57 protein-coding genes and 1 tRNA gene (1 of these 58 running past the window's edge) are annotated in these 57,671 nt (G+C 37.2%); 30 read left to right on the top strand and 28 right to left on the bottom strand.

Going from position 1 to position 57,671, the window contains the following annotated elements:
• The 4 genes in view from BUB91_RS18485 to surE are tightly spaced (at most 52 nt apart) and all read right to left on the bottom strand, a layout consistent with a single transcriptional unit that may run on beyond the window.
• A protein-coding gene (locus BUB91_RS18485; protein WP_083558042.1) for a ComEC/Rec2 family competence protein crosses the window boundary here: on the bottom strand, positions 1–1,651 show its 5' portion. It extends 383 nt beyond the left edge of the window; the window shows 1,651 of its 2,034 coding nt (coding positions 1–1,651); the start codon lies at positions 1,649–1,651; its stop codon lies off the left edge, out of view.
• 52 nt (positions 1,652–1,703) lie between these two features.
• The gene (locus tag BUB91_RS18480) at positions 1,704–2,285 is read right to left on the bottom strand and encodes a C40 family peptidase (RefSeq protein WP_073100697.1); all 582 of its coding nucleotides are present in this window, start codon (positions 2,283–2,285) and stop codon (positions 1,704–1,706) included.
• 30 nt (positions 2,286–2,315) lie between these two features.
• Positions 2,316–3,437, bottom strand: coding sequence for a lipid-A-disaccharide synthase (lpxB, locus tag BUB91_RS18475; protein WP_073100679.1), 1,122 nt, complete (start codon positions 3,435–3,437; stop codon positions 2,316–2,318).
• A gap of 36 nt (positions 3,438–3,473) precedes the next feature.
• A complete protein-coding gene (gene surE / locus BUB91_RS18470) occupies positions 3,474–4,256 on the bottom strand; it encodes a 5'/3'-nucleotidase SurE (protein WP_073100678.1) in 783 nt (260 codons plus the stop codon).
• Positions 4,257–4,398: 142 nt separating this feature from the next.
• Here surE and BUB91_RS18465 point away from each other — a divergent pair, with 142 nt between their 5' ends.
• The 3 genes from BUB91_RS18465 to BUB91_RS18455 are packed head-to-tail and all read left to right on the top strand — an operon-like array spanning position 4,399 to position 8,460.
• On the top strand, positions 4,399–6,528 hold the full coding sequence (locus tag BUB91_RS18465) for a carboxy terminal-processing peptidase (protein ID WP_073100696.1): 2,130 nt from the start codon (positions 4,399–4,401) through the stop codon (positions 6,526–6,528).
• 3 nt (positions 6,529–6,531) lie between these two features.
• Complete coding sequence (locus tag BUB91_RS18460; RefSeq protein WP_073100677.1) at positions 6,532–7,650, top strand: ABC transporter permease; 1,119 nt, start codon at positions 6,532–6,534, stop codon at positions 7,648–7,650.
• On the top strand, positions 7,651–8,460 hold the full coding sequence (locus BUB91_RS18455) for a DNA/RNA non-specific endonuclease (RefSeq protein WP_073100676.1): 810 nt from the start codon (positions 7,651–7,653) through the stop codon (positions 8,458–8,460).
• Positions 8,461–8,554: 94 nt separating this feature from the next.
• On the opposite strand, the gene rodA is transcribed toward BUB91_RS18455, so the two are convergent.
• The 6 genes from rodA to purH all read right to left on the bottom strand — a co-directional run bounded on the left by rodA (position 8,555) and on the right by purH (position 15,692).
• Complete coding sequence (gene rodA / locus BUB91_RS18450) at positions 8,555–9,820, bottom strand: rod shape-determining protein RodA (protein WP_073100675.1); 1,266 nt, start codon at positions 9,818–9,820, stop codon at positions 8,555–8,557.
• A complete protein-coding gene (mrdA, locus tag BUB91_RS18445; protein WP_073100674.1) occupies positions 9,820–11,733 on the bottom strand; it encodes a penicillin-binding protein 2 in 1,914 nt (637 codons plus the stop codon). Before mrdA ends, rodA begins: the two co-directional genes overlap by 1 nt.
• Positions 11,730–12,236, bottom strand: a complete 507-nt coding sequence (locus BUB91_RS18440; protein WP_073100673.1) for a rod shape-determining protein MreD — start codon at positions 12,234–12,236, stop codon at positions 11,730–11,732. Before BUB91_RS18440 ends, mrdA begins: the two co-directional genes overlap by 4 nt.
• Entirely contained in the window at positions 12,226–13,050 is an 825-nt protein-coding gene (mreC, locus tag BUB91_RS18435) for a rod shape-determining protein MreC (protein WP_073100672.1), read from the bottom strand. Before mreC ends, BUB91_RS18440 begins: the two co-directional genes overlap by 11 nt.
• A 14-nt stretch (positions 13,051–13,064) precedes the next feature.
• Positions 13,065–14,093: a rod shape-determining protein gene (locus BUB91_RS18430; protein ID WP_073100671.1), complete on the bottom strand. Its 1,029-nt coding sequence runs from the start codon at positions 14,091–14,093 to the stop codon at positions 13,065–13,067.
• Positions 14,094–14,165: 72 nt separating this feature from the next.
• The gene (gene purH, locus BUB91_RS18425) at positions 14,166–15,692 is read right to left on the bottom strand and encodes a bifunctional phosphoribosylaminoimidazolecarboxamide formyltransferase/IMP cyclohydrolase (protein WP_073100670.1); all 1,527 of its coding nucleotides are present in this window, start codon (positions 15,690–15,692) and stop codon (positions 14,166–14,168) included.
• 138 nt (positions 15,693–15,830) lie between these two features.
• Between purH and BUB91_RS18420 the strand changes: the two genes are divergently transcribed.
• A complete protein-coding gene (locus BUB91_RS18420) occupies positions 15,831–17,084 on the top strand; it encodes an ABC transporter permease (RefSeq protein ID WP_073100669.1) in 1,254 nt (417 codons plus the stop codon).
• Positions 17,085–17,087: 3 nt separating this feature from the next.
• On the opposite strand, the gene BUB91_RS18415 is transcribed toward BUB91_RS18420, so the two are convergent.
• Together BUB91_RS18415 and BUB91_RS18410 are read right to left on the bottom strand one after the other, a co-directional pair.
• Positions 17,088–17,552, bottom strand: coding sequence for a hypothetical protein (locus BUB91_RS18415; protein WP_073100668.1), 465 nt, complete (start codon positions 17,550–17,552; stop codon positions 17,088–17,090).
• A 52-nt stretch (positions 17,553–17,604) separates the two neighbouring features.
• Positions 17,605–18,063 carry a GAF domain-containing protein gene (locus tag BUB91_RS18410; RefSeq protein WP_073100667.1) on the bottom strand — a complete coding sequence of 153 codons (459 nt, stop codon included), beginning with the start codon at positions 18,061–18,063 and terminating at the stop codon, positions 17,605–17,607.
• Positions 18,064–18,101: 38 nt separating this feature from the next.
• On the opposite strand from BUB91_RS18410, the gene xrtF reads away from it, so the two are divergent.
• The 3 genes from xrtF to BUB91_RS18395 are packed head-to-tail and all read left to right on the top strand — an operon-like array spanning position 18,102 to position 19,648.
• Positions 18,102–18,644, top strand: coding sequence for an exosortase family protein XrtF (gene xrtF, locus BUB91_RS18405; RefSeq protein WP_073100666.1), 543 nt, complete (start codon positions 18,102–18,104; stop codon positions 18,642–18,644).
• Positions 18,641–19,078, top strand: a complete 438-nt coding sequence (locus BUB91_RS21675) for an exosortase F system-associated membrane protein (protein WP_073100665.1) — start codon at positions 18,641–18,643, stop codon at positions 19,076–19,078. Before xrtF ends, BUB91_RS21675 begins: the two co-directional genes overlap by 4 nt.
• A gap of 33 nt (positions 19,079–19,111) precedes the next feature.
• A complete protein-coding gene (locus BUB91_RS18395) occupies positions 19,112–19,648 on the top strand; it encodes a DUF3347 domain-containing protein (protein WP_073100664.1) in 537 nt (178 codons plus the stop codon).
• Positions 19,649–19,766: 118 nt separating this feature from the next.
• On the opposite strand, the gene groL is transcribed toward BUB91_RS18395, so the two are convergent.
• The 7 genes from groL to miaB form a co-directional block, all read right to left on the bottom strand.
• Entirely contained in the window at positions 19,767–21,407 is a 1,641-nt protein-coding gene (groL, locus tag BUB91_RS18390; RefSeq protein WP_073100663.1) for a chaperonin GroEL, read from the bottom strand.
• Between the two features lie 76 nt (positions 21,408–21,483).
• Positions 21,484–21,759 (bottom strand): co-chaperone GroES, encoded by a 276-nt coding sequence (locus BUB91_RS18385; RefSeq protein WP_073100662.1) that lies wholly within the window; start codon positions 21,757–21,759, stop codon positions 21,484–21,486.
• A gap of 145 nt (positions 21,760–21,904) precedes the next feature.
• Positions 21,905–22,237, bottom strand: a complete 333-nt coding sequence (gene secG / locus BUB91_RS18380) for a preprotein translocase subunit SecG (protein WP_073100661.1) — start codon at positions 22,235–22,237, stop codon at positions 21,905–21,907.
• Between the two features lie 55 nt (positions 22,238–22,292).
• A complete protein-coding gene (locus BUB91_RS18375) occupies positions 22,293–23,225 on the bottom strand; it encodes a hypothetical protein (protein ID WP_073100660.1) in 933 nt (310 codons plus the stop codon).
• Positions 23,226–23,741 (bottom strand): LptE family protein, encoded by a 516-nt coding sequence (locus tag BUB91_RS18370; RefSeq protein ID WP_073100695.1) that lies wholly within the window; start codon positions 23,739–23,741, stop codon positions 23,226–23,228.
• A 49-nt stretch (positions 23,742–23,790) separates the two neighbouring features.
• Positions 23,791–25,050 (bottom strand): sigma-54 interaction domain-containing protein, encoded by a 1,260-nt coding sequence (locus BUB91_RS18365; RefSeq protein WP_073100659.1) that lies wholly within the window; start codon positions 25,048–25,050, stop codon positions 23,791–23,793.
• A gap of 9 nt (positions 25,051–25,059) precedes the next feature.
• A complete protein-coding gene (gene miaB / locus BUB91_RS18360) occupies positions 25,060–26,505 on the bottom strand; it encodes a tRNA (N6-isopentenyl adenosine(37)-C2)-methylthiotransferase MiaB (protein ID WP_073100658.1) in 1,446 nt (481 codons plus the stop codon).
• A gap of 281 nt (positions 26,506–26,786) precedes the next feature.
• Between miaB and topA the strand changes: the two genes are divergently transcribed.
• The 7 genes from topA (at position 26,787) to BUB91_RS18325 (ending at position 36,271) form a co-directional block, all read left to right on the top strand.
• On the top strand, positions 26,787–29,309 hold the full coding sequence (topA, locus tag BUB91_RS18355; RefSeq protein ID WP_073100694.1) for a type I DNA topoisomerase: 2,523 nt from the start codon (positions 26,787–26,789) through the stop codon (positions 29,307–29,309).
• Positions 29,310–29,312: 3 nt separating this feature from the next.
• Positions 29,313–30,479: a formimidoylglutamase gene (locus BUB91_RS18350; RefSeq protein ID WP_073100657.1), complete on the top strand. Its 1,167-nt coding sequence runs from the start codon at positions 29,313–29,315 to the stop codon at positions 30,477–30,479.
• 107 nt (positions 30,480–30,586) lie between these two features.
• Positions 30,587–31,960, top strand: coding sequence for a T9SS ring complex lipoprotein PorK/GldK (porK, locus tag BUB91_RS18345; protein WP_073100656.1), 1,374 nt, complete (start codon positions 30,587–30,589; stop codon positions 31,958–31,960).
• A gap of 65 nt (positions 31,961–32,025) precedes the next feature.
• Positions 32,026–32,667, top strand: coding sequence for a type IX secretion system motor protein PorL/GldL (porL, locus tag BUB91_RS18340; RefSeq protein ID WP_073100655.1), 642 nt, complete (start codon positions 32,026–32,028; stop codon positions 32,665–32,667).
• 46 nt (positions 32,668–32,713) lie between these two features.
• Positions 32,714–34,246, top strand: a complete 1,533-nt coding sequence (porM, locus tag BUB91_RS18335; protein WP_073100654.1) for a type IX secretion system motor protein PorM/GldM — start codon at positions 32,714–32,716, stop codon at positions 34,244–34,246.
• Positions 34,247–34,257: 11 nt separating this feature from the next.
• A complete protein-coding gene (gene porN / locus BUB91_RS18330; RefSeq protein ID WP_073100653.1) occupies positions 34,258–35,145 on the top strand; it encodes a type IX secretion system ring subunit PorN/GldN in 888 nt (295 codons plus the stop codon).
• A gap of 70 nt (positions 35,146–35,215) precedes the next feature.
• Entirely contained in the window at positions 35,216–36,271 is a 1,056-nt protein-coding gene (locus BUB91_RS18325; protein WP_073100652.1) for an NAD(P)/FAD-dependent oxidoreductase, read from the top strand.
• Here BUB91_RS18325 and BUB91_RS18320 read toward each other — a convergent pair.
• Positions 36,258–36,662: a DUF983 domain-containing protein gene (locus tag BUB91_RS18320; RefSeq protein ID WP_073100651.1), complete on the bottom strand. Its 405-nt coding sequence runs from the start codon at positions 36,660–36,662 to the stop codon at positions 36,258–36,260. The genes BUB91_RS18325 and BUB91_RS18320 overlap by 14 nt on opposite strands.
• A 119-nt stretch (positions 36,663–36,781) precedes the next feature.
• Between BUB91_RS18320 and BUB91_RS18315 the strand changes: the two genes are divergently transcribed.
• The 6 genes from BUB91_RS18315 to BUB91_RS18290 all read left to right on the top strand — a co-directional run bounded on the left by BUB91_RS18315 (position 36,782) and on the right by BUB91_RS18290 (position 45,012).
• Positions 36,782–38,689 (top strand): ABC-F family ATP-binding cassette domain-containing protein, encoded by a 1,908-nt coding sequence (locus tag BUB91_RS18315; protein WP_073100650.1) that lies wholly within the window; start codon positions 36,782–36,784, stop codon positions 38,687–38,689.
• Positions 38,690–38,778: 89 nt separating this feature from the next.
• On the top strand, positions 38,779–39,918 hold the full coding sequence (locus BUB91_RS18310; RefSeq protein ID WP_073100649.1) for an efflux RND transporter periplasmic adaptor subunit: 1,140 nt from the start codon (positions 38,779–38,781) through the stop codon (positions 39,916–39,918).
• Between the two features lie 4 nt (positions 39,919–39,922).
• Positions 39,923–43,120: an efflux RND transporter permease subunit gene (locus BUB91_RS18305; RefSeq protein ID WP_073100648.1), complete on the top strand. Its 3,198-nt coding sequence runs from the start codon at positions 39,923–39,925 to the stop codon at positions 43,118–43,120.
• A complete protein-coding gene (locus tag BUB91_RS18300; RefSeq protein ID WP_073100647.1) occupies positions 43,107–44,444 on the top strand; it encodes a TolC family protein in 1,338 nt (445 codons plus the stop codon). Before BUB91_RS18305 ends, BUB91_RS18300 begins: the two co-directional genes overlap by 14 nt.
• Entirely contained in the window at positions 44,445–44,627 is a 183-nt protein-coding gene (locus tag BUB91_RS18295) for a CPXCG motif-containing cysteine-rich protein (RefSeq protein WP_073100646.1), read from the top strand.
• A gap of 40 nt (positions 44,628–44,667) precedes the next feature.
• A complete protein-coding gene (locus BUB91_RS18290; RefSeq protein ID WP_317041363.1) occupies positions 44,668–45,012 on the top strand; it encodes a SpoIIAA family protein in 345 nt (114 codons plus the stop codon).
• On the opposite strand, the gene BUB91_RS18285 is transcribed toward BUB91_RS18290, so the two are convergent.
• Complete coding sequence (locus BUB91_RS18285; RefSeq protein WP_073100644.1) at positions 45,009–46,577, bottom strand: hypothetical protein; 1,569 nt, start codon at positions 46,575–46,577, stop codon at positions 45,009–45,011. The two genes, BUB91_RS18290 and BUB91_RS18285, sit on opposite strands and share 4 nt — an antisense overlap.
• Positions 46,578–46,704: 127 nt before the next feature.
• Here BUB91_RS18285 and BUB91_RS18280 point away from each other — a divergent pair.
• Positions 46,705–46,777, top strand: a tRNA-Met gene (locus BUB91_RS18280).
• A 149-nt stretch (positions 46,778–46,926) separates the two neighbouring features.
• On the opposite strand, the gene BUB91_RS18275 is transcribed toward BUB91_RS18280, so the two are convergent.
• The 4 genes from BUB91_RS18275 to BUB91_RS21090 form a co-directional block, all read right to left on the bottom strand.
• Positions 46,927–47,601, bottom strand: coding sequence for a hypothetical protein (locus BUB91_RS18275; RefSeq protein WP_073100643.1), 675 nt, complete (start codon positions 47,599–47,601; stop codon positions 46,927–46,929).
• Positions 47,594–48,580 (bottom strand): adenylate/guanylate cyclase domain-containing protein, encoded by a 987-nt coding sequence (locus tag BUB91_RS18270; protein ID WP_073100642.1) that lies wholly within the window; start codon positions 48,578–48,580, stop codon positions 47,594–47,596. The genes BUB91_RS18275 and BUB91_RS18270 overlap by 8 nt, the downstream gene beginning before the upstream one ends.
• A gap of 1 nt (position 48,581) precedes the next feature.
• Positions 48,582–49,076 (bottom strand): Pycsar system effector family protein, encoded by a 495-nt coding sequence (locus BUB91_RS18265; protein ID WP_073100641.1) that lies wholly within the window; start codon positions 49,074–49,076, stop codon positions 48,582–48,584.
• Between the two features lie 254 nt (positions 49,077–49,330).
• Complete coding sequence (locus BUB91_RS21090) at positions 49,331–49,507, bottom strand: hypothetical protein (RefSeq protein WP_164917882.1); 177 nt, start codon at positions 49,505–49,507, stop codon at positions 49,331–49,333.
• Positions 49,508–49,680: 173 nt separating this feature from the next.
• On the opposite strand from BUB91_RS21090, the gene BUB91_RS18260 reads away from it, so the two are divergent.
• From BUB91_RS18260 to BUB91_RS18235, 5 genes are all read left to right on the top strand, one after another.
• Positions 49,681–50,211 (top strand): hypothetical protein, encoded by a 531-nt coding sequence (locus BUB91_RS18260; RefSeq protein WP_128767187.1) that lies wholly within the window; start codon positions 49,681–49,683, stop codon positions 50,209–50,211.
• Positions 50,187–50,600, top strand: coding sequence for a hypothetical protein (locus BUB91_RS18255; RefSeq protein ID WP_073100639.1), 414 nt, complete (start codon positions 50,187–50,189; stop codon positions 50,598–50,600). The genes BUB91_RS18260 and BUB91_RS18255 overlap by 25 nt, the downstream gene beginning before the upstream one ends.
• Positions 50,575–51,375: an ImmA/IrrE family metallo-endopeptidase gene (locus tag BUB91_RS18250; RefSeq protein WP_073100638.1), complete on the top strand. Its 801-nt coding sequence runs from the start codon at positions 50,575–50,577 to the stop codon at positions 51,373–51,375. Before BUB91_RS18255 ends, BUB91_RS18250 begins: the two co-directional genes overlap by 26 nt.
• A gap of 368 nt (positions 51,376–51,743) precedes the next feature.
• Complete coding sequence (locus BUB91_RS18245) at positions 51,744–52,580, top strand: DUF932 domain-containing protein (protein WP_073100637.1); 837 nt, start codon at positions 51,744–51,746, stop codon at positions 52,578–52,580.
• Between the two features lie 428 nt (positions 52,581–53,008).
• Positions 53,009–53,959: a DUF1259 domain-containing protein gene (locus tag BUB91_RS18235; RefSeq protein ID WP_073100635.1), complete on the top strand. Its 951-nt coding sequence runs from the start codon at positions 53,009–53,011 to the stop codon at positions 53,957–53,959.
• A 91-nt stretch (positions 53,960–54,050) separates the two neighbouring features.
• Here BUB91_RS18235 and BUB91_RS18230 read toward each other — a convergent pair whose 3' ends face one another.
• A complete protein-coding gene (locus tag BUB91_RS18230) occupies positions 54,051–55,046 on the bottom strand; it encodes a YncE family protein (RefSeq protein ID WP_073100634.1) in 996 nt (331 codons plus the stop codon).
• 247 nt (positions 55,047–55,293) lie between these two features.
• Entirely contained in the window at positions 55,294–55,422 is a 129-nt protein-coding gene (locus BUB91_RS21510) for a hypothetical protein (protein ID WP_262490553.1), read from the bottom strand.
• Between the two features lie 391 nt (positions 55,423–55,813).
• Between BUB91_RS21510 and BUB91_RS18220 the strand changes: the two genes are divergently transcribed.
• The 4 genes from BUB91_RS18220 (at position 55,814) to BUB91_RS18205 (ending at position 57,066) form a co-directional block, all read left to right on the top strand.
• On the top strand, positions 55,814–56,017 hold the full coding sequence (locus tag BUB91_RS18220) for a hypothetical protein (RefSeq protein WP_073100632.1): 204 nt from the start codon (positions 55,814–55,816) through the stop codon (positions 56,015–56,017).
• A gap of 16 nt (positions 56,018–56,033) precedes the next feature.
• Positions 56,034–56,390 (top strand): single-stranded DNA-binding protein, encoded by a 357-nt coding sequence (locus tag BUB91_RS18215; RefSeq protein WP_073100631.1) that lies wholly within the window; start codon positions 56,034–56,036, stop codon positions 56,388–56,390.
• A 76-nt stretch (positions 56,391–56,466) separates the two neighbouring features.
• On the top strand, positions 56,467–56,847 hold the full coding sequence (locus BUB91_RS18210) for a DUF6876 family protein (RefSeq protein WP_073100630.1): 381 nt from the start codon (positions 56,467–56,469) through the stop codon (positions 56,845–56,847).
• Between the two features lie 21 nt (positions 56,848–56,868).
• A complete protein-coding gene (locus BUB91_RS18205; protein WP_073100629.1) occupies positions 56,869–57,066 on the top strand; it encodes a hypothetical protein in 198 nt (65 codons plus the stop codon).
• 299 nt (positions 57,067–57,365) lie between these two features.
• On the opposite strand, the gene BUB91_RS21670 is transcribed toward BUB91_RS18205, so the two are convergent.
• Entirely contained in the window at positions 57,366–57,629 is a 264-nt protein-coding gene (locus BUB91_RS21670; protein WP_254796114.1) for an IS110 family transposase, read from the bottom strand.
• Positions 57,630–57,671 lie beyond the last annotated feature (42 nt).

The raw sequence follows: 57,671 nt of genomic DNA, 5'->3' as shown, positions 1-57,671 counted from the left end.
TTTTTTGAGTGAAAATTGTTTTTTGGTAACGATGATTGACGTAAAATTCTGGTTTAGACTGAAGATATGCAGACGTAATCAAAGTGAGTGGGAGCAAGATCATTGCTGATAGAAAGAAGATACTTTTTTTGAATGTGATTTTATCAAATAAGCTTCCGCCGGAAATAAGTATCAGATATGTGACCAATACTAAAGTTGCTGAAAAATAGATGTTCTTTAAGAGCAGAAAATCCATTTCAGCAATAAAAGAAACGAAACGATTCAACCAAGTCAATAAGATGTCAAAGCCTGTGGCTAAGGATTGTGGTAATAGATTAAGTATCGAAAGGAATATAATTAGCAGTCCGTAAATCAGCAGGAAGCTAATCGCTGGTAAGACAACCATATTAGCCACCAGAAACATTCCCGGAAATTGATGAAAGTAGTACAAACTCAAAGGTAAAACCCCCAATTGTGCGGCGAGACTAACTAAAATGAGTTGCCAATAGTATCTTACAATTTTATTTTTGGGCTCCCATAAGGCGTTGAATTTTGGGTAAAGCCACATTATAAAAAATACCGCAGCATAGCTCAGTTGAAAACCAACCTCATAAATGAGTTGAGACTTGAATAAAAGTAAAATAAAGGCTGAGGTGATTAAAGCATTCAGCCCAGCTTGGCGTTGATTTAAGAGTAAACCAACTTGTATGAATGTAAACATCGTTGCCGCTCTAAGCACCGAGGGAGAGAAGCCTGTGATAAACGCAAAACACCAGATCGCAATTATAATAATGATGGTTTTTATTAATCGGCTTTTACGATAGTTTCCTAACGGACTCAATACAAATTGTAGTATGAGCATCAAGATGCCTACGTGTAAGCCTGAGACTGCCAGAATGTGAATAACACCGGCATTGATGTAATCAGCTCTCAATTCATTAGATAAGTCTTGACGCTGTCCTAAAAGTAACGCATTAAAAACTGCTTTAGATTTTGTATTGAAATCATACGATTCTAGTTTTTGATTTATGCGATTCCTAAACATAGAAGCTAGCCCTTTTAAACTACGTTCCGCTGGGTTAATTTTTATGAAATCAAGAGGTTTGAGGTTCACTTGCGCATAAATATCTTGATTTTTCAGATATTTTTTATAGTCGAATTGATAGGGTGCTCGGGGAGGAGAAATTTCTAACAGTTGAGTTTTTGTGTAAATAATATCGTCAACTTGAATTGTAGTTTTTGTGTTGAGTGAGTCTTTTATAATGTTCAAAATAATCTTTCCGGAAGAATACTCTTTATTAGCTTCATCAACTCGAGCAATAGCTTTAGCATCATAAAATCCAGGTTTTAAAAGCTCTAAAACAGTTAGTTTTAGCTGGATTTCAGAATTAAAATCAGTTTGCTTTAAATAATGTTTGTCGTCTTGAAGTGGATTTTCAAAGTGAACTTCAATTAAACCAATACAACAAAATAGCACGAAAGCAAGAATGCTGCTGATGCTGTTTTTTGTGAAATTCTTTTTTAAGATAAAATGAGTAGCTGCGAATAAAACTAGAGCAACTCCAAAGCAAATCAGTGTTGTAATTAACGGTAAATTGAAAGCAGGGGCAAGAAGGATTCCTGAAAGGAGTCCTAAAAGAAGAATTAAAAGGGTGGAGTTGATGCCTTTCACCTGGCCACCAGATTTGATTAGTTTTTACAATACTAATCAAAAAATCAATGTATTACATAATTCTTCGAGCTTCTTTAAATGCATTGTTCCAATACCCTTCGTTTAATGAGGAAACAATAACACCCTGTGAAGTAGATGAATGAATAAAGAGAATCTGGTCTGGCAGCACATCAACCACAAGGCCCACGTGATTAATTTGTTTACTTCGGCGACCTGTGATGAAAAAGAGTAGATCTCCGGGGATAACATCATCAGATTTAATGCGTTTACCTTCTTCGGCAATATGACGACTTACTCTTGGGATACTTATTCCTTCTTCTAAAAATGAAGTGTAAACGAGACCGCTGCAATCCATTCCTTTCTCTGTAATTCCTCCGTATTTGTATGGAGTTCCCTCATATTGCCGTGCGTTATTTATAATGTTGAACCGAAGTCTGTTTTCTTCACTCTCTTTAATTTCAGATAAATATATAAGTTCTCTTTTAGAAGGTACTGAAGTCGTAATGCTGCTGTTTTCGTTAGGAGCGGTGTACCGTGTATTTTCTACTGAAGAAACAGATTTTGTAGCTTTTTTACTTCCGCCACAACTCACTAATGCAATACTTGCCAAAATCGATAAAAGCGTTCTTTTCATATACATCATCTCTCAAAAGAGCAATTTGATTTAATTATTTTTTGGAATACTGCTTACAACTAACTGAGCAGTTTTTGTACTGGCCCCTGTTCCTCCGAGTTTTTTTTCTAGTTTGTAATACTCACTGAAAAGAGCTTTTCGCTTTTCCTGATCTAGGATATTTGATAACGCTACTTTCAAAGATTTGGTATTGAATTCAGATTGAATTAATTCTTTAACCACTTCTTTGTTCATTATAAGATTAACCAGCGAAATGTAATCGAGTTTAATCACGCGCTTTGCAATCTCATAACTTATTCTTCCGCCTTTATAGCAAACCACTTCAGGAACTTTAAACAATGCAGTTTCTAAAGTTGCCGTTCCCGAAGTTACAAGCGCAGCGTGTGAAACATCAAGCAGATTATAAGTCTGGTTCATCACAATATGCGTTCTGTTTTTTTGAAGAAAGGGTTCGTAAAAATCAGCATCTTGGCTAGGGGCACCTGCGATTACAAATTGATATTCCTTAAAATCAGGCGTAATGCTGAGCATAATTTCGAGCATTTTCTGGATTTCTTGCTTCCGGCTACCCGGTAATAAGGCGATAATAGGACGCTCGTCTAAATCGTGTTGCTTCCTGAAACTTTCAGGAGAAACTGGTGTTCTTGCGCTGATCTCGTCAATTAATGGGTGTCCTACAAAATGAACAGGGAAATTATGCTTTTCTTCATAAAATTCTTTCTCAAAAGGAAGGATGACATACATCGCATCGATATCGCGTTTGATAGCTTTTATACGACCTTCTTTCCACGCCCAGATTTGCGGAGAAATATAATAATGATTTTTGTAGCCTTGTTCGCGGGCCCATTGTGCAATCCGTAAATTAAAGCCGGGATAGTCAATATAAACTATAACATCAGGATCGTATGCTGCGATATCCTTTTTACAAAAAGACAGGTTTTTTGTAATCGTGCGCAGGTTCATCAAAACTTCCAGAAAGCCCATAAAGGCAAGATCGCGGTAATGTTTTACCAATGTACCGCCTACTTTTTGCATCAAATCCCCTCCCCAGAATCTAAAATCAGCTTGTGGGTCTTCTGCTAAAATAGCCTTCATCAGATTGGCTGCGTGTAAATCGCCACTTGCTTCGCCTGCTATGATATAATACTTCACGATTTACTTGATTTTGATAATTTATAAAGGTGAAAATTACGAATTAAATTTCCAGTCATTCAGTTTATCAATAAAATGATGTGCAGTTAAATCAAACTGAACCGGCACAACTGAAACATAGCCTTGAGCCAGTGCCCATTCGTCTGTATCTTCGCCTTTGTCTTCGTTTACAAACTCTCCGCTTAACCAGTAATAATCACGTCCCATAGGATTGGTGCGTTTGTCAAAATCTTCAACCCATTGTGCGTTAGCTTGCCGCCCCACTTTTATACCCCGTATTTCGCTGGCTTTCAATTTGGGAATATTTACGTTAAGCACAACTCCCTTAGGAAGACCGTTTTTGAGAACCTCTCTAACGATTTTTTTTACATACGTATCACAATGTGAAAAGTCGGCATCTATAGAATAATCGAGGAGCGAAAATCCAATAGCTGGGATTCCTTCTACACCTGCTTCAACTGCAGCACTCATCGTTCCGGAGTAAATAACATTTATTGACGAGTTAGAACCGTGATTAATTCCGCTGACACAAATGTCTGGTTTGCGGTGCATGATTTCTTGCACAGCGATTTTTACACAATCTGCAGGCGTGCCAGAACAACTGTATTCTTTGTGGCCTTCATCTTGAAATTCCTGTACAGGATCACAATAAATGGTGTCATTTACTGTTATAGCGTGACCCATACCGCTTTGAGGACTGTCTGGAGCTATAACAATCACATCACCAAGCTCTTGCATTAATTTTATCAATTTGCGTATGCCGGGAGCGGTGATGCCGTCGTCGTTAGTAACCAGAATCAGTGGTTTTTGATTTGCCATTTAGTTTTGCTTTCTACCGCTAAAATACTAAATTACCAAGCCATCCCGAGGCTTAACGTTTAACAAATTGTTGGCGTCAAATATGAGCCGTGGCACGGTTTTTAATGTAGATTGCTAGTAAAAGATGAAAATGCAACATATTATGATAAAGAATGCGAAGGTTCTTGTTTTGGCCTTATTGTTAGCTGCGGCTTCTTGCAGTTTTACCACAAGTGATGAAGATCCCGGAAAAGATAAAGTGCTTATAAGCCTTATTTCTTATGTTTTAGAAAAAGGTCATTATGACGCAAAAGAATTTAATGATGAGTTTTCAGAGCAGGTTTTTAATGACTTTGTTACTTCATTAGATCCTTTAAAGCGTTATTTCTTACAGAGCGACATCAAAGAATTTGAGGAATTTAAGTATCAAATAGATGATCAGATTCGCAATGAGGATATCAGCTTTTTTGACTTGGCATATACGCGATTAAGAGAGCGTATGGAAGATTCTAAAAAAATCTATGACGAGGTTCTAGAACAACCTTTTGATTACGATGAAGACGAGACTATAGATACAGATTATGAAAATCTTGATTATGCTAAAACTCGTAAGGAATTAAAGTCTAGATGGAAAAATCAATTGAAGTTTAGTGCGATAGGTGGGTATTATGATCGTCTTGAAGAAGAAACTAAAAAGGCTGAAGACTCTACAGGTTATACGGCACTATCTAAAGATGAGATTGAAAAAGAATCTAGAGAGACTACAAAAAAGTCATTAGTAGAGTATTTTGAGTTTGCTAATGAGTTGGATCGTGAAGATTATTTTTCTGTATATATCAATACGATTGTGGAAGAATTTGATCCGCATACAACATATTTCGGGCCTGTAGATAAAGATCGTTTTGATATGCAAATGAGTGGTCAGTTTCAGGGTATTGGAGCAAGACTTCAGAAAAAAAGCAACGAGATAAGTATAACTGAGGTTATTTCTGGTGGTCCTGCCTGGAGAGGTGAAGAACTTGAAGAAGGTGATATCATTTTAAAAGTTAAGCAAGCAGATGAAGATGTTGCAACCAGTGTTGTCGGGATGAGGCTTGATGATGCAGTAGAGTTGATCAAAGGACCTAAAGGAACTGTGGTTACTCTAAACGTAAAGAAGAAAGATGGTTCTACACAAAACATAGCTATTACTCGTGATGTGGTAGAGCTTGAGGAAACCTATGCAAAATCAACTACTGTTGAAAAAGATGAGCGTAATTATGGCGTTATCAATTTGCCTAAGTTCTATTTTGATATGCAAAACGCTGAAGAGCGTAACGCAGCTACAGATGTTAAGAAAGAAATCATTCGTTTAAAAGAACAGGATGTTGACGGTCTTGTGATTGACTTAAGAAGTAACGGTGGTGGTTCATTGTCTACTGTTGTGGATATCGCCGGTTTATTTATTAAAGAAGGACCTATCGTACAGGTTAAATCTAATGGAGCTGAAAGCGAAATTCTAAAAGACAAGGATCCTGAGATTTTATGGGAAAAGCCTCTTGTTATTTTGGTGAATGAAATTTCTGCTTCGGCAAGTGAAATTCTTGCTGCAGCAATGCAAGATTATAAAAGAGCAGTTATTATAGGTAGTAAGCAGACATACGGTAAAGGAACTGTTCAGAATGTTTATGACCTTAACCGTTGGTTACGCCAGAATGATTTAGGAGATATGGGAGCTTTGAAAATCACTACGCAAAAGTTCTATCGAATTAATGGTGGATCTACACAACTTGAAGGAGTGAAAAGTGATGTGGTTGTTCCAGATAAGTACAGTTATATTGATATAGGTGAAAAGGATTTAGAAAATCCGTTACCTTGGGATAAAATTGCGGCTGCAGATTATGAGGTTTGGGATGGTTATATTGATTATGAGCAAACCATAAATAACAGTAATACTAGAATGGCAAAAAATAAGCAGTTACAGCTTATTGAGGAAAATGCAAAGTGGATCAAGAGCAAGCAAGATGAATCTGTATGGCCTTTAAATATTGATGCTTATGCTGCAAAAGTTAAGCAGAATGAAAAAGAAGCTAAGCAGTTTGAAGGATTGAAAGATTACAAATCAGACCTTACTTACAAATCACTTCCTTATGAACTTAAGGAATTTGAGAGCGACACTATTTTAAAACAAAAGCGCGAGCGCTGGCATGAAGATCTTGCAAAAGATGTTTATATGGAAGAAGCTATAAATGTTCTTGAAGATTTAAAAACAAATAATATTAGAAGAGGTAAATTGGCTGACGTTAGGGATTAACCGATGGCAGAAAATTCTAGTTCATTAACTCACTTAGCGCTCCGGAAATTCAAACGAAATTTCTGGGGCGTTTTGAGTTTTGTATATATCTTATTTTGTGGTTTGGTGGCACTTTTTGCGTACCTCATAGCGCCTGATGATTCGCGTAATGCAAATCAAATGCACTTGGCGGTACATTCAAAAAAGCCGGGTTTTACGGTGAAAATGCTTACTGTTCCCGGGCCTAAAGTTGCTGATCAAAGTTTTATTAGCAGAGCTTTTACCGGTGCAACAAATACCGATTCAGAAATACCCATTACTTCTTTTGAAATTATTGACGACGAGGTTGAATATGTACCATATTCTGAAGATGCATCTCTTGAGTTAACCAAAGCAATTCCGTTAGATGAGTTTGGGGTGACTGCTATTAATATTGAAAATTTTGCAGAGCAATTCATAAACGAAAAAACCTTTCTTTTAGGAACTGATAAATACGGTCGGGATCTTTTGAGCAGAATGCTTATTGGTACACGAATCTCCTTCAGTATCGGTTTTGTTGCTGTTTTGATTTCTTTGCTTATAGGAGTGTTTTTAGGTGCGGTTGGCGGTTATTATGGAGGTAAGCTAGACGCCTTTATAATGTGGACTATAAACGTGACTTGGTCTATCCCTACCTTGCTTCTTGTGATTGCTATTACTCTTGCCTTAGGGAAGGGGTTTTGGCAGGTTTTTATAGCGGTTGGACTGACAATGTGGGTTGAGGTGGCTCGCGTTGTTAGAGGGCAGGTATTGAGTGTGAAAGAAGCGCAATATGTAACCGCAGCACGTGCTCTAGGGTATAAAGATATGCGCATTCTTTTTAAGCATATTTTACCAAATATTTTAGCGCCGGTAATTGTAATTAGCGCAGCGAATTTTGCTGGTGCGATTTTAATAGAGAGTGGTTTAAGCTTTTTAGGTATTGGCGCGCAACCGCCAGTTCCCAGCTGGGGAGCGATGATTAAAGATCATTATTCATATATTATTTTAGGGAAAGCCTATTTGGCTATAATTCCCGGTCTCGCAATTATGAGTCTGGTAATGGCATTTATGCTTATGGGGAATGCTCTGCGAGATGCTCTCGATGTAAAAGGAGTTAATTAAATGAACAGAAAATATACTTATCCACTTTTGATGATGGTGGTGATTACGCTTATTGTTTTAGGGGAAAAATATTTAGAAAACCAAGAAAAGAAAGAACGTGTAGAAGCAGGCGAAGTTGTAAAATCACAAGCCTTATCTTTTTTTCTTCCGAAGGCTGAAAATAACACCATTGTACATCATAAGTATTATACGTTAAGTTATGATGAACCTGCAGAACAGGCTGCTTGGGTTGCGTACACGCTCACTCATGATCAATTAAAAAGGGTTGAGGTGATGAGTAGACCGTATTTTGATATTGATGCAGCTGTGGCTACCGGAGCAGCAGACTGGCGCAATTATAAAAACAGTGGTTATGATCGCGGTCATTTATGTTCCGCCAAAGATCGTAGTTTCAGTACACAAGCGTATAATGAAACCTTTTTAACCAGTAATATAAGTCCGCAATTACACAGATTTAATAGTGGTGTTTGGAACAGATTAGAAAATCAGGTTAGAGACTGGGCCAAACGATATACTAAAGTTACCGTCGTTACTGCTGGAGTTTTAGCAGATCCGTTGGCAGCTATAGGAGATGAGGAGGTCGTTGTGCCACATGCTTTTTATAAAATAGTGCTTCGGGAAAATGCTTCCGGCTACACGTGTTTAGCTTTTTTAATTCCGCATAGCGAAAGTGGTAAAGACTTAAAAGAATTCGTGGTTTCGGTAGATAGCTTAGAGTTTGTAACAGGAATTGATTTCTTTCCAAAGCTTGAAGATTCAGAAGAAAATCGAATAGAAAAAAGCAAATTGCTTAAGGATTGGAAATTTTAATCTTACTCGATAATCGAGATTTAAATGATACAAGGATTGCCTCGAAGTAAAAAACTATTATCTTTTAATGCCTATGGGTTTGCCTCAAGGTAGTTTACCATTCGTTAACCCGATTACTGTCGAGTTTTACAAAAATAAAGAGCAGAATCGTAAAGCCCCAAAGCCCAGAACCACCATAACTGAAAAAGGGTAACGGGATACCAACAGTTGGGAAAACACCGGTAACCATACCTATATTCACCAAAAAGTGTATGAATAATATCCCCGCTATGCTATAGCCATAAATGCGACTAAATTGATTCTTTTGCCGCTCTGCCAAAAAGATAATACGCAACATTAGTCCGACAAATAGAATGATAACTAGCGAGCTTCCCAAAAAGCCCCATTCTTCGCCTACGGTGCTGAAAATATAATCAGTATGTTGCTCAGGGACGAAGTTACCTTTGGTTTGTGTACCTTTTAAAAAACCTTTTCCTGTAAGTCCGCCATTTCCAATTGCAATCTCAGATTGATACGTGTTGTATCCTATACTTTTTAAGTCTACTTCTTTTCCAAGAACTACATTAAAACGGTCTCTGTGTCTTTGCTCAAATATATTCTGAAAGATATAATTTACAGAGAAAACAAATAAGATTGATACTATAGGAAGCATGTAGAAATAGCGTTTGCCAAAGCGTTTCTTTCGGTTTTTAATCAATAAAAAGAGCGCGATCAATACAATGCCGGCAATGATGTAAATGGGGCCAAAAGCAAGGGTAAGTACAAACAAAGCTATAGTGATAGATCCTATTATAAGGTAAATACCAGACAAACCTTCACGATATAGTGGGAAAAAGAAAGCTGCGTAAACAAGCGCGCTTCCGGGGTCTGGTTGGGGTACAATACAAATTGCCGGTAAAACGATGATTACAAATGCACGCAGTTGATGAGAAAATGATTTCACATCGGTTTGAATGTCACTCAGATATTTTGCTAAAGCCAGAGCTGTTGCAGCTTTAGCAAACTCACTAGGTTGTAAACCGAAGCTTCCAAAAGAATACCAACTCGTCGCTCCTGAAATATTTTTTCCGAAGACAAATAAGCCTAAAAGCGAAAGTATCGAGGTGACATAAATAACACTCGCAAAACGTTCAAAAAATTTTGCGTCTAAGGATAGTACAAAGATAATTATCAGAAAGCTTAGTCCTATAAAGAGCAATTGCCTCGTGTATAAATTACTCAGATCAAAAAAATCTGAAACTCCTGATGGATCTATAGAAGCTGAATAAATATTAACCCAGCCTATACCAACCAATGCCAGAAAAATTACAATTAGAAGCCAGTCAAAATTACCGCGGTTGTTGCGAGAAGTGATTCCCATTATAAGATAGGTTTTTCTACTTTCCCGCTAATTTTTTTACCATCATTAATAGGAAATGGTTTTCCGCTAAGTGGTTTTGCATATTCTTCTTCAAGGCTGTGTGTTAGAATCCAGTCTTCAAGATCTGTTCTGGTAATCTCACCTTTGATATGCTTTTCGATCATCAAACTGGCAATTTTACCTCCGTATCTTCCGCCCCAGTATCCGTTTTCAACAAAAACAGCAATAGCAATTTTAGGATTGTCTTTAGGCGCAAATGCAACAAAAATAGAGTGGTCGGTAAGTTGCTGACGTTTACCATCTATTTTGGTGTAATTTTCAGCAGTACCTGTTTTTCCACAGATTTCTATACCCGGGATTTTGACACCTGCTGCTGTACCATAGTTATAGGCGCCAAACATACCTTCAACTACCGGTTCAAAATTGACCGGGTCAATTGTGGTTACGTTTTTAGTACGGTATTCTTCGGGTATTAATTCGGTTTGATCTTCTATTTTTTTAACGATATGTGGGGTGTAATACCAACCTCTATTTGCAATTGTAGCTGTAACATTTGCCAATTGAATAGGCGTAAGACTTACTTCTCCTTGACCAATAGAATTAGAAATTGTAGCTGTACTAAACCATTTATATTTCGGGTATTTGTAAGCTCTGTTGTAATAGTCGCTATCGGGGATATAGCCCGGGCGACCGGTAGGTAGATCAGTACCCATATATTGTCCAAGACCAAAACTGGCTAGATGATTATGCCATTTGTCCATTCCCTCTTGGGGCGTGTCGTATTTTTCGATTACTCTTCTATAAACATTAGCAAAATACGCATTACATGAATTTGCAATACCAGGAATCATACTCAACGGACTAGGATGGTGGTGACAACCTAGTTTACGACCTCTGGAACCGTAATAATAGCCGCCGTGACACGCAAAGCTTTCTTGAGTATCCACAACGTTTTCTTGTAATGCGATAAGGGCATTGAGCGTTTTAAAAGGAGATCCTGGTGGATATTCTGCCTGAAGACTGCGATCAAAAAGGGGTTTTGATATGGTGTCGTACCAGAGTTTTGTGAAATTAGCAGAACGTTGACGACCTACTAATAAACTAGGATCATAATTGGGGGCAGAAATGAGTGCTAAAATTTCGCCGGTGCTGGGTTCGATAGCAATGATTCCGCCACGTTTATTAACCATTAATTCTTCTCCATACTTCTGCAGCTCTGCATCTATGGTTAATGTAAGATCTTTACCAGGCTGAGGTAAGGTATCCAAAGTTCCGTTTTTGTAAGCGCCAATGTCTCGGTTAAAGCGGTCTTTTTGTATGTATTTTACGCCTTTTACTCCACGTAAAGTTTCTTCATATTGTCTTTCAACTCCGGTTCTTCCTCTTAAGTCACCAGACTGATAGTATGGATTGTCTTCAATGTCAGAGCGATTAACTTCAGCAATATATCCTAAAAAATTAGCGCCAAAATCTACTTGATAATCACGTAAGGAGCGCTTTTGAATGTAAAAGCCTTCATATTTCCGCATCTTTTCCTGCAAATACGCGTATTCAGATTTTGTGAGCTGCGGAATTACAATAGAAGGTAATCTGGGTGAATACACTCGGGCTTTGCTTAATCTTGTTTTTAAAGCTTCCTTGGTCATTTTTAGTAATCCGCAAAACTCTGTGGTGTCAAAAGCTTTTACTTCACGCGGAATTACCATCACATCGTAAGAAGGCTGATTGCTGACTAAGAGATTGCCGTTGCGATCATAAATGTGACCCCGTTGTGGATAATCGTAAACGCGTTTTATAGCGTTATTTACAGAAAGTGTTGCGTATGAAGTATCTAATATTTGCAAATAGAAAAGCCTTCCGGTTAGTAAAATACCAGAAATCAAAACAATTGAAAAAAGAAGGATTTTTCTCATTTACGCTTTACACTAAAGAGGGTTAGAAATAGTAAACAGAGCAGCATGGTAAAGGCTCCACTAAACAACGTCTTTTTAAGTATATAGATTATATCAGAAAAGTTAAAACTTTCGAGGAAAAATAACAGAAGATGATGTGTAAAAACTAGAATACTGATATACAGTGCGCGTTCTCCAAATGCAGCTTTTGAAATTTTTACGGCATTGTACTCATAAGCAATACCGAATATCGACTGAAGAATCCACGGTCTTAAGAAAGCAACGGTGACACAGCTGGCAGCGTGCATACCACCACTATTACTGAACATATCAACAGAAAGTCCTAATAGAAAACTCAAGAATAGAAGCAGCCCCCTATTATCTCCAATAGGGAATAAGATTACAAACAAGAGATACGGGTACGGGTTGATATAACCTAAAAAGTTGATGTGATTAAAAATGGCAATCTGTACCAAAATCAGAAAAACAAAACGGATGATATTTCGAGTGATACTAGTGTTCATCTGCTGTCTGTTGTTCTAGCATTTTTATTTCTTCGCGATCCAGATTCTCTATGATATAAACGTGACCTACATTAGTCATGTCGTTAAAGAGTTTCACTTTTATGGTGTAAAAATTTTCACTGGGGTCCAGTTCAAAAGAGTTAATAGTTCCAATGCCAATTCCTTCAGGGAAAATAGTAGATTTTCCGCCAGTCACGATTGTATCTCCCATTTTAACCGGAGCTTTAGATTGAACATCTATGAGATCTACGATATTAGGATCACCGCCTTTCCATACTAGAATTCCAAAATGGTTACTTTTCTTAAGCTTTGCATTTATCTGAGAATTGCTATTAAGAATACTTATTACCGTAGCGTAATTTGTAGAAACATTATCTACAATCCCCACAATTCCTTTACTAGTAATGACTCCTAAATCTTGCTTCAACCCATTTATGCTACCTGCTCGCAGAGTTAGGAAGTTGTCTTTAAACGTGTAGTTGTTGTTGATTACTTTAGCTGAAGTAAACTGAAAGCGTTTATGATAAGTTGCTGTGTCTGTTTTTTTGGATACGCTGTCGCGCGTGTTAAGAAGCCGTGTTCTCAAGCGTTTATTTTCTTCTACAAGTTGCTCGTTATGGACTTCTAGATCAAAATAGGTTGTGATATCATCAAGTCCGCTGTAAATGCCTCCGCTTAAAAAGTTAGCTGAATTGACAAATTTACTGCGGTGATACGAATGTGACTGAATGGTAAACACTAGCGAGATGAACAGCAAAAAGACAAATAGCAGAAAGTTTCTGTACTTTATTATAAAATTGACAATTTGCTGCATGAATCACGATGCTATTATTTGATGAGTACGCTCTTGAATTTAGCAAGATTTTTAAGCGTAATCCCGGTACCGCGAACTACAGCACGTAGCGGATCTTCTGCGATATAAACCGGTAAATCTGTTTTTTGAGATAAACGTTTGTCAAGACCGCGTAACATACTACCACCACCAGCAAGGTAAATACCGGTATTGTAAATATCAGCAGCAAGTTCTGGTGGAGTTTGGGACAGAGTTTCCATTACAGCATCTTCAATACGTAAAATTGATTTATCTAATGCTTTAGCGATTTCACGGAAAGAGATCTGAACCTGCTTAGGTTTACCCGTAAGCAAGTCACGACCTTGAACGCTCATATCTTCCGGCGGAACTTCTAAATCTTCGGTAGCCGCTCCTATTTGTATTTTTATTTTTTCCGCACTGCGTTCTCCCACATATAAGTTGTGTTGCGTACGCATATAGTAAATGATGTCATTTGTAAATACATCACCTGCAATTTTAACCGATTTGTCACATACAATTCCACCTAAAGCGATAACAGCAATCTCTGTAGTACCACCACCTATATCTACAATCATATTCCCTTTAGGCTGCATAATGTCAACGCCAATACCTATTGCCGCAGCCATAGGCTCGTGAATTAGGTAAACTTCTTTACCGTTTACACGCTCTGCACTTTCTTTTACTGCTCGCATCTCAACCTCTGTAATCCCAGAAGGGATACAAATCACCATACGAAGGGCAGGAGCAAAAAGGCGTTTTTTAAGCGCAGGAATTTCTTTGATAAACATGCTCATCATTTGCTCACTGGCATCAAAATCTGCAATCACACCATCTTTCAAGGGGCGAATAGTTTTGATGTTTTCGTGTGTTTTACCCTGCATCATCGCAGCATCTTTACCGGCAGCAATAATCTTGTTGCTAACCCGGTCACGGGCAACAATAGAAGGACTGTCAACCACAACTTTGTCGTTGTGTATGATGAGTGTGTTTGCGGTACCTAGATCTATTGCTATTTCTTCGGTAAGAAAATCAAAAAAGCCCATAAGCGCTGGTGGTAATTAGGGTGGTTATGCTAAAAGGTTAATCTCTAAATGTAGTTAAAAAATATGGATTTTTTAATGTTTAAAATGTCTTGTTCCAGTCATGACCATTGCTAGGTTATGCTCGTTACAGTAATCAATGCTCAACTGATCTTTAATAGATCCTCCCGGCTGAATCACAGCTGTGATGCCTGCTTTATCTGCAAGCTCAACACAATCAGGAAACGGGAAAAATGCATCACTTGCCATAACAGCACCTTTAAGGTCAAAACCAAAAGAAACTGCTTTATCGATAGCTTGGCGAAGCGCATCTACTCGAGATGTTTGTCCGGTTCCGCTGGCGCAAAGTTGTTTTCCTTTTGCAAATACGATAGTATTTGATTTGGTGTGTTTGCAAAGCTTAGAAGCAAAGATCAAATCACTTAACTCCTCTGAGCTGGGTTTATTGTTTGTAACGGTAGAAAGATCTTCAAGGCTATCTGTTTTTGCATCTTTATCTTGAACTAAAACACCATTTAAACAACTGCGAACTTGATCTGTAGGAAGTGTAACCGGCTTTTGAATTAAAAGTACACGATTTTTCTTCCCTTTTAAAATTTCAAGTGCTTCTTCAGAATAGCTTGGAGCAATTACTACTTCGCAGAATAATTTGTGAATTTCTTCAGCGGTAGCTTTATCTATTTCTTTATTTGAAATTAAAATTCCACCAAAAGCAGAAACAGGATCTCCTGCTAAAGCATCTACATAAGCCTGATGCAAGGTGTCGCGTTGTGCAAGACCGCAAGCATTGTTGTGTTTTAAAATCGCAAACGTAGGATCTTCGTTTTGAAATTCTGCCATTAAATTAACAGCAGCGTCAACGTCAAGTAAATTGTTATATGAAAGTTCTTTGCCGTGAAGCTTATCAAACATCGCATCAAAATCTCCAAAGAAAGTCCCTTTCTGATGTGGATTTTCTCCGTAGCGCAACGATTTTCCTTCTGTATAACTTGCTTTGTAAACTACTTCTTCTTCATTAAAGTAATTGAAAATTGCAGTGTCGTAATGAGAAGAAATATTAAAAGCCTTTGCAGCAAAACGTTTACGATCTGCTAGTGTGGTTGTTCCTTCATTTGTGCTAATGAGTTCCAAAACTTCTTCATAATCATCAACAGAAGACACACACAGCGTGTCTTTAAAATTCTTAGCAGCAGCACGAATTAATGAAATTCCACCTATATCAATTTTTTCTACAATATCTTGTTCTGAAGCTCCGGAAGCTACCGTTTTTTCAAACGGATACAAGTCTACAATTACAATATCAAGTTGCGGAATGTTGTATTCTTTCATTTCGGCAACATCACCATCATTGTCCTGACGGTTTAAAATTCCGCCAAAAATTTTAGGGTGAAGCGTTTTTACTCTTCCACCTAAAATAGAAGGATATGAGGTTACATCTTCAACAGGTACAACGGGCACGCCCAGATCTTTAATGAATTTCTGGGTACCTCCCGTAGAATAAAGGGTGATGCCCAAGTCGTTAAACTTTCTAATTAGCGGTTCAAGACCTTCTTTACTAAAAACTGAAATCAATGCGGCTTTTGCCTTTATAGGAGTACTCATGAAGAAATTTTTAATTTGGGTGCAAAAGTATGAATTTAACCACTAAAGTGTGGTGCTATTTTTTGTATTTTCTTAGCATAATTTTGTAACACTCAGTGCGGTTCTGCGTCAAACCTGTATTCAAATTATCACACTTCTATGCTCATTTATCTTAGGGTATTAAAAGAAAGTTTAGCCTTTGCAATTAATGCATTGCGCAACAATAAGTTGCGTACCCTTTTGTCATTGCTGGGTGTGACCATAGGTATTTTTTCTATTATTGGAGTTTTAGCAGCTGTAGATTCGTTAAAACAGGAAATAAAAGGAAGCCTTTCTTCTCTAGACAATAGTACCATAATTGTAATGCGTTTTTCTTTTGGACCTACAGATATCCCGCAATGGAAGCGAGAGCAGTTTCCTGATGTGAGTTACGAAGAGTATCAGTATATAAGACGAAATGTGCCTGATGTGGAAGCTGCATCCTTTGTTTTGAATGTTGGAGCAGAATCTATAAAGTATGGTGATAAATTAGTGACAGGAGTTAATATAGCTCCGGTGACTGATGGGTATTACAACATTGAAGCCTTACAACTTGCTGAAGGAAGGTTTTTTAATGAATCTGAATCCAATAGCGGTTCTAACGTTTTGGTTTTAGGGGATGAGATTGCTGAAGGTTTATTTGGTAGCTTAAATCCATTAGGAAAACAAGTACGTTTATATGGACAGCGTTTTACAATTATCGGAGTTTTAGAAAAAGAAGGGAATAGTATTTTTGGACCTTCAAAAGATGGAACGGTGATACTTCCTGTTAACGTAGTGCGCCGTATTTACGGAAGTAATAATAAGTCTGCTTTTCCGCAGATTATTGTGAAGCCTAAAGAAGGGGTTGATATCCCGGAGTTTAATGCGGTGCTTACCCAAAGATTGCGTCAAGTACGGGGCTTGAAACCGGATGAGGTGAATACTTTTTTCATAAATCAACTTTCCGGGTTTACAGATCTTGTAGATAATATCACAGGCACAATGTCTACAATAGGTGGATTTATAGGTCTGTTTTCTTTGCTAGTAGGTGGTTTTGGTATTGCTAATATTATGTTTGTAAGTGTAAAAGAACGTACCAATTTGATAGGAATCCAAAAAGCCTTAGGCGCAAAAAACCGATTTATATTACTTCAGTTTTTATTTGAATCTATAATTCTCGCTGTGATAGGTGGTTTAATCGGGCTTGGTCTGGTTTGGATTATCACTGTTGTGCTTTCTCAGTTTACGGGAAGTTTTGAGTTTATACTTTCTTTAGCTAATGCGTTGCTCGGGCTATCAAGTTCAGTGATCATAGGGTTAATCGCCGGAATTGTCCCAGCCTTTATGGCCTCACGTCTAGATCCTGTAGAAGCTATACGAACCGGTATGTAGTTTTTAAAGATCTAAAAATACTTTGTAGCCATTTGGTTCCTCGTCTAGTGTTTCAGTCGTAGTATCTCCAAAAGAAATATTTGCAACACTGTCACTCGGGCAGCATTCATTAACGTTGAGTTCTCGTTTTGCATCAAAACTCAGGTTAAAAAGAATTACATCTTCATGGGCAATCTGATAAGAAACTTCGGTAAATGTTTCGGTATAACTTCCTGTAGGGAGAATGAGGATGAACTCTGGAGTAAACTGAAAGGCAACCTCTTCATTAGTCAAGGTGTTAGTCACCGTTAGGTTTTCTTTACTTAAAGTTTCATTTTCAAATAAATTGGTTTTGTCTGAATCAGAAATGAGTTCCAGATTTATTCCTGATGCCGCACAGCTCACGGCAGAACAGTCTACCGAAGTATCATCATCGTTAGTGCAGCTTAATAAGGAAAGGCTTAAAAGTGTAAAAAGAAAAAATCTCATAATAGGTTTGTTTATTATGAGATGAAGACAGTACAAATAGGTTGCGGGAGAACTAGTTTAAAATTTCAGCAACCTGCTCATTAACCCATTCTAAAAAGCGTTCATCAGCATCCGTAAAAGGGTTTGCTGTATTAGAGTCGATATCGATCTGGCCAATGTTTTCTCCATTTACAAAAAGCGGAACTACAATTTCTGCTTTTACAGTGATACTGCACGCGATATAATTATCTTGAGCTTTTACATCTGGTACCACAAAATTCTCATTAGAAACAGCAACCTGACCGCAAATTCCTTTTCCGAAGGGTATGATGGTGTGATCTGTAGGAGCCCCTGCGTATGAGCTTAATTTAAGTTCGTCTTTGTCTCCATTTTTAAAATAAAAACCTACCCAGTCATAATAAGCAATGTTTTCTTTTAAGATCGTGCATATTTCCTCAAGGCGATGTTCTACAGAAAGACTTTTGCTTTCTAATATTTTTGATACTTCAGGTTTTAAGGCTTCAAAAGTCATTTTTCTTGTATTTTAGGGTGGTCTAAACCCTTATCAGATTGATTCAATTAATTCGTAAATATAAGTCGGTACTTTTGTTTATCCTTACTTTTTTAGGGATGTATTTAGTCTTAAGCTTTTTATATGCTCAGTATTTGAATGTTGATTTTCAGAAAAAGTATTATCCGGATTATATTACGCATCGTGTTGCTGAACAAAGCGAGTGGTTAATAAAAAAAATGGATTATTCTTCAATGATTGAACCTCATAATCAAGAGCCTTCGATGAAATTATTTGTCGAGGATGTTTTTGTAGCTCGTGTGGTAGAAGGTTGTAATGCGGTAAGTGTTATTATCCTGTTTGCTTCATTTGTGCTTGCTTTTTTTCAGGGATGGGGTAAAACATTCTCGTTTATCTTTATCGGGGTGGTGCTTATCTATGTGATCAATATTTTGCGTATAGCCATTTTGAGTATTGGTTTATATGCGTATCCTGAATATAAAACCGTTTTGCACGATATAATTTTTCCGGGTATTATTTATGGCTTGGTGGTCTTTTTGTGGATATTTTGGGTAAGTCGTTTTAAGAAACAGAAATCTTGAAGAAATCGCTAAATACAGTTTTGGTTACTCTACTGATAGCTGCATTGATCTGTGTTCGCTTTTGGCAAGGACAGCTCTTCTATGATCCGCTTTTGCTATTTTTTGAAGGCGTTTATCTAAGTTCCGAAAAACTTCCTGAATTAAATTTTGGGAGATTATTGATTAATACTTCAGGACGGTTCTGGCTTAATAGTGTGCTTTCGCTTTCAATTCTTTTTTTGCTATTTCGCAAAAGGGGAATCGTGAAAATTTCACTTTTAGTTTATTTGGCAGCATTTTTAACACTTTTAATTAGTTTCGCTTTGGTTGTCTTGAATTACACTTCAGAATACAGCTTGCTTCTTTTTTATATCCGTAGATTTTTAATTCAACCTATTTTGTTACTTATTCTCGTGCCTGCTTTTTATTACGATAGAATTAGAAGCGAGAAGTAGTTTGTATATTTGAGTTTAAAACAAATAATAAGAATGAAAAAAATAGCATTAACGCTAGCTAGCGTATTGGTTTTATCCTGCGGCGAAAAGAAATCGAATCAGGAAACGGTTACAGTAGGTCATGGAGAGGTAGCTCACAAAATAGCTTATTCTGGTGCTAAGCGAGATGCAGAATTTCAAAATGCAGAAGTAGCTCAGGTTTATGACGACTATAATGCTTTAAAAATAGCTTTGGTAAATACGGATGAAGAAGTAGCGCAAACTATAGCTCAGAAATTAGTAATTAGTATTGAGGCGGTAAAAGTAGAGGCAAGTCTTGTTAAAGCAGTAGAAGCAATAGCAAATTCAGAAAACATTAATGAGCAACGTGCGCAGTTTGAAAACTTAACTGCGGGAATAAAGACCCTAGTGGAAGAAAATATCACTTCCGGGACTTTGTATTACCAATATTGCCCTATGGCATTTGATGGGAAAGGAGCTTATTGGATTGCTAATGAGAAGAAAGTATTCAACCCCTACTTTGGAGATGTAATGCTCAATTGCGGAACTGTAGATTCTAAAATAGAGTAGTACCTAAAACCTCTTTACGCAAAATACTCGAATAATTGACTTGGATAACCGATAAAAAAATCCCTTCAGATATTTTTGAAGGGATTTAATATTAAGTGATTTAAGTGTGCGTTTCGCGCTACATCATACCGGGCATACCGCCGCCCATTCCTCCTGGCATACCGGCACCGCCGCCATTTTCTTCAGGAATGTCAGTTAATGCACACTCAGTAGTTAAGATCATACCAGAAACAGATGCCGCATTTTCTAATGCAACACGAGTTACTTTCTTAGGATCTATAATGCCTTCAGAAAGCATATTTACATAACGATCTGTTTTAGCATCGTATCCATAATCATCATCACCTTCAATAACTTTAGCGATAACAACAGAACCTTCGCCTCCAGCATTAGCTACGATCGTACGCAATGGAGATTCGATAGCTTTGGCTACAATTTTAATACCTGTAGCTTCATCAGCATTTAGGGATTCTAAGTTTTCTAATGCACGCTTAGCACGTACTAAAGCTACACCACCACCTGCTACGATACCTTCTTCTACAGCTGCGCGAGTTGCATGAAGAGCATCGTCTACACGGTCTTTTTTCTCTTTCATTTCTACTTCAGAAGCAGCACCAACATAAAGTACAGCTACACCACCTGCTAATTTAGCAAGACGTTCCTGAAGTTTTTCTCTGTCATAATCACTAGTAGTAGTCTCAATCTGAGCTTTGATCTGATTTACACGAGCTTTGATATCGTCGCTGCTGCCAGAACCGTTTACTATAGTAGTGTTGTCTTTATCAATAGTTACATTTTCGGCTGTACCTAATTGGTCAATTGTAGCATTCTCTAAAGAGAAACCACGTTCTTCACTAATTACAGTACCGCCCGTAAGAATAGCTATATCTTCTAGCATTGCTTTACGACGATCTCCAAAACCTGGTGCTTTTACAGCAGCGATTTTAAGCGCTCCTCTCAATTTGTTTACTACAAGAGTTGCTAATGCTTCACCATCTACATCTTCTGCGATGATTAACAATGGCTTACCTGACTGAGCAACTGGCTCAAGAACAGGAAGCAAATCTTTCATAGAAGAAATTTTCTTGTCAAATAACAAGATATATGGATTCTCCAATTCAGTTTGCATTTTCTCACTGTCAGTAACAAAGTAAGGAGAAAGGTAACCGCGGTCAAACTGCATACCTTCTACAACATCAACATAAGTTTCTGTACCCTTTGCTTCTTCAACGGTAATAACACCTTCTTTACCAACTTTGCCAAATGCTTCAGCGATTAGTTCACCTATTATATTATCGTTGTTAGCAGAAATAGCAGCTACCTGCTTAATTTTTTCTGAAGAGTTTCCTACCTCTTTAGTTTGCTTTTCAAGATCTTTTGTGATTGCTTCTACAGCCTTGTCAATCCCACGTTTTAAATCCATTGGGTTTGCACCTGCAGCAACGTTTTTAAGACCTTCCTGTACAATTGCCTGAGCAAGTACAGTTGCGGTAGTAGTACCGTCACCTGCAAGATCATTAGTTTTAGAAGCAACTTCTTTAACCATCTGAGCACCCATGTTTTCAAGAGGGTCTTGTAGCTCGATCTCTTTTGCTACAGAAACACCATCTTTAGTTACTTGAGGACCACCAAATGATTTACTGATAATTACATTACGACCTTTAGGGCCTAATGTTACTTTTACTGCGTTTGCCAGTGCATCAACACCGCGCTTAATGCCATCTCTAGCTGAGATGTCAAATGTTATATCTTTTGCCATTTTTTTGAGTTGTTTAAATTTTTCGCGAATGCGAAAAATAGAATGTAGTTATTAATTTAAATAGAAGATCTACTAATTAGATTACAGCAAGGATGTCATCCTCACGCATAATAAGATAGTCTGTACCATCTAATTTTAATTCTGTGCCAGAATATTTACCATAAAGAACAGTGTCTCCCACTTTTACAGTCATATCATGGTCTTTTTTACCGCTTCCTACCGCTACAACTTTACCTTGTTGAGGTTTTTCTTTTGCTGTGTCCGGAATGTATAGACCGGATGCTGTTTTAGTCTCCGCAGCCGTAGGCTCTACCAAAACTCGATCTGAAAGAGGTTTAATGTTTACTCCCATTTTAATATAAATTTTTAGTTAACAAATTTCTTAGTTGTACTGTCTATTAAACAGAAATTATGCCACCAAGAATCCACTGACAAAACGGCAAAAAAAAGACCGCATAATTGCGGTCTCTATATATTTTGGATGACTAAAATGTCATTTATTCTTCTGTTGAGTCTGTAGCCGGGGCAGGTGTCTCTTGTACAGGCATAATGTTTTCTACATTTTCACCTTCAATGACTTTAGATTCATTTGAAGAACCTCCTCCGAAAATGGTTACGTTAGAGATTAAAATCAAAACCAATAATGCAGTTGCAAGACCCCAAGTACTTTTATCAAGAAAATCTCCGGTCTTTTTAACACCACCTATTTGTTGAGAACCGCCACCTCCAAAAGAAGAAGATAAACCACCACCTTTAGGATTTTGAACCATAATTACAACAATAAGTAAAAAGGCTACAATTATGATTAAAACTAAAAATATAAAAAACATAGTTTTGACTTTATAAAATGCGGTTTTTGAGTTTAAGCTTTTCCCGCTGTTTACTTTATTTATTTTCTTGCAATTTCTCTATTGCCCGAATTTGGTCTGCAAAGAAACCACTTTTTTCCGGATATTTCAAACTTAAAATCCGATAAGCTTGTTTAGCTTTTGAAAAGTTTTTTTGCTCTACGTAAACTCGAGCCAAGGTCTCTGTCATCAGGCTGTCATTGGGCTGAAATCGATCTTCTAGATTGGTCTTTTTAAAAGAAGAATCCGGCGGACTCACTTTTATTTTGGGATTACTTTCTATAAACTTGTCAATAAGCTGCAAACGACGCGCGCGTTCCGGGTCATCATCTGCTTCGTTAGGGTTAGGTTCAGAAAGCGGTTTATATTCAATTTTAGGTTGTTTTAAAGCCCCTTCCGTAGCTTCTTGTTCTGCTACTTCTTCAGTGCTTTTGTCTCTATTGATTTTATTAAAAGAAGTCAATTTTAGCCATTCTCCAAAGGAATGTGTTTCAGCTTGATTAAAATCTAAAGGCTTTCCCATTTGCAATTGCTCTACAGGATCAGCTTCTGTTAAGATCTCTTGTTCTTCTGAATGCTCTTTCGGTATAAAAAAGTCTTTTGATAAAACTTGATTTGCCTTCATCAGTTCTTCGGCTTCCATATCAGCAGAAATGTCTACAGCATCGTAAACCGGCATATTGTGTAGGTAAGCTTCTTGGGATTTTATCTGCTGACTGATCTCACTTTGATTAAAAACTTCGGAAGTAATAAAGTCAAATAAAACTGTGCGATCTTGCGTGTAGGCTGCGGTTTGTTTAAGCTCATTGTTGTAAAGAAAACTGTCTTCGTTTTTCAAACCTTTTAATTGAAGCGCTCGAGCTGCCTGAAAAAAAGGAAACTCTTTAATGATCGTTTTAAGCTGAGCGGTTTGCTCTGGCGTAACACGATCCGGGTGTTCTAAAAGGGATGTAAACGTAGTTATATTCATTTACCAGTTCGCTAATGATTCTTGAAAAATATCTTGCGTGATGCGCTCGTAGATTTCTTCTATTGCTCCGTTTAAAACGGCTCCAACTGGCTGTGCTGTACCTTCAATATCTACATAAAATGAAAATCGCTTTTCAAAATCTGCACTACCATCTGCTATAGTCTTATTTGTAAATCGGCATAAAATCACAATTGTAATTCGGTTTTGAGCAGCAACGTTATCAGAGGTTGCGGTTTGCGGTGCGATGTAATAATCTACAATCTCACCCTCATATATTAAATCGGCATTTGCAGCATTTGTAGCTAGATTTAAACTGGTCTGATTTTGAATTAAATCTGAAAGGGTAAAGGTGAATGTACGATCTATTCCCGGCTCTACAATAGGAGCATTATTCTGAAAATAATTTACGTAGAAAGACTCGGCGCTACCTATATCTGCACCTGTGAATGAGTAAAAGCCACAGCTGTTGAAGCATAAAAAGCTTAAAAATAAAAATGCGATTTGTAATTTCTTCATAAAATAGGATGTGATATTTTTAAAACGCAGTAAGCTGTCTTGCATTGCGTTACAAGTCGTATTGTTTGATTTTTCTATATAAAGTACGTTCGCTAATGCCTAATTCTTTGGCAGCTGCTTTGCGTTTGCCACTGTGACGCTCTAATGATTTTTCAATCAATTCGAGTTCTTTTTCCTGTAAAGAGAGTGTTTCTTCCTCCTCAACATCTTCTGCAAAATGATATTTATCTGCCATAGGAGTGTTGCTTACCACAGAATCTTCCGGTAATTGTAATACTTCGGTGATGTCTTCTGCGCTTTCGTAAGCATCAGAATCCTCTTCGCTGTAAATCTTCTTAATCAGGGATTTGTTTTCTTCCTTTACGGTAGCGTTATTACCATTCTCCATCAACTCGAGCGTAAGTTTCTTCAAGTCGTTTAAGTCACTTTTCATATCAAAAAGAACCTTGTATAAGATTTCACGCTCACTACTAAAATCGCTTTCGCTTTTTTTGGTTTGGCCTACCACAGCCGGTAAGTTGGAGCCGGCATCCGGTAAATATGCTCTTAATTTTTCTACGGAAATCTGGCGTGTTTGTTCGAGTACAGAGATCTGTTCTGCAACGTTACGTAACTGTCTGATGTTACCAGACCAGCGAAATTTCAGTAATGTACTTACAGCATCATCATCCAGACGGATGGTTGGCATTTTATACTTATTTGCAAAATCTGAAGCAAATTTTCTAAAGAGTAAATGAATGTCATTTTTGCGATCACGCAATGGCGGAAGGTTGATCTCTACAGTGCTTAAACGATAGTATAAATCTTCTCTAAAGCGCTCTTTCTGGATTGCGTCAAACATTTTTACGTTTGTAGCAGCTACGATACGAACATCGGTTTTTTGTGTTTTAGATGAACCTACTTTTAAAAATTCTCCATTTTCTAAAACACGCAATAGACGAACCTGAGTAGGTAATGGTAATTCTCCAACTTCATCAAGAAAAATAGTTCCGCCATCTGCTTCTTCAAAATAACCACTTCGTGTTGAGCTAGCTCCTGTAAAGGCACCTTTTTCGTGACCAAAGAGTTCACTGTCTATGGTTCCTTCAGGAATAGCGCCACAGTTAACGGCAATATATTTATTGTGTTTACGGTGTGATAAGGAATGAATAATGCGCGGAATACTCTCTTTACCCACACCACTTTCTCCGGTAACTAATACCGAAATATCTGTAGGAGCAACCTGTATGGCTTTTTCTATAGAGCGGTTGAGTTTTGGGTCGTCTCCAATAATCCCAAAACGTTGTTTTATAGCGTGAACTGATTCCATGAATTGCGATTAATTGTTTTCAGAATAACCTACCGCTTTACCTAAAAGGGTAGATTTTGTACAGTCTTTAATTTCTACATTAACAAAGTCACCCACTTTATAATGTTCTTTTGCAAAGACTGCGACTGTGTTTTGAGGTGTGCGACCAGACCATTCAGCATCACTTTTCTTAGATTCTTTTTCGATAAGCACTTCAACAATTTTACCTACCTGCTTTTTTGTGTTATGATGAGAATGCTCTAACTGAAGTGCTATAACTTCAGCAAGACGACGCTTTTTAACATCTAGAGGAATGTCGTCCACTAGTTTTCGGGCAGCCATAGTTCCCGGGCGTTCGCTATACGCAAACATAAACCCAAAGTCATACTTTACGTATTCCATTAAACTTAGCGTATCTTGATGATCTTCTTCAGTTTCAGTAGGGAAACCTGTGATTATATCCTGAGAGATTGCGCAGTCTGGCATGATCTCCCGGATGTTATCTATCAATTCAAAGTACTCCTGACGCGTGTGTAGACGATTCATTTCTTTAAGAATACGATCGCTACCACTTTGCACTGGTAAGTGAATGTAATTACAAATATTTGGATATTTAGCCATTGTTCTGATAACATCTAGTGTCATATCCTGAGGATTAGATGTAGAAAACCGAATGCGCATTTTAGGCTGAGCTTCGGCAACAAGACTTAATAGTCCTGAGAAATCTACAGCAGTGGCTTTTGCCATATCGCTTGCTTTCTCAAAATCTTTTTTAAGTCCGCCACCGTACCATAAGTAACTGTCAACATTTTGCCCCAGAAGCGTGATTTCTTTAAATCCTTTTGCAGCAAGATCGCTAACCTCTTCAACAATACTTTGTGGATCTCTGCTGCGCTCGCGTCCTCTTGTAAATGGAACCACACAGAATGTGCACATATTATCACAACCACGGGTAATGCTCACAAAAGCCGTAACTCCGTTGCTTTGAAGACGTACAGGAGAGATGTCTCCGTATGTTTCTTCTTTAGAAAGAATTACATTGATGGCGTCTCGACCTTCTTCGACCTCGTCTAATAAATTAGGTAAATCTTTATAAGCATCAGGGCCAACTACAAGGTCAACGATTTTTTCTTCTTCTAGAAATTTGCTTTTTAAACGTTCTGCCATACAGCCTAAAACCCCCACCTTCATCTTAGGGTTGTCTTTTTTAACGGCATTGTATTTCTCTAAACGCTTACGCACTGTTTGTTCTGCTTTGTCTCTAATAGAACAGGTATTTACCAAAACCAGATCTGCATCTTCAAGTGAAGTCGTGGTATTGTATCCTTGATTGGCAAGAATAGATGCTACAATCTCACTATCGCTAAAGTTCATCTGGCAACCATAACTTTCTATAAATAGCTTTTTTGTGTTTGTAGTCTGTGGTTCGAGAACTAGAGCTTCTCCTTGTTTATTTTCGTCAATTATCTTCTCCATAATACGTGCTGCTACCTAAAAAATAGTGCGCAAAGATACGATTAACAGATGTTGTGACAAAGTGTCATTAGGATGAAATTCAAAAAGGTTTTTTTTAAATGATCAGGTATAATTATTAAATGAATAAATGGCTAGAAGCAGGGTCTTTAACTGAGGTTTCTAAACGGTCGTGAAGGCTTTATAGGTCTGAATAATAAATTTTCTACTACTTTTGCAAATCTAAAGTCAGAATAACGTAGACTTGTCGAGGTCTATTTATGGCAAATTTTCAAAAAAGCAATATGGCAAAAAATCTGGTAATTGTTGAGTCACCTGCAAAGGCAAAAACTATAGAGAAATTTCTTGGAAAAGATTTTAAGGTAGAAAGTAGTTTTGGTCACATTGCAGATTTACCAACAAAAGAACTTGGAGTAGATGTAGATGGTGATTTTTCGCCCAAATATATAGTTAATAAAGACAAGAAATCAGTTGTAAAAAAACTGAGAGATTTAGCAAATAAAGCAGAGACGGTATGGCTTGCGAGTGATGAGGACCGAGAGGGAGAAGCGATTGCCTGGCATTTAGCCGAAGAGTTGAAACTTGATAAATCTAAAACTAAAAGAATTGTTTTTTCTGAAATTACAAAGAAGGCGATTTTAAAAGCGATTGAAAGTCCGCGCGATATAGATTATAATCTTGTTAATGCGCAGCAAGCGCGTCGGGTTTTAGATAGATTGGTAGGTTATGAGATTTCTCCTGTTTTATGGAGAAAAGTAAAAGGAGGTCTTTCAGCTGGTCGTGTGCAGTCCGTTTCTGTGAGGCTTATTGTTGAGCGTGAGCGCGAGATACAAGCATTCAATACAGAAGATTATTTTAGAGTAGATGCTGAATTTGCTAATGCAGGAGGTAAAACTTTAAAAGCAAAGCTTCCGAAAAACTTAGATACTAAGAAAGAGGCAGAGAAATTTTTAGAAGCTAACGCCGATGCAACATTTAAGGTTGAAGCCTTAACAACTAAACCGGCTAAGAAAAATCCGGCGCCACCATTTACCACGTCAACATTACAGCAGGAAGCAGCACGTAAATTGTATTTTTCGGTAAGCAAGACCATGAATATGGCTCAGCGATTATATGAAGCTGGACTCATTACTTACATGAGAACTGATAGTGTAAACCTTTCTCAGGATGCCAAGCAAGGAGCGGCAAATGAGATTGTTTCAGCTTATGGTGAGAAATACCATCAAGAGCGTAATTATAAAGGTAAGAGTAAAGGAGCTCAGGAAGCTCACGAAGCAATTAGACCTACAGACTTCAGTAAACATAGTGTAAACATAGACCGCGATCAGGCTCGTTTATATGAATTGATCTGGAAACGTGCAATTGCTTCTCAAATGACTGAGGCTAAGTTAGAGCGTACTAATGTGCAGATCGCTTCTTCAAGTCATCCTTCAAACTTTACAGCCAATGGTGAGGTGATCAAATTTGATGGTTTTTTGAAAGTTTATCTAGAAGGAACGGACGATGAAGATCAGGAAGAAAGCGGAATTCTACCTCCATTGAAAGAAGGGGAAGCTTTAGATAATCTTTGGATAACTGCGACAGAGCGTTTTACAAGGGCACCTTATCGCTATACAGAAGCATCTTTGGTAAAGAAACTAGAAGAGTTGGGTATTGGGAGACCTTCAACATACGCACCTACGATTACTACTATTCAGAATAGAAAGTATATCGAAAAGGGAAATGTAGACGGTATCGAACGAGAATACGATTTGCTGACTTTGAAAAAAGGAGCGGTAAAGTCTGAAAAACTCACTGAAAAAGTTGGTTCTGATAAAGGTAAACTCGTGCCTACCGATGTAGGGATGGTGGTAAATGACTTTTTGGTGAATCACTTTGAAAATATTTTGGATTACAATTTTACAGCGAAAGTTGAAGAGAACTTTGATGAAATCGCTGAAGGTAATGAGGAGTGGACTAAGATGATGAAAGACTTCTATAAAGACTTTCATCCGCAAGTAAAAGATGTTGCCGAAAATGCAGAACGCGAAGTAGGAGAGCGTGTTTTAGGAAAAGATCCTAAAACCGGAAAACCGGTAAGTGTGCGTTTGGGTAAATATGGTGCAATGGTGCAGATAGGTTCTGTTGAAGATGAAGAGAAGCCGCAGTTTGCAGGTTTATTGCCAGACCAACAGTTAGAAAGTATCACCTTTGAAGAAGCGATGGACTTGTTTAAGCTTCCTCGTGATTTAGGTGAGTTTGAAGGTGAGCCGGTTCAGGTAAATAATGGGCGTTTTGGTCCTTATGTGAAATTTGGTAAAGCCTATGTTTCTTTGCCAAAAGGAAGAGATCCTCTTGAAGTGGAGTACGATGAAGCTGTAGAATATATTAAGGAGAAGCAAAAAGCAGATGCTCCTATTTACCATTATGAAGATTTGCCGGTGCAAAAAGGAGTGGGGCGTTTTGGTCCTTACTTAAAATGGAATAGCATTTTTATCAACGTCAATAAGAAGTATGATTTTGATAATCTTTCAGATGAAGATATTGTGCAATTAATTGAAGATAAAAAGCAGAAAGAGCGCGATAAGGTGATACACAACTTTGAAGAAGAAGGAATACGTGTTGAAAAAGCACGTTGGGGACGCTCTAATATTATAAAAGGAAAAGTCAAGATAGAATTACCTAAAACAGTAGATGCACAAAAGCTGACATTAGAAGAGGTGAAAGATATTCTAGAAAAACAAGGGCCTAAGCCTAAGAAAAAAGCGGCTAAGAAAACTACAGCCAAAAAAACAACTCGAAAGAAAACAACAGCAAAAAAGAAGTAATTCATGGCATTTGAAAATTTACTTCCGGTATCTGATGCAGTTATTGCGCATGCCGCTTTATTGCACGAACAAAGTTTGTTTTCACAGATTAAAATTCATTCTCGTCAAGATGGCTTGCCGGAGTTGAGTGAGCTTCAAATAGCTGTTATTGGGGTTCGTGAAAATCGAGGAGCTGTGGATCAAATAGATATTCCGGTAGATTATACTTCGGTTCGTAAAGCATTGTACAAGCTTTTTCCGGGTAATTGGCATACAGTAATTGGAGATCTTGGTGATTTAGACGCAGGCGAAAGTATTTCAGATACTTTTTATGCATTAAAAGCTATTGTTGCTCAGCTGGTTAAAAACGATGTGATTCCTATTGTTATAGGCGGAACTCAGGATTTAACTTATGCACTGTATCGGGCGTATGATGAACTGGATCAGATGGTGAATCTAGTAAACGTAGATGGTAGTTTTGATCTAGGTGATAGTAGCTTGCCAATGACTAATAAGTCATTTGTAGGTAAGATTATTGTAGATCAGCCTTATAATCTCTTTAATTACTCAAGTTTAGCGTATCAAACGTATTACAACAGTCAAGAAGAAATAGACCTGATGGAAAAGTTGTTTTTTGATTCTTTCAGATTGGGAAATGTAACTTCAGATTTGAGTAGTGTTGAACCGGTTATGCGCGATGCAGATGTAGTGAGTTTAGACCTTTCAGCTTTGCAAGCTGAGGTTTTGGGCTATATGCATCCGGAGCATGTAAATGGTTTGAATGGTAGAGAGGCATGCGCTATAACACGCTACGCAGGATTAAGTGATCGCGTGAGTGTTTTTGGGATTTTTGAATATGTTTTGGCAAGCCGAACCGAGACTGCTGCTGCATTAGTCGCACAGCTTATTTGGTATTTTATTGAAGGTGTGAACTATCGAGTAAAGGAGTCACTTACAGATCGAGATACAGAATTTTTACACTATAGCGTACCCGTTGAAGATGAGCTTTTAAGCTTTTACAAGAGTACAAAGTCTGAGAGATGGTGGATTGAAATTCCTTTCTTAGAGGGAGCTAATAATAAATTGAAGCGACACACGTTATTACCTTGCACAGAAGCAGATTACGTGAACGCCTGTAATCAGGAGATTCCTGAGCGTTGGTACAAGGCAAAGCGTAAGAATGAAATATAATTAACAAAACTTTTTGGGTTTGAATGTTATTTTTATCAAAAAATTGCTTTTTAGCATTTTTATAGATAGGTTTACTGTCTCAAATCTAGATTTAACCTAATTTACCTATGAAGAAGTTTATTGCATTTATTGCGATTGTAAGCTTATTAGTTAGTTGTGGTCGCAATGATCGTGGCGAACTTGTGGGAGTAAAAGGCAAAAAATGGAATCCTGAAAAACCCTACGGTATGACACTTGTGTCTGGTGGGGCCTTTATAATGGGTAAAAGTGATGATGACATTGCTGCCATCAAGAATGCCCCAACGAAAACGGTAACCGTCCGTTCTTTCTACATGGATGAGACTGAAATTACCAACTCAGAATATAGACAATTTGTTAAGTGGGTTCGCGATTCTGTTACTAGAGCACGTTTAGCTATTGAGGCTGATTTAATGGGTGAAACTCCAGGGTCAGGAGGTATAGGTGATTATGCTTTTGTGGATTATGATCCAGATAACATGACTCCTTATGAGCAGTACATGTATGATAATTATTACAGTCTTAGTGATGATTATAGTGATCGCAAACTCAATTGGGATATAGATCTTATTGACGATCCTATGGATTATCCTGATGAATATTATGTTTCAGTTATGGATACGATGTATATTCCATTAGAAGAAGCATATAATGGTCAGCGAACTGTAGATGTTGAGAAACTTATTTTTAAATATAAATATCTTGATATGGAAGCTGCTGCTCGTCAGAAGAAGGGCTCTCGTAAAGATTTTATAATTACGGAAGAAACTAAAATATACCCTGATACAACTGTTTGGATTAAAGATTTTGCTTATTCATATAATGAGCCTATGCACAACGATTATTTCTGGCATAGTGCTTATGATGAATACCCGGTTGTAGGTGTTAGCTGGCAACAAGCAAGAGCTTTTTGTCAATGGCGTACCGATAATAAGAATTCTTATAAAAAGGAACGTAATCAAGAGCTTGTAAACCGTTTTAGACTTCCTAGTGAAGCAGAGTGGGAATATGCTGCTCGTGGTGGTTTAGAAAGTGCAACCTATCCTTGGGGTGGTCCATACACTAAAAATGACCGAGGTTGTTTTATGGCTAATTTTAAGCCGCTTCGTGGTGATTATGCTGCAGATCAGGCTTTATACACTGTAGAAGCTGATTCATACGAGCCTAATGATTATGATCTTTATAATATGGCAGGTAATGTTGCAGAATGGGTGGGGTCTTCTTACGATCCTAACGCTTATGAATATGTTTCTACTATGAATCCTAATGTGAATGACACTAAGAATGCTCGAAAAGTAGTTCGCGGTGGTTCTTGGAAGGATGTTGCTTACTTAATTCAGGTGAGTACCAGAGATTATGAGTATGCCGATTCTGCTCGTAGTTATATTGGTTTTAGAACTGTGCAAGATTATCTTGGTGTAGATCAGGATGTCAACATGAGAAACGGCCCTTCGCGTCGCTAATCACCCTTAATATATTTCCCCAAATATATACTTAACCTAATTTCACAAAACAAAAAACTATTAAAATGGCAAAAAAAGGAAGCATTTCTGTAACTAACATGATTTATGGTCTTGGAGCAGCAGTTGTAATTGTTGGAGCATTGTTTAAAATTCAACACTGGGCTTATGGATCTGAAATTCTTACCTTAGGTATGGTTGTAGAGGCCTTAGTGTTTGGTTATTCAGCTTTTGAAAGACCTTCACAAGAATTAGATTGGTCGTTAGTTTATCCAGAATTAGCTGGCGATACTACGGTAGTAGCTACAAAACCAAAAAAACAAGAAGAATTAACCGAAACAAAGGGGTTACTTTCAGAAAAATTGGATGCGATGCTTAAGGATGCACGTATTGATTCTGAGCTGATGAGTAGCTTAAGTACAAGTATTCGCAGTTTTGAAGGCGCAGCGAAAGGAATGGCTCCAACTGCTGAAGCTATGAATTCTACTAAAAAATACAGTCAGGAAATGGCGCTTGCAGCAGCACAACTAGAATCTTTAAATAGTCTTTATAAAGTACAAGTTGAAACGGCAGGTCGTCAGGCTGAAATAAATAATGAAGTAGCCAGTAATGCTGGTAAGCTTAAAGAACAAATGGAAAGTCTTGCAACTAACCTCTCTTCATTAAACGGTGTTTACGGTGGAATGCTTTCTGCAATGAATAAGCGCTAACTGAATTACAGAGCCCAAATTTTAATTCAGTAGAAAAAATAGCATTATGGCAGGAGGAACACAGTCCCCAAGACAGAAAATGATTAATCTTATGTATCTCGTGTTTATTGCAATGATTGCAATGAATGTGGATAAAGAGATTTTAAATGCATTTAAAATATTTGATCTTAAGTTTACAAGTTCTAATTCAAGATTAGCTGATGATAATCAATTAGCTATGGCGGGTTTAGAAGCTAAAGCTTTAGAGCAACCAGCAAAATATAAACCTTTGCTTGGTAAAGCTGAACGTGTTAAGCAAATTTCTGATGAATTCTATCAGTACTTAGCAAGCATCAAAGATACCTTAACAGAAGGAGTAGATACGAGTAGTTATGCTAACCTTGATAAAACTGCAGTTTTAGATGAGCGTTGGTTTACTGGAGATCGCTACACCAAAAAAGGAGAAGCTTTCTTAGCTAAAATAGAAACCTATAAGGCTGATATGAAAGAAGCTTTAGGTGATGAATTTAGTGAGGTAAACTCAATTGTTGAACGCACATTTGCTGTAGAGCCACAGACTAATAAAGATGGTAAGGAAATTGCTTGGTTGCGTTATAACTTTGAAGGCTATCCGTTAGCAGCTTCTATTACTCGATTTACGCAAATGCAAAATGATATAAAAACAGCAGAGTCTGAAGTTTATTCATCGTTATTGCAAGGTCAATTGAGTAAAGATGTTTCGTTGAGTAATTACGAGGCTATTGTTATACCTGAAAAAACTGCTTTTTTCTCTGGTGAAAGCTTTAAAGGAAAAGTAGTTTTAGGTCGTTTTGATAATTCATTGAATTTTGATAAAGTAATTATCAATGGTACTGAAGTGGATAATTTACAAGCTGGTCAGGTAGTTTTAGATTTTCCTGCAGGTAATGTTGGTACTCGAAAAATTACAGGAGAGTTGGTTTATACAGAAGATGGTCAGCCTAAGTCTATTCCTATTAATAGTGAGTATGCAGTAATAAACAAACCGAATTCAGCTACCATTTCAGCAGATAAAATGAATGTTGTTTACCGCGGTGTTGCAAATCCAATGACCATTAGTTTTGCAGGTGTTGCAGACAATAATGTAAGTGCTAGCGCACCGGGCTTGTCAAAAGGTTCTGGAAGTAGTTATACAATGAATCCGGGTACGGGCCGCGAAGTTACTATTAGTGTTTCCGGTACTTTAGCAGATGGTTCTAAGGTTAGTGACTCTAAGCAATTCCGTATTAAAGATATACCAAGCCCTACAGGAACAGTTCGGGGTGAAGATGGTATACTAAAAATGCAACGCAATTCGTTAGAGATATCTACAGTAGGAGCAGATTTGCCTGATTTTGATTTTGATTTAGACCTGAGAGTGACAGGTTTTAAATTCAATGTGCCTGGCCAACCTACCGTTCAAGTTAGTGGTAACAAGTTAGATTCACGTGCTAAAGATGTTTTAAGAAGAGCACAGCGAGGATCTACAGTACAGATATTTGATATTAGTGCAAGTATTGCCGGTAATAGCAGTTATAGACTTAAAAAGGTCTCTCCTGTTCTTGTCGAGCTTACTAATTAAATAAAAGTATTATGAAAAGCCAGAAGCAAGCGTTTAGTGTTTTTTGTATGATGATTATTGGTTTGACCGCATTTGCTCAAACTAATATTCTAAATGCAAAAATGCCAGATGAAATGTATGAGAAAACTGAAGAGCAGATCGAGCTTGACAATGATAAGCCGCTTCCTTATGGCTATGTGGATAGTCGTGATGTATTATGGGGTAAAAATACATGGGAAATAATCGATCTTGATGAACGTGTGAATTTTCCTCTGTATTATCCGGTAGATCCCAATATAGGCTCAGATCGTAAACCTTTGTATGATGTTTTAGTTGAAAACATAAAAGAGGGTAAACTTGATATTTATGCAGATTCATACTTCAATGATAAAATAGCTTTAGAAGATATTTCTGCTGCAATGTCTCGGGTAGATACAACAGATTTAGGTATTGAGCAAATCAATGCGGGTTATGAAGTAGATGAGCAATATATTGACAGAAGAGATATTTCTGCTGCAGACATTGAGCAGTATTGGATTCGTGGTTACTGGTACTTTGATAAGCGGCAGGGAGAGCTGAAATACCGTTTAATGGGTATTGCTCCAGTAGCTCCGGATGTTAACTTTATAGATGATGAAGATCCAGTAATGGTTCCTTTGTTCTGGGTGTGGTATCCTACAGCTCGTGATATTTTACACGAAGCAAAGGTGTTCAATCCGCAGAACTCTGCGCAGCCTTTGTCTTTTGATCATTTGTTGAATTCACGAAGATTCAACGGTGTTATTTATCAAGTAGATAATATACAGGGAGACCGTGAGGTTAAAGAATATATTGCTGATAATGCTATGATGCAGTTGTTAGAATCACAACGCATAAAAGAGCAGATTCGTAACTTTGAAATTGATATGTGGAATTATTAAAAGATTCCATTTAGAATAAAACTTAAACGCCTTTTTTAAAAGGCGTTTTTTTATATCCTATTTTTACAAAATGAAAGAGGTTGATTATTTAATAGTTGGTCTTGGGCTTGCAGGGATGGCTTTTTGTGACAAGCTTGAGCAGAATGAAAAATCATTTTTTGTTATAGATAAACAAGTAGAAGCAGCGAGTCGGGTTGCAGCGGGATTGATCAATCCGGTGATTTTAAAGCGTTATACATTGCCTTGGCAAGGGGAGGAACAATTCGACTTAGCTAAGAATTATTTTAAACGGCTGGATGCTAAATTGGGTTTGAATTCAGTTACCGAAATTCCTGTCTATAAAATCTTCTCTTCAGCCGAAGATCAGAACAACTGGTTTGAAGCTTCAGATAAATCCGGATTAGATCGATTTTTGAAACCTGAATTGAAAACGGATGTTTCCGGAAAGGTTTACGCTAAACTTCATGCGGGAGAAGTCAAAGAGACGATACGTATTGATATTTCTAAGCTCTTAGATTCGTATAAAAATTATTTGATTGAAAATGATCACTATAAGCTAGAAGCTTTTGATTATGATAAGATCGAATTCAATTCCGGAGGTGGAATAGAGTATAATAATATTAAAGCAAAACGTATCGTTTTCGCCGAAGGCTTCGGTGTTAAAGCCAATCCTTTTTTTAATAAACTTCCATTAGTGGGTAATAAAGGAGAGTATGTTGATGTTTATGCTCCAGAACTTAAATTAACACAAGCGCTTAAATCTACTTTTTTTATTATTCCGTTAGGAGATGATATTTATAAAGTGGGAGCAACATTCAACTGGAACGATAAAGATTGCAACACTTCATTAGAAGCGCGAGAAGAGCTTGTGGCTAAACTCAAGCAAGTTATCAGTTGCGAGTTTGATGTTGTCAAGCAAGAAGCTGCAGTGCGACCTACAACTGGTGATAGACGACCTTTACTTGGAGTTCACCCTAAACATCCACAATTAGCCATCTTAAATGGCTTAGGAACTAGAGGCACAATGATGGGATCTTACCTTGCAGATAAGCTATATAATCATATTGAAAACGGGGAAGTATTAGAAGATGAAATCTCAATATTGCGTTTCCCTAAGAAGTTTTAGATGTATTTTCTGCTTTTTCAGGATTATAATCAAAGAAAAAATTGATCCAAATATTACGACTTAAACGCATAATAATAGGTGCGAAAACAAGCACTGTACCTATAATTGCCAGAAATCCTGTGACAAGACCGGCTCCTATAAAAAAATGTGTAATTACAAAAGCAGCAACGGCAAAAGCAATGCCTACACCATAACTTACATACATCGCGCCGTAGAAAAATGAAGGTTCAATTTTAAACTTCGTATCGCAATGTGGACAACGCTCGTGCATCTTTAGGGTTTCAGTTAGTTTGTACGGATTTTTTGTCTCATACATACTCGCTTGTTGGCATACCGGGCAGGTGCCTGTAAAAATGCTGTACAGTGGATTTCCTTGGAGAAGTTTTTTCATAATGTAAAAATAAGAGTTTCTTCAAGAAGAATAAGTAACACGTGTTACCAAATGGATTTTATTTAAATGCTAAAAGTCCGTCATTTAATAATAACTTTGCGCCTTAAAATTTTTAGAACATGCTTAACATTCACAACCTTTCTGTTTCCTTTCAGGGAGAATATTTATTTGAAGAAGTCACCTTTAGATTAGGAGAAGGTGATCGTGTAGGACTGGTAGGGAAAAACGGGGCTGGTAAATCTACTATGTTACGCATTATTTCACGCGAGCAGGAGTATGATACCGGTCAGATCGCTACAGATAAAGATATTCAGATTGGTTTTTTAAAGCAAGATATTGATTTTGTAGAAGGTCGTACGGTACTAGAAGAATCGTATGAAGCTTTTGAGTTGATAAAAAAACTAGAGAAGCGTCTAGAAGCAATAAACACAGAGTTAGCTGAGCGTACAGATTATGAGAGTGAGTACTATCACGATCTTATGGTTGAGCTCAATGAAGTTCAGCATCAATATGAGATTCACGGTGGTTATAACTATCAGGGTGAGACTGAGCGAATCTTGATGGGGCTTGGTTTTACAAGAGCAGATTTTAACCGAATTACCGATACTTTTTCGGGAGGTTGGCGTATGCGTATAGAGCTCGCAAAACTGTTACTTCAGAATAACGATGTGCTTTTGCTCGATGAGCCTACAAACCACTTAGATATAGAATCTATCATTTGGTTAGAAGGATTTTTGCGCAATTATACCGGTGCTGTTGTGATTGTTTCTCACGATAGAATGTTCTTAGATAACGTGACAAACAGAACTATTGAAATTTCCTTAGGAAAGATCTACGATTACCCCAAACCGTATTCAGAATATTTAGTGCTGCGTCAAGAAATGCGCGAACAGCAAATGGCTGCGCAAAAGAATCAGCAGAAAGAAATAGAACACACCGAAAAGCTGATCTCAAAGTTTAAGGCAAAAGCTTCAAAAGCCACTATGGCGCAATCCCTAGTTAAGAAGCTGAACCGTATGGATGTGATTGAGGTTGATGAAGATGATAATAGCGTGATGACATTAAATTTTCCGGTATCTGTGGTGCCGGGTAAAGTAGTTGTTGAAGCTGAAGATGTAAAAAAATCTTACGGAGAGAAAACGGTTCTTAACGGAATAGATCTTCTTATCGAGCGCGATAGTAAAACTGCTTTTGTTGGTCAAAACGGACAGGGTAAATCTACTTTGGCTAAAATTATTGTAGACGAAATTAGCTATGACGGAAAACTTAAATTGGGACATAATGTTCAGATTGGGTATTTCGCACAGAATCAAGCAGATCATTTAGACGGAAACAAAACCGTACTCGATACGATGATTGATGCGGCGAATGAAAAAAACCGAAGCAAGGTGCGTGATATTTTAGGGTCTTTCCTGTTTAGAGGAGAAGAAGCAGATAAGTTTGTGCGTGTGCTTTCTGGAGGTGAACGAAATCGTTTGGCTCTTGCAAAGTTGATGTTACAGCCTTTTAATGTGCTGGTGATGGATGAGCCTACAAACCACTTGGATATAAAATCGAAGAACGTGTTGAAAGAAGCTTTAAAACGTTTTGAAGGTACGCTGCTTTTGGTTTCTCACGATCGGGATTTCCTTCAGGGATTGACGAGCACAGTTTATGAATTTAGAGATCACAAGATCAAAGAGTATTTAGGTGATATTGATTATTACCTAGAGAAACGCGCAGTAGAAAATCTACGTGAAATAGAAAAAAAGGACCCTAAAGTCAAAGCAAAACCTGCTGCTACAAAAGATACCTATAAAGATCAGAAGAAATTTAAGTCACTTAGTAATCAGTTGAGCAATATAGAGTCTGAAGTAAATAAATTGGAGCGCCAGATGAAAGAGATGGATGCTGAGTTGGCTGCTGACTATGAGAAAACCAGCTCCAAACCGGACTTTTTTGACGGTTATCAAGCTAAAAAGAAAAAAGTAGAAGAGCTTATGAGTAAGTGGGAAGAAGTGTCTGAAGAACTTGAGCGTTATAGTTAGTCATTTCTTTTATGTTTTTTTTAACTACTTGAGTCGGTGATACGGGTATTTTTGTGATTAAGTTAATTTTTTCATAAAAAGTACTTTTAATGCTTAAAGCTGTACGTTCTGTCATAGCGATACTCATAGTGGGTATTGCAGTTCTTATAGGTTATTTTATTGCTACACGCGATAAAGATATGCCTACCGAAATCACTAAGGAGGTTAAGACCGTTTTTGTTGAAACTGTAAAAAACAGTACCATCCCAATAGTTATTCCGGCAAATGGTAACCTTGCTGCAAAAAACAGATTAGAACTTTACGCAGAAGTTCAGGGAGTTTTTAGAAGCAGTTCTAATGATTTTAAACCCGGGCAAGCTTATAAAAGAGGTCAAACCTTATTAAACCTTGATTCTTCAGAATATTATGCTTCGGTGCAAGCTGCTAAGAGTGATTTGTACAATCTGATTACTTCAATAATGCCGGATCTACGATTAGATTATCCGGAGTATTATCAGAAATGGCAAAATTATTTAGATGGATTTGATATCAATAAATCTACACCAGAACTTCCCGAAACATCCTCAGACAAAGAGCGCTACTTCATAACGGGCCGCGGTATCTTTTCATCGTATTATAATTTAAAAAATCTGGAGCAGCGTTTAGGTAAATACCGAATCATCACTCCGTTTTCAGGTATTTTGACCGAAGCTCTGGTTAACAAAGGGACGCTGGTGCGTTCTGGTCAAAAATTAGGAGAATTTATTGATACTTCAGTCTATGAGCTAGAGGTTTCCGTAAGCAAGCGTTTTAGTGATTTGCTAGAAATAGGAGAGCGTGTTACATTAACTGACGGTAATGGAATGCAATCTTATCAGGGTAAAGTAGTCCGTGTAAACGGTCGCGTAGATCAGACCACACAAACTATAAAAGTATTTATCGAAGTTCAGGGAGCAGATACGTTAAAAGAAGGGATGTTTCTACAAGCAAACCTAGAAGCTAGAGATGAGCCGGATGCGATAAGTATTCCACGCCAATTATTGGTAGATAACTCTCAGCTTTATGTGGTACGCGATAGTGTTTTAGACCTTGTAGAGATACAGCCCGTTTATTTTTCAGATAAAGAAGTAGTGGTTAAAGGTCTTGATGATGGCACACGCTATATTTCAAAATCAGTTCCTGGTGCTTACGCCGGTATGCGCGTTAAGGTTTTAGAAAATACACAGAACAAGCCAACTGTCAAGCAATAGCATTATGAAAAAAATTATAAGCTATTTCATCAAATACAGTGTAGCCGTAAATGTAGTTATATTGGCATTTATAATTTTTGGTGTCATCGGCATATTTAGGATGAAATCTTCATTTTTTCCGCTTATAGATTCACAGATTATAACCATCAGCGTTGCTTACCCTGGTGCTGCTCCGCAAGAGATTGAAGAAGGTGTTATTCTTAAAATTGAAGATAATTTAAAAGGTCTTGTGGGTATTGAAAGAGTGACGTCTGTTTCCAGAGAAAATGGAGGTAGCGTAACTATTGAAATTGAACAAGGCGAAGATATCAATGTGATTCTTGCTGAAGTTAAAAACGCTGTAGATCGTGTTCCTAGTTTTCCTACGGGAATGGAACCCCTGGTTGTAGCAAAGCAAGAAGCGATACGGCAGACTATAAGTTTTGCTATAAGTGGAGAAACCTTAGATCTTGCTACACTGAAACAAATAGCACGCTCTGTTGAGTATGACTTGCGGGCAATGGATGGTATTTCTCAAATAGAGATTACCGGATTTCCTGAAGAAGAAATTGAAATCGCCGTCCGTGAAAATGATCTATTAGCATACGGATTAACGTTTCAGGAAGTTGCACAAGCGGTTTCTAGAGCAAATATTTTAACCACTGGTGGGAATATAAAAACCGAAACTGAAGATTACCTGATCAGAGCGAATAATCGTGCTTATTATGGTGACGAACTAACAAATCTCATCGTTCGAGCTAATCCAGATGGTTCGCTAGTTCGTTTGAGTGATGTTGCTATTTTAAGAGATCGTTTTTCTGAAACGCCTAACGCATCCTATTTCAACGGAAACCTTGCTGTAAATGTTGAGATCAGTAACACAAATAACGAAGATTTACTGCCCACTGCCGAACAGGTAAAAGAATATATAGAAGAGTTTAATGGTAAATACGATGCGGTTCATATAGATATTACTTCAGATTCTTCTATACGACTGGAGCAGCGTACTAATCTTTTAGTGGTTAATGGCGCAGAAGGTATTTTACTGGTGCTTTTATTCTTGTCCTTTTTTCTAAACACACGGTTAGCATTTTGGGTAGCTGCCGGAATTCCTGTAGCATTTTTAGGTATGTTTATTTTTGCAGGAAGTTTTGGAGTTACAATCAACGTACTTTCTCTTTTTGGGATGATAATCGTGATTGGTATTCTTGTAGATGATGGTATTGTAATTTCAGAAAATATCTACCAACATTATGAGATGGGGAAAACACCTATTCGTGCAGCAATAGACGGTACGATGGAGGTGATTCCACCTATTATTTCAGCAATTATTACAACGGTTCTGGCTTTTTCTACATTCTTATTTTTAGACAGTAGAATAGGGGAGTTTTTTGGTGAAGTTTCTACGGTTGTTATTTTAACTCTTGTGGTATCTCTAGTTGAAGCACTTATCATTTTACCGGCGCATATTGCGCACAGTAAAGCGCTGGTTCGGCAGTCTGATGCTGAAATAGCCTCAAAAAAGGGTATTGATAAGTTTATGTATAAACTGCGATTTTTCAATAAAAAAGGAGATCAGTTTATGAGCTATATGCGGGACAAAATCTATACACCTGTTTTGCGATATACGCTAAAAAATAAAATACTTTCGTTTTCAATAATATTAGCATTACTCATTTTGACGATTAGTTCAATAATGGGAAGTGTAGTGGGTGTGACTTTGTTTCCTAATGTTGCAAGTGATACGGTTTCTATAGAATTGTTAATGCCTGAGGGGACAAATCCAGAGCGTACAGATAGTATTATAACTTTGGTAGAGAAAGCAGCGTGGCGCGTTAATGATGATTATACCGCTAAGCAAACTGACAATATGCAGGTTGTTGAAAATATAATCAAGCGTGTAGGGCCGGGTAATAACAAGGCTTCTTTGCGTATTAATTTGCTTCCAGGTGAATTTAGAGATTTTTCTTCGCCGGAAATCACCAATTCTATTCGAGATCAAGTAGGGCCGGTTTATGGCGTTGAGCGACTCACCTTTGGTTCTGGTGGTAATTTTGGAGGAAGTCCTATTTCTATTTCTTTATTGGGCAATAATACCGAAGAATTGAAAGCTGCAAAAGAAGAGTTGCGTGTTCAATTAAATGATAATTCTTTATTGCGCGATGTGGTTGATACAGATCCCGAAGGAATCAAAGAAATTCAAATAAAACTGAAAGAGACAGCCTATTCACTAGGTCTTAATCTTAATAGTGTGATGACGCAGGTGCGTAGTGGTTTTTTTGGTACGCAGGCGCAGCGTTTTCAGCGTGGTCAAGATGAGATTAGAGTTTGGGTGCGTTACGATCGCAGTGACCGCAGTAGCTTGAATGATCTTGATGATATGCGTATTGTTACACCGGCTGGCGATCGTATTCCGCTTCGCGAAATAGCGACTTATACCATTTCGCGAGGTGACGAATCTATCAGTCATTTAGAAGGGCAGCGAGAAATACAGGTAAATGCAGATATGGCTGACCCTAACGGAAGTGTTACCGATATTATGACTGATATTCAGCAAAATGTAATGCCAGATATTTTATCAAAGTATCCTACACTTTCTGTGTCTTATGAAGGTCAAAACCGAGAAGCTGGGAAGTTAAGTAGTTCAGCAAATAAAGTTGTCTGGGTGATTTTGTTTTTAATTTACGCTACAATCGCATTTACATTCCGTAGTTACAGTCAGCCTTTTTTATTGCTTCTAATGATTCCGTTTAGCATCATAGGTGTAGCTTGGGGGCATTACATTCACGGGTTTCCTATAAATGTACTCTCCGCTTTAGGAATCATTGCTCTGATTGGTATTATGGTAAACGACGGTCTGGTGCTCATAGGTAAGTTGAACGCTGCATTAAAAGACGGAGTGAAATTTGAAGACGCACTTTTTGAAGCGGGTAGATCACGATTTAGAGCTATTTTTCTAACGAGTATAACGACCATTGCAGGTCTGGCTCCGCTCCTTTTAGAGAAAAGTAGACAGGCACAATTTTTAAAACCTATGGCGATCTCAATTTCTTATGGAATAGGGATTGCAACCCTGTTAACTTTATTAATGCTACCACTATTGCTGTCTATTTCTAATGAGATAAAAGCAAAAGCTGTGTGGGTGAAAACAGGGAAAAAGCCTGCGCGGGAAGATGTAGAACGTGCTATTAAAGAATTAAAAGAACAAAATGAAGAGCATTAGTCTAAAAATAGCAGTTTTAAGTGTTTTTGCTTTAGGCCAAAGTTTTTTTAATTTTGCTCAAGAGCAAGTGCTTTCTAAGTCTGAAGCGATCGCTTTAACCTTAGAGAATAACTACAATATTGCAGTCGCTGATAATTCAATTTTAATTGCAGAGAATAACGCAGATATATTAAATTCTAATTATTTACCTACGGTTTTTGGCCTTGCTGGAATGTCCTACAGCCTCCAAGATCAAAAATTTGAGCCCGATGATCGCCCACCTTTTGAGGTCAATAATGCAAAATCAGAGAGTTATAATGCTTCGGTGAATTTAGATTATACCTTGTTTGATGGTTTGGGCAGGCTTTACAATTACAAAAGCCTTAAAGAGACTTATAACTTAACTAAGTTAGAAACTCGCGAAACGATTGAGACTACCATTTTGCAGCTGTTTTCGGTTTATTATGAAGTGGCTCGTTTGACAGAGAATGTTGAGATTTTAGAGCAAACTCTTGAGATTTCTAAAAATCGGGTAAAAAGAGCCGGTTATCAATTTGATTATGGTCAAAACACAAAGCTCGAAGTTTTAAATGCTGAGGTTGATGTTACGAATGACAGTATTAACTTGATGAATACACGTCAGCTTTTAAATAACACTAAGCGTGATCTTAATGTGGTTTTAGCTCGTGAACTTAAGCAAACTTTTGCAGTAGATACGAATGTGATTTTTATTCCGAAGATTCAATTGGAATCTTATCTGGAACTGGCTAAAGAAAACAACGTGCGTTTATTGCAAACAGAATCTTCTATAACCTTAAGTGAATACGATATTAAGACCTCTAAAGCTCGTTTTTTACCCACAGTGGGACTTACCGGTTCTTATGGTTGGAATGAATCTATAACACCAGCTTCTGCTTTCTTTGGAGGAAGTACAAGGCAGAATACAGGATTTCAAGGAGGATTGAATTTAAGATGGAATCTTTTTGACGGTGGAAGCAGTATTGTTCAGCTGAAAAATGCAAAAATAGCTAAGGAGAATCAGCTTTTACAGAAAGAGCAAATAAAGCTTGAAGTTGATCGGGATATAGCAAATGCTTTAGGTAATTATGAGAATTTGGTTGAGGTTTATGAGATTCAGGAGCAAAATGTAATTACCAATAAAAATAATTTTGAACGTTCTCGTGAGCGTTTTAATCTGGGACAAATCACTTCAATTGAATTTAGACAGGCGCAGATTAATCTGATTAACGCAGAGACCAATAAGAACTTGGCTAAATATGAGGCTAAATTTGCAGAGCTTCAGCTTTTACAACAAGTAGGGCAGTTGCTTAATATTGAATTTTAGATGGAAGAGCATTTTTTTCAATGTCCGTATTGCTGGGAAGAGATTTCTATGTTATTGGATACTTCGGTAAGATATCAGGTTTATGTTGAAGATTGTGAAGTATGCTGTAATCCTATAGAACTTACCGTGCGTTATGAGGATGCTGTACTAACAGAATTACAAGTTGCTAGTATTGAGCAATAAATGCTATATTTAGAGCCTAATTCCCCTATTGTGCTTCTAAATTTTAGTTTTTCGGAATGCTATCGGCTACATTGTAGAGGGCAAAATGGACTATAATGCCGTTAATGAGCTTAAAGCTGCAATTCTTAAAAAATTTGAAGAGCACGATACCATTAATTTATATTTAGAAGATAACAATATTGAGCGTTTTACGCTAGATGCTGTTTTTATTGCTGGCATTTTCCCAATGCAGCACGCTAACCGTCTCAATAAAATTGCGATGGTTACTAACCGAAAGTGGATTCATGCGATAGCAAACTTTAACAAAGCACTTATAGGTAAGGATATGCGTAATTTTACTGTAAATAAGCGTCTTGAAGCAATTTCTTGGATAGCTTCAGATTAATCTAATACAGTTACGGTTTTAAGCATTCCTTCTCTTAAGTTCAGCCAGAGATAATTAAAAAAAGATTTAGTCTGATCTCTGTTAACCTCACCAGAACCTTCTTTAAAACCACCATCTTCATTTTTAGTCGTTTTGGCAATGAATATATTGGCAATTGTAGAAGCAAACCATTTTTTCTTCTTTTTTTCTTGATTCATTATATTGACTTTAAACTCATCATAAGTCATTTGCATATCTATATGCGAACTGTAATTATTTCCATAAATAGTAAAATAAGTATGCTCTAGTTTTCCGCTCATTTCTACGCCTAAATTTGGAGAAGTAAATGATTCAAGATTAGCTACGGGAAATTTAGATAAGCTTCCTTTTACGTAAAATTTATCTTGAGGGTCATTAATGTCAAAATTCCAATCAAGGCTCATAGGGCTGCTTTTCATAAAAATGGCTTTAATAGCAATTGTTGTTTTCTTTTCTCCCAACTCATAGGTATTGCCAACATTATAAAGCGATGCGTTAAGATTACTGAAGTCAAGCATTCCCGCTTCTGTAGCGCTGTTTACTTTTTCGTGATATACAATTCCGCCATTCTTTATTTTGATGGTGTCTATCATCATCTCAAAATTGAGTTCGCGTAGCATTTTAGAATACAAGGGTTTTTTAGTCAGGTCATCTGCAATTCGCTTGTCTCTGTAGATATTAAGAGAGGGTTGCTCTAATTCTAGTAATGGTGTGTTGATGTAAAATTCACCAGATTCCTCACCGTATTTGAGATTGTGGATTTTTATATTTTTAATTGAAAAATCCATATGATCACGTTCTTTCTCAATCATTTTGCTAAGTTGGTTGCGTGAGTATTGTGTTTTTAATCTTGTGTCATTCATTTCTAGATCAGTGCCATTCCATTCAACATGACCAACAGTTAGTACATCATACTGATTCGTCTGATAATACAGAGAGTCATAGCTCATTAAAATTTCTTCGTAATCAAAGGGGCGTGTGATTGCTCCAGAAATGCTAGGAGTTATGTTTTTTAGTTTCAGATTGAAATGAGCTGTTTTTAAATTAACCGAGTCCGTTTTAGGATTTATAATCTGAATATAATCTGTGACTAAATCAAATTTTTCAATTAGAAAATGCCTATCCATATTTTGAGCACTTATAGGGTTTTCTGATGTGCTGTCTTTTTGCTTTTTATTTTCTTCTTTTTTTTTATTGCGGTTACTGTAATGTGTAAGGCTATCCGCATGAATGCTAATGTTTTTGAAGTGAATATTTTTATTTTTAAAATAATCCCAGTGATTGAGCCCTCTAAGCTGTACGCTGGCATTTTTAACTTCGCTTCGTGGCATAGAGTCGTTTGCTTTGATACGCACAGTAGCATTGGTCATACTCGCATTTCCGCCCCAGCTATCTATATTAATATTCTCGTAATCTAGAGAGATAGACGCTGGTAGATCATTTTCAAGAATCTCCTGAAGTTGGTTTTTGAGGTAGGTATTTAGGTAAAGTGCTGCGGCTCCTAGTAGTATAAAAAAAATAAAAAGCCCAATTAGAAATTTCTTCATTTCTCTAAGATATCTAATACTCAGGCTTGTTAGTGTTAGCGAAATTATAATATTAAATATTTTTTGAAATTTATTTAAAAAGGGCTTGTGAGAACCTAAGAGGTATTGTATATTTGCCGTCCAATATCGCGGGATAGAGCAGTAGGTAGCTCGTCGGGCTCATAACCCGAAGGTCACTGGTTCGAGTCCAGTTCCCGCTACTAGCAAAATCAAGCCCTCACAGCAATGTGTGGGCTTTTTTTTTGGCAATGGGTACAACATAGGTACAACATTTTGATGTTTTCCTTTAAAGAATATTCTTTGATATATATTGGCATCATTTGCTATTATATTTTATTTTTATATCATTTCACTCTAAACCTTTGGTTCTTCTGAAGTGTTGTTGTTTAAATAATTCCAGATCAATCATTAACTGTGGTTGCCCGTATCCCTTTAATTTGTAAACCTTTTTTCGGCAACATTTTTTATATTTATGACCACCACACAAAGGACATTCTTTATTTGGTTGATATTTTATACGGTATAAGGCTGTTTCCAAAATAGCAATGATGTTTTTGAAATCTTTAAGCCCATATTCTTCGCGGTAATATTGGACTATTCCAGCAAAATGATGGTCGTACTCACCGTTGGCATAGTAACCTGTTGATTTCTTGAAATGATAATTAGCAAAAAATGGATAGATAACTTCCCTATAAAACTCTTCAAATAAAATACCCCTCTTTTTTAGTTTCAACAGTTTATGTGGGATGTCCAAACAGCATTCACCATCCTTTGAAATATGAAAATTCCAGTCTCTATTTATGATATTGGTTTTCTCAATTACAACAGGTGTTGTGTGTGGGTATTCACTTTTATTTATTAGAACGAGAATTTCGAAATGTCCCCAAAGTTTATTTCTATCGTCTACAATACTTATTTTACCTTCAAGAGCTAAATATCCAAATTTTGGACTTTGGACTTTTTCGAAGGAAAAATATCTGCTTAGAAAGCTTTCAATATCTTGATTGAGCCTTTTTTTAATCATAATTGAAATAAGGTTTGCTTTTAGAGGCAATAGGGTATAAATCACGGCTATTCTTTTTTGGGTCTGGTAATGCACTTATAGTTAACACCAAAACACCCGTATCGTTTTGGACTGCTAGGTTATTGTCTACTAAATATCGCTCCCAATTAAAATTGTATTGATGGTATCTTCTTCCATCCTCATAATCGTGGATTTCTTTACTTCGCTGCTCAAAATATTTGTCTTTCCTTAGCTGGGTCGTTACATTATGACCCACTACTATTCCGCTGTTTTTAGCATTGCTTTGCATTTTTGGAGCAAGGCTTGTATGCAGACTACAAGTGGTAACTTCACCTGATTCACCGATCCCTGAATAAAACCAATCTACCTGTTTTGAATGACCCAGATCCAGTCCGGCTCTTGTGTGAATATCCTGAACACCATTATCCTCAAAAAAGTCTTTTAGGTCATTTTTAACGAAGTAAGATATCATTGAAAAGGATTTTAAAGCATCCTCAACTGCTTTCAGTTTTTCGATGTTTTTTCCACCGAAGTATACCATTAAGCCGTCACCCTGTATACGATGTACGTAACCGCCACAAAGATTTACCGCAAATATTGAAGCCCGGATGATACTTTCTGTTATTAACCGTACCGTACCTTTTGTAAAATTATTAAAAAGCCTTGTACTTTTCTTCACATCTATGAATCCTGATATTATCCAATGCTCTTCAACCAAGTCTGTGCCTTTTAAGCGTGCAAAATCTGGATGGCTCCCCAATGGTTGGTAGTCAAAAGTGTCTTGTACACCCATTCCTTTCGCAAATAATTTCATTTCGGGCGATAATTCTCTACCAGGAAGTTCATTTCTTAGCGATTTAAGAAAATCACGGTTGCTTTCGAGAAGCGGTTCACTAAGGCCATAAATTTTGTTTGATTTTGTTGGGTCGTTCTCGACCGCTTTCTTTATTACGTTTTTGTAATTTTCGAATAAGTTCATTTTATGAGGTTATTTTAATTAATATGTAGGTTAAGGGTGCTAATAGCACAAATTGTATGATTAATAAGCCACAAGCCCATTTGAGCTTTTTGAATTTTGATTTCAAACCTTTTGAAAGGATAAAGACTTGATTTCTTAAATCATTTAAATCATCTTTTTTACTTTGATTTTTTGAAAGTTCAAAGAATTCTTCAGGCCTTTTTTGCCCTATGCTAGCGAAATAATACAAAGATTCTATATCGGATTTTGGCGAAAAATAGGGCATACTAGCTAAGGCCAACAGTATTAAGCTAATAACACCAAGAACTATAATAGAAGCCAAAGACAATAACAACCAGTTTTCTTTGTATAAAAGTTTTTGTATTTGAGTTAAGAGCGTAATCGCCCCACCTGTTATAAATGTATTTATGGCGATATATACCGCCGTTTTGTTATTGACGCTATCGTAATAATGGTCTAAGCGGTTTACTGTGTATTCCAATCTTTCTTTTTCCATAGAGTTCAATTTATTAACTAGGCTGATTCCAAAGAGCCAGCCTAGTTGATTACTTGATAGCCTTTGTGATAGCTGTTATAGCTGCCACAAATGTTACCACAGTAAAAATTGTTGAAATAACTCTCGCGCTATTACCATTTAAATGTAGACAAGTGTCCTTTTCGCAAAGACTCAACTTGTCATTCTGAAATGAATAATTCATAATCAAAATTTTAGTTATCCCAAATTCGCAGCAATTGGGTTTCGCTGAAGTGTTACTTACTTTTATCGGTAACACCTTTAAATTTTCCACCGCTGGTCTTTACATCCATAAATCTTCCGGAATCGGAATTTCTTTTAACATAAAGACCAGTTTTAGGGTTTTTGACTTGTGTTCTGCTTTTTATCGCACCGTTTCTGCGATTATCACCACTTATTCCATTTGTTGCCATTTGTATTGTTCTAAAAGTTCTACACTCTTATATGCTTGTGTTTTAATTTTTTTTGCCATCGTTTGGTAAATTTTTACGAAATTGAAGCATATATTTAATGAATGAGGATAGCGACAACTGAAGAAATAATAGAACAGCTTAACGCAATTGACGTAAAAAACCTCTTGAATAGGATGGAACTTTATACTCGTGACCGCTTTTATGACAAGAGTGACAGAAACAAAAAAGGTTTTCAGTTTCAGGACTTCTGTCAGCAAACATTAACAAAAGTCTGCGATGGAACAAGAAAATGGAAACCAGATAACTGCTCTTTTGAAAAATTCCTGTTTTGGGCTTTACAAAGTGATTTAGATAGCTTTTTCAAACAGTTGAAAAGAGCAAGTGATAATTCTGATGAAAATCCACAATCAGAATATATAATCAATATTCCCAATTATTTTGATGAAGAACCCGCAAAAGATTTCAGTTTAGAAAAAATTGATGATGAAGTTAGGCTGCAACAATGGCTAAAACAGTTGAAAGACCAAGGAGCCGACAAGGATGAAATTGAAATGTTCGAATGTTTGGCAAATGGAATCGATAAACCAAAAGACATAGCGGATTTGCTGGATAAGCCAATCGACGTAATCTATACAATATCAAGAAGATTAAGAAGAAAAAAAATTAAATTCAACGAGAAGTGGACAAGCTTAAAAAAACAATAAAGGAAAGTCTTAACAATTTTGACAAGGCGATTCCTGATGATTTAGTTAGGAAGCAGCTCGAGGCAGAAGGTGTCAATTTGGATGAACAATCGTTATCACAAGATAAATTTATCAAGCAATTGACATTTAAATTAAGGTCAAAAAGTACTACTGTAAAGTATGACCGTATGCTTGAAAAAGCATCAAATTATTTTAAAGATGCTTTAACCAAAGGTTTGGATAAACCAATTGCCTATATGAATGAATTGATGAGAACAAATAATTTACAAACACAATTCAATAGGTTAGATAAACTGTCAGAAGAACAAATCAAAGATATAATTAAAGACCAAAATCTGATAGAAATATTAGAAATGCTTGAAGATGAGGAAAAGTCTGAAGGGAAGTAATAAAGCAAAAGAAATATTAGAACTAATCGGGTTTGATGAGGTCACCGAACTTCCTATAAAGAATTTATTGGCTGGGTTTGATATTATCTATATAGAAGAACAATTAAATGGCTCAGATGGTGTAATTATTAGAGGTAGATCAAAAACAATAATTAAGGTAGATGTAAATATTTCTACCCCCCAACGCAAACGATTTGTTGCAGCACACGAATTAGGGCACTTCTTTCTTCACGATAGATTGGAATTTCATTTGGATGATGAGAAAACTTTGAGCTGGAATAGATTAGAAGAAGTTCACAAAAGAGGTATTCAAGAAATAGAAGCAAACGATTTTGCAGGCGAGCTTTTAATGCCTGAACAAGTTTTTAGAAACTTTATTTTAAGAAAGCCATTTAGCCCAGATTTAATAAAAGAAGTGAGTGAGCATTTCAATACCAGTTTAACCTCAGTAATCTTCAGAATGTTAACGCTGGAAATAACACCTTTTTTTGTTGTCTTCATCACGGATGGTATTGTTCGATATTGGCGAAAAACAGAAGATTTTAAATGCTATACAAACGATATCACCAAGATTCCGCCACCAGAATTTTCAGTTGCTAAAGAATACATAGATGAAGATTATGCGTTTGTCTATGAGGGATCTGAAAAAACTCAATCTATTGACAAGTCTACGTGGTTTAAATTAAATGACTGGGAAGAGGATATTGAGTTTAATGAATATTGTATTCCTACGAAAAAATATAAAACACTTATAAGTGTCATATGGGAAGCTTAATTAATAGTCGTTTTAACGATAATTATTATTTCAGTTATCTCCATCAAAAATCTTATAGTTTTTATAATGGGAGTAGTACGACCAAACGCTTCCGATTCCCATTCCACTTGCCCGCCTATTCCCGAGAAAAGTAGGGAAGCAGCCAAACTCCATTCCCATTTACATCTTTGATGTCAATTCCGGTTAAAAAGAGAGAGTATTCAATCAATATATGCGCAAAGGTAAACTCGTAAAATACTCCCATCAAAAGACTACGGCATAATCGGGCTCGTTTCTCACTCCTTTTATTCCGTTTCCTTTTGAGCTGAGATTTTATCTTCCGTTTGGTTCTAGCTTAAATATTAATTGTTTAACTAAAATCAAATGTTATGTATTTATCAAATTTACAGCAGGATGAAATCTTCGTTCCATCAGAAATGAAATCCTTGAAAAGCCTGACCCAGATGGAATCCCGAAGGGGACTTGAAAATACCATAATTTCAAATGGCAAAATTGTCAACGTGGTATCGAACAGCTACGGCCACGTACCGAACGAACTATTCTTTAAGAAAGCAGAGGAAATGTTGACTGATGCCGGACTGAATTATCAGAAACGGACGATCAACAGGAATGATAGGTCTTTCATTACCGACTTTATCATCGACGATAAAAGCCAGTTTTCGGTAAAGAACGAAAAAGACCTGATACTGCCGATGCTGCGGTTTAAGAATTCCTATGATGGTAGCGAAAAAACATCGGGGCATTTTGGCTTTTACCGGCAAGTATGCTCCAATGGCCTTCACGTTTCACAGGCGGAAATCGAGTTTTCCATCAAGCACAGTAAGAACAATACCGACTTGATAATGCCAAGGTTGAACAATTTGTTCGATAAGTTCGTGGATAATGAATTTTATAGCATTACCAAGAAGTTCGACAGAATGAGGGAATTTGAAATTATCGACACCAAGGAATTTGTAAAAGAAATTCTGGAAAGCACGAGATTGTTCCGGTATGAATGTAGTGATAGGAACAATGATCCTTCAAAGAAATCCCGGGAAGTCCTTGAAATTCTTGATAATGAAGCGTTGCTGCTCAATGAAGTTCCCAATTTATGGATAGGCTATAATGCTTTTAATCAAATGCTTCACAATACATTGAAGAAAAGCTTTTCACAACAAGAACGCTTGGACAAAAAACTGTTCGATGCCGTTTATGAAATGGCTTAATGCTATTAAAGGTTCATCCAGTACCTCAAACTGGATTTTTCCTATTTTCAGCAAAAGGATTTAATTGGAAAGTTGGCTTTGCAATCCCACTCAGCCCATTCCCCTGCATTCCGCGAAAAGCTCCATTCCGGGAAAAGCGCTTCATTACCAAAGGTCTTGGACTCGACTCCAAAGCTTCCGATTCCCATTGCGCTAATCCTGCTGAAATACGCAGGAACGCTCCATTCCCATCTACACCTTAAAAGTTAAGTCCGCTTTAAATCCTACTTCAAGAGGATAATCCATTTTCATATTTCAGGTCGGGTCAATGTGTGTGCATAAATAAATTGGTAAAACTCTTTTTTAACTTACTTCAATTTTTAATTCAATTCACTCATAGCTTTTCTTAACTTTACAAAAAGTAAGTCTAAATAAAAATAATACTTAAGATGAAAAAAATACTGATTTTATTAAGTCTTTTTGGATTATTAACTGCCTGTAATAATCGCAATGAAAAACCTAAAGAAGATAAGAACACATCAAATCTGGAAAAATCCGTTTCTCAGGATTCAACGGATTTAGTCCAACAAAATTCATTTAGGGTTGAGGAAATAGACAGTTTCTGGAACAAGAAACTAGCGGACAATAAGGAATTTTACAAAGTGACCTTTCCCCGTACTGATATTCACCTAAAAATTGATGGAGCGCCTGTGGAGGCCGGTTTGGCATACACTTCTTGGATAGCATACCGCCCGATGGGGAACAAAACACAAATTATGGGGGATATGGTAATGCTGGACACCGAAATCCCTAGGGTTCTACCTTATTTGAAGGAAAACGGCATTGTAATAACCGCTATTCATAATCATTTGTTACGTGAACAGCCCCGACTGATTTATATGCACATTGCGGGGAACGGGGACGCTCTGGAATTATCTAAAATTATGAAAGGTGCTTATGCGCTTACCGCTACACCATTGACCGAAACCAAAAGTGAAAGTGAGAAAAAAGAAATGGATTGGGCTCCGGTAAAGAAAATCTTGGGTTCGAATGGCAAAGAAAGTGGAAATTTATTGAAATTTGGTTTTCCCAGAAAAGGGTCAATTACTATGAATGGCGAAACAATGCCCTCAACTTTTGGCATTGCAACCGCAATTGGCTTTCAGGCCATCAATAAAAATGAGGCTATTATAACAGGCGACTTTGTAATGAGAGCCGACGAAGTGAATGCGGTCATTACAGAATTGGTGAAAAACAATATTGAAGTTGCAGCACTACATAATCATATGCTTTTTGAGGAACCCCGATTGTTTTATATGCATTTTTGGGCCAAGGGAAACCCGGAAGAACTTGCAGAAGGATTTAAGGCTGCATTAGAACAAACTTCCTCAATTCAATAATTTAGAAAACCCAAAATGACCGTTAAAAATTACCGCCAAAGTTCGATCAAACATTTAAACTTTTTGTTGTTTTATTGATGGTGTGTTATTTTTATTTCACCATATAAATCAATATTGAAGCTTCACTATTAAAATCCGAAGGAGATGCAACCATTAATTGGTTTAGTTCTGGAATAAAAAGGGATGTCCTCGCACCCGAACCAGTCGAAATTTTTCCTTCGGTTGTATAGGTGTCGGCATTAATTTGATTAAATACATCGATATAACCAGCGCCACAGCTCAAATATAACTGTTCGTTTTGGGGGCTGTAAAAAATATCATCCACATCCCTGTCAATATCCAAAGAAGAAATTTTATTTCCCGTTTGTGTGTCCAATATTAAGAGCATTGGGGCGTGCCAACATCCTATAAATAAACGATGGTGCACTGCATCTAGGCTCATTGGGAAATTTGACTTTGCTTTTGTCACTTTCCATTTATCAACCACCCTATTTTTATTTAAATCGATAATCTCAACAAGCTTTTTACCGGGAACATTTACATACATTTTTTTTGCAGCTTCGTCTATTTGAAAAGATTCCGGATGTCCTGAAAGTTGTATTTTGGCAATAAGATTAAAGGTAGTGGCATCAATTATGGCAATGCCGCCGTTGCCATAACCCACATAAATTTTTTTATCTGTAGGATCGTAACGAACATTATCGGCATCATCCGGTAGTTTTATTGAAGTCTTTTTATCAAAAGTGGTTGCATTGAAAACCTCGCAAACCCCGTTACCGCCATTTGCAACAAAAATGGAGTTGCTTTCAGGAAGGTAAACGACACCTTGGGGTTCGTTTAAATTCTCTATAGTATGGATGATTTTTTTGCTTTTTAAATCAACCACTTCAATGGTATTGTTGCCCAATGCAGCTACATAAAGTATTTGTTGCCCGTTGTTATAACTTAAATGGTCAATTCGCCCTCTTACTTCGGACAAGGGAACTGTTGCAATTAATTGAAGTGAATTGCTTTGATTTTGTGCCTTACACCCATTAAACAAGAGAAGGAACAAAAAAGAAAAATTTAAAATTGTTTTTTTATCCATTTCCTTAAAATTTAAAGTTTTGGAGCCATTTTAGCTTATTGTTTACATAGCCACCAACTCATTTATATCCCTACAATATACAAACTTATAAGTCCGGATTCCGACAAAAGACAAAAGTCATATAACTTATTATCGCCCCTTATTTTATGCTGAAAAATTAATGGTTGAATTACAAATAATAGTTTTTATCCCACTCAGCCCATTCCCCTACATTCCGCTGAAAAAGCTTCATTCCGGGAAAAGCGCTTCATTCCAAAGGTCTTGGACACGACCCCAAAGCTTCCGATTTCCATTGCGCTAATCCTGCTGAAATACGCAGGAACGCTCCATTCCCATCTACACCTTTGAAGTCAAGTCCGCTTTTAATCCTACTCAAAGGATAATCCGTTTTCATAACCCGGTCAGCACATTGCCGCTGCATTTCGCGAAAAGCTACATTCCGGGCAAAGAGCTTTCCTACTAAGGTCTTGGACACCATCCCCGATTTCTGCTTTCCATTCCGCTTGCCCTTCCCGCCCTGCTGGGAAGCGCACTCCATTCCAAGGTGAAATAGGTAACGGAGTCCGCTTTTCATAGGAATTCCATTTAATCATTTAGTCCCGCTTCCTATGTTTTTGTACTTCACAAAAGGCATTTAGAACTACTCCCGCACCGCCGCTGTCCCTACCCTTTTTTGTAAGCAAAATACCAACATTTGGAAGTTAAACGGAGTGCATAACCGGTCGTGCCTCCCTTTTATAACTCCTTATTAATTCCAAATATTGAAAATGTATCAGCAACAAAAAAAGGTAACAGCGGACGGCTCTATGGGAAGTAAATCAAAATCGAAACTTATGAAATCTTACAAAAACATCAAAAAGGAAGCGGGACTAAAAAAAACAAAAAAGGAAAACGCTCTGGATATAATAAGTAAATCACTTCAAAAAAACATAAACGCAAACTATCCGAAGGGTTCGGGTAGCCTTAATTAATCTTAATTCTTTTATTATGAGTACTTTAAAAAATCACGTACAGTTAATCGGAAACGTTGGCCAAGAGCCACAAATCACGAACCTTGAAAGCGGTAAAAAGGTAGCCCGTCTTTCACTCGCCACAAATGAGTATTACAAAAACAGCGAGGGCGAAAAAATCCAAAATACCGAATGGCACACGATAGTAGCCTGGGGCAAAACTGCCGAAATCATCGAGAAATATGCCGGAAAGGGCAAAGAAATCGGGGTAACGGGAAAACTGAAATCCCGAAGCTACGAGGACAAGGACGGTATCAAAAGATATGTTACCGAAGTGGAAGCCAATGAAATCCTTTTGTTGGGAACTAAGAACGGCAATAATTCAGCCGATTAATTTAAAAATAAAGAGGGCGTTTCCGTCTAAAGTTGCGCCCTCTTTTTCATTATCCATTAATTAAAATTAGATAACAATGAAAACACAAGTTAACGAAATCAAAGAGGGATTGCAACATTTTCACGGTTCAGAAACCATATTTCAAATCCCATTATTAAGAACCCGTTACACAAACGGACTGAAATATTTGGCGGAAGCTGCCGAATGTTTTTGGCTCATTACGGACACTTCTATAATCGCAAAAAGCCTAATGAACCGAAGCGAATTTATTACTATCGACTTCAAGAGATTGTCCGAGGACAAACAGGATTTTACGGGCTACGAAGCTGAGATAATCTACACGGATGGAAATGATAATATTTTGGAAAAACACGGGTATCGGGCGACTGATTTTCCGCTCGATGAACTGCGGTTGTTTTTTGTAAATAATACACTGATGTTACCGAGCGAATACTAACCCCTTCAAAACCTAAAAATTATGATCTATCTAAATTTTTCAGACCTGAACGGGGATGCCCAAGAACGTCTTTTGGAAAGTTCAAAAAAGGACGTCGAGCAAAAATTTGGCGATGATATTCGGAAGTATTCAAAAAAGCATTGCACCAATTTTGAGGTAATGATCGAGGAAGAAGCACGAAGGAATTTATACAGTTATACCTATGTGTTTAATATCTGAAATTGTCCAAATAGGAACGGAAAGACCTTTGAATTTTCAGAGGTCTTTTTTTGCTAAAACATATCCAGTTCAATAAAAATCCTTATCTTTATTTCGCTGAAATTCAGCATTCAATTTTACGCAGGGGAATCCATTTTTTGACTTTCGCCGATAACCCTGCCCATCGAAAAATTACATAACGGGAAATCTTTTCCCTGAAATTGGCAATTGGCTTTTAGCCGAATTGTACGAAATTTTTGCCCCGAGAACTCGGGGCGAAAAGATTTCCATGTTAAAACCAAGAAAAAATGCAAAAAGGTTTAGGCTACATTTTTGACATAGGGTTGCTCTCTTTTAACGACGGCACATATCCTATGTACAAGTTTGTTTCTAACATTATTTATAATCAGCATTTTGTTTTTTCCTTCCTCAACTTTCCGCAAATAATACGCTCTGATATCGGGATCATGATTGATAGCGGCCAAGGCACTCATATGCAGATGTTTTTTAAGCGTCCTGTTGGCCATTGGATGTATTCTGGACTTTCTATGAATACTGGTCCCAGAAGTGTATTCAAAAGGCACTACGCCACTATAGCAAGCCAATTGTTTAGGATTGTCGTATCT

This window comes from Leeuwenhoekiella marinoflava DSM 3653, from assembly GCF_900129005.1.
Classification (GTDB): domain Bacteria; phylum Bacteroidota; class Bacteroidia; order Flavobacteriales; family Flavobacteriaceae; genus Leeuwenhoekiella; species Leeuwenhoekiella marinoflava.
This window is presented reverse-complemented; position numbering and strand designations above follow the sequence as displayed.

What these genes read in the sequence shown, in the direction of transcription:
- BUB91_RS18460 (WP_073100677.1), top strand. Translation starts at nt 6,532, where the DNA reads ATGGCAGAAAATTCTAGTTCATTAACTCACTTAGCGCTCCGGAAATTC.
- BUB91_RS18300 (WP_073100647.1), top strand. Translation starts at nt 43,107, where the DNA reads ATGAAGAGCATTAGTCTAAAAATAGCAGTTTTAAGTGTTTTTGCTTTA.
- topA (WP_073100694.1), top strand. Translation starts at nt 26,787, where the DNA reads ATGGCAAAAAATCTGGTAATTGTTGAGTCACCTGCAAAGGCAAAAACT.
- surE (WP_073100678.1), bottom strand. Translation starts at nt 4,256, where the DNA reads ATGGCAAATCAAAAACCACTGATTCTGGTTACTAACGACGACGGCATC.
- BUB91_RS18265 (WP_073100641.1), bottom strand. Translation starts at nt 49,076, where the DNA reads ATGGAAAAAGAAAGATTGGAATACACAGTAAACCGCTTAGACCATTAT.
- BUB91_RS18285 (WP_073100644.1), bottom strand. Translation starts at nt 46,577, where the DNA reads ATGAAGAAATTTCTAATTGGGCTTTTTATTTTTTTTATACTACTAGGA.
- porL (WP_073100655.1), top strand. Translation starts at nt 32,026, where the DNA reads ATGGCAAAAAAAGGAAGCATTTCTGTAACTAACATGATTTATGGTCTT.
- BUB91_RS18465 (WP_073100696.1), top strand. Translation starts at nt 4,399, where the DNA reads ATGATAAAGAATGCGAAGGTTCTTGTTTTGGCCTTATTGTTAGCTGCG.
- BUB91_RS18270 (WP_073100642.1), bottom strand. Translation starts at nt 48,580, where the DNA reads ATGAACTTATTCGAAAATTACAAAAACGTAATAAAGAAAGCGGTCGAG.
- mreC (WP_073100672.1), bottom strand. Translation starts at nt 13,050, where the DNA reads ATGCAGCAAATTGTCAATTTTATAATAAAGTACAGAAACTTTCTGCTA.
- BUB91_RS18350 (WP_073100657.1), top strand. Translation starts at nt 29,313, where the DNA reads ATGGCATTTGAAAATTTACTTCCGGTATCTGATGCAGTTATTGCGCAT.
- BUB91_RS18275 (WP_073100643.1), bottom strand. Translation starts at nt 47,601, where the DNA reads ATGATTAAAAAAAGGCTCAATCAAGATATTGAAAGCTTTCTAAGCAGA.
- BUB91_RS18440 (WP_073100673.1), bottom strand. Translation starts at nt 12,236, where the DNA reads ATGAACACTAGTATCACTCGAAATATCATCCGTTTTGTTTTTCTGATT.
- groL (WP_073100663.1), bottom strand. Translation starts at nt 21,407, where the DNA reads ATGGCAAAAGATATAACATTTGACATCTCAGCTAGAGATGGCATTAAG.
- BUB91_RS18370 (WP_073100695.1), bottom strand. Translation starts at nt 23,741, where the DNA reads ATGAAGAAATTACAAATCGCATTTTTATTTTTAAGCTTTTTATGCTTC.
- BUB91_RS18455 (WP_073100676.1), top strand. Translation starts at nt 7,651, where the DNA reads ATGAACAGAAAATATACTTATCCACTTTTGATGATGGTGGTGATTACG.
- BUB91_RS18230 (WP_073100634.1), bottom strand. Translation starts at nt 55,046, where the DNA reads ATGGATAAAAAAACAATTTTAAATTTTTCTTTTTTGTTCCTTCTCTTG.
- BUB91_RS18210 (WP_073100630.1), top strand. Translation starts at nt 56,467, where the DNA reads ATGAAAACACAAGTTAACGAAATCAAAGAGGGATTGCAACATTTTCAC.
- miaB (WP_073100658.1), bottom strand. Translation starts at nt 26,505, where the DNA reads ATGGAGAAGATAATTGACGAAAATAAACAAGGAGAAGCTCTAGTTCTC.
- BUB91_RS18205 (WP_073100629.1), top strand. Translation starts at nt 56,869, where the DNA reads ATGATCTATCTAAATTTTTCAGACCTGAACGGGGATGCCCAAGAACGT.
- BUB91_RS18410 (WP_073100667.1), bottom strand. Translation starts at nt 18,063, where the DNA reads ATGACTTTTGAAGCCTTAAAACCTGAAGTATCAAAAATATTAGAAAGC.
- mrdA (WP_073100674.1), bottom strand. Translation starts at nt 11,733, where the DNA reads ATGAGAAAAATCCTTCTTTTTTCAATTGTTTTGATTTCTGGTATTTTA.
- BUB91_RS18260 (WP_128767187.1), top strand. Translation starts at nt 49,681, where the DNA reads ATGGAACTTTATACTCGTGACCGCTTTTATGACAAGAGTGACAGAAAC.
- BUB91_RS18415 (WP_073100668.1), bottom strand. Translation starts at nt 17,552, where the DNA reads ATGAGATTTTTTCTTTTTACACTTTTAAGCCTTTCCTTATTAAGCTGC.
- BUB91_RS21090 (WP_164917882.1), bottom strand. Translation starts at nt 49,507, where the DNA reads ATGGCAACAAATGGAATAAGTGGTGATAATCGCAGAAACGGTGCGATA.
- BUB91_RS18245 (WP_073100637.1), top strand. Translation starts at nt 51,744, where the DNA reads ATGTATTTATCAAATTTACAGCAGGATGAAATCTTCGTTCCATCAGAA.
- BUB91_RS18430 (WP_073100671.1), bottom strand. Translation starts at nt 14,093, where the DNA reads ATGGGCTTTTTTGATTTTCTTACCGAAGAAATAGCAATAGATCTAGGT.
- BUB91_RS18315 (WP_073100650.1), top strand. Translation starts at nt 36,782, where the DNA reads ATGCTTAACATTCACAACCTTTCTGTTTCCTTTCAGGGAGAATATTTA.
- BUB91_RS18420 (WP_073100669.1), top strand. Translation starts at nt 15,831, where the DNA reads ATGCTCATTTATCTTAGGGTATTAAAAGAAAGTTTAGCCTTTGCAATT.
- porK (WP_073100656.1), top strand. Translation starts at nt 30,587, where the DNA reads ATGAAGAAGTTTATTGCATTTATTGCGATTGTAAGCTTATTAGTTAGT.
- BUB91_RS18325 (WP_073100652.1), top strand. Translation starts at nt 35,216, where the DNA reads ATGAAAGAGGTTGATTATTTAATAGTTGGTCTTGGGCTTGCAGGGATG.
- BUB91_RS18295 (WP_073100646.1), top strand. Translation starts at nt 44,445, where the DNA reads ATGGAAGAGCATTTTTTTCAATGTCCGTATTGCTGGGAAGAGATTTCT.
- BUB91_RS18310 (WP_073100649.1), top strand. Translation starts at nt 38,779, where the DNA reads ATGCTTAAAGCTGTACGTTCTGTCATAGCGATACTCATAGTGGGTATT.
- BUB91_RS18375 (WP_073100660.1), bottom strand. Translation starts at nt 23,225, where the DNA reads ATGAATATAACTACGTTTACATCCCTTTTAGAACACCCGGATCGTGTT.
- BUB91_RS18235 (WP_073100635.1), top strand. Translation starts at nt 53,009, where the DNA reads ATGAAAAAAATACTGATTTTATTAAGTCTTTTTGGATTATTAACTGCC.
- BUB91_RS18385 (WP_073100662.1), bottom strand. Translation starts at nt 21,759, where the DNA reads ATGGGAGTAAACATTAAACCTCTTTCAGATCGAGTTTTGGTAGAGCCT.
- BUB91_RS18220 (WP_073100632.1), top strand. Translation starts at nt 55,814, where the DNA reads ATGTATCAGCAACAAAAAAAGGTAACAGCGGACGGCTCTATGGGAAGT.
- porM (WP_073100654.1), top strand. Translation starts at nt 32,714, where the DNA reads ATGGCAGGAGGAACACAGTCCCCAAGACAGAAAATGATTAATCTTATG.
- BUB91_RS18215 (WP_073100631.1), top strand. Translation starts at nt 56,034, where the DNA reads ATGAGTACTTTAAAAAATCACGTACAGTTAATCGGAAACGTTGGCCAA.
- BUB91_RS18480 (WP_073100697.1), bottom strand. Translation starts at nt 2,285, where the DNA reads ATGAAAAGAACGCTTTTATCGATTTTGGCAAGTATTGCATTAGTGAGT.
- porN (WP_073100653.1), top strand. Translation starts at nt 34,258, where the DNA reads ATGAAAAGCCAGAAGCAAGCGTTTAGTGTTTTTTGTATGATGATTATT.
- BUB91_RS18250 (WP_073100638.1), top strand. Translation starts at nt 50,575, where the DNA reads ATGAGGAAAAGTCTGAAGGGAAGTAATAAAGCAAAAGAAATATTAGAA.
- rodA (WP_073100675.1), bottom strand. Translation starts at nt 9,820, where the DNA reads ATGGGAATCACTTCTCGCAACAACCGCGGTAATTTTGACTGGCTTCTA.
- BUB91_RS18320 (WP_073100651.1), bottom strand. Translation starts at nt 36,662, where the DNA reads ATGAAAAAACTTCTCCAAGGAAATCCACTGTACAGCATTTTTACAGGC.
- secG (WP_073100661.1), bottom strand. Translation starts at nt 22,237, where the DNA reads ATGTTTTTTATATTTTTAGTTTTAATCATAATTGTAGCCTTTTTACTT.
- BUB91_RS18395 (WP_073100664.1), top strand. Translation starts at nt 19,112, where the DNA reads ATGAAAAAAATAGCATTAACGCTAGCTAGCGTATTGGTTTTATCCTGC.
- BUB91_RS18305 (WP_073100648.1), top strand. Translation starts at nt 39,923, where the DNA reads ATGAAAAAAATTATAAGCTATTTCATCAAATACAGTGTAGCCGTAAAT.
- purH (WP_073100670.1), bottom strand. Translation starts at nt 15,692, where the DNA reads ATGAGTACTCCTATAAAGGCAAAAGCCGCATTGATTTCAGTTTTTAGT.
- BUB91_RS18365 (WP_073100659.1), bottom strand. Translation starts at nt 25,050, where the DNA reads ATGGAATCAGTTCACGCTATAAAACAACGTTTTGGGATTATTGGAGAC.